The organism is Sphingobium sp. AP50 (assembly GCF_900109095.1).
Classification (GTDB): Bacteria; Pseudomonadota; Alphaproteobacteria; order Sphingomonadales; family Sphingomonadaceae; genus Sphingobium.
This window is the reverse complement of the sequence record NZ_FNYZ01000019.1, coordinates 57,672-108,837: the sequence shown is the minus strand read 5'-3', so window position 1 is coordinate 108,837 and position 51,166 is coordinate 57,672. Positions and strand designations below refer to the sequence as shown.

The window sequence follows — 51,166 nt, the reverse complement described above, 5'->3', positions numbered from 1 at the left end:
GAGCCATTCCTGCACAATATATTCTAGTGGAATATACTGAGACATATAGACAACCTCCCCGAGCAAGCTCGAAAAGGCTCCAATAAGGAACGGCCTAATTTAACCGATCACACCACGCCTGAAAGCCGTGGCAGACCGGAGCCGCCGCCCACATGTCCCTTCATCTAACCGACAATGTCAAAGAACCGACAACCTTAGCGGGACAGCAATCCCACCCTGAAACCTTGTCCAGGGGAGGTGCATCCCGTCTATGTTGGCGACCGTTCCAAACGCTCCCTGTCGGCAGCGCCCCGTCCGGTGAAAAGCCCTCTAGATAGGACCGCTAATTCCGTCAACACACTTTTTGAAACTTTCGTGAAGGGGATATAAATATTGTTTATTTACAGACATTTACGTCAAAATAGCAGAAACCCCACATCCCCGCGCATCAATCGCCAATCCACCAAAACCCAGAATCAAACCCCTGATTTAACGCCAGAATCAACCAACTCCGGTGATTCTATCGCCCGACTCACACCAATGGTCCGATCAACTCACCCTCTGGGTGTCGTCCGAGGCGCCTGATAGGCAGCCAGCAGGACCAGAACGGACAATATGACGAAGGCCGCGGACAGGCTGCTCCACTGAGCCATGAAGCCGATCGCCACGGGCCCAGTCAGAACGCCGGCAAAGCCGATCGATCCGGCGGCGGCCAATGCGAGATTTTGCGGCATGACGGTCTGGCGTCCGACAGCGCTGTAGAGAAGCGGCACGATATTGGCCAAGCCCGCGCCCACCAGAGCGAAGCCGGCAACGGCCAGGGTCCAGTGGATGGGCAGGATCGCAATCCAGAAGCCCAGCACTGCAATCAGCGGCCCAAGGCCCAGCATGATCCGGTCGCCAAGGCGGCGGACCAGACGATCCCCCATAAGCCGACCGGCGGTCATGGTGATGGCGAAGGCGACATAGCCCAGGCCCGCGCGCGCCGCGTCGAGATGAAAATGGTCCGACAGGAGGAGCGCGCTCCAGTCCAGTACCGATCCCTCCGCCATGAAGATGACGAAGCAGAGCAGGCCTATCAGCAGAACGATACCGCGCGGGCGCGCAAAGGCCGGGCCGGAGGCGTTGCGTTCATCCGTGATGTAAGGCGTCGAGAGGGTTACGCCGATGAGGATGGCGAGGGACACGAGCAGGATCGCGATCGCGGGCGCGACGCCGGAGCCCATCAGGACGCTCATCGTGCCGGCGCCGAAGATGCAGCCCAGACTGTAGAAGCCGTGGAAGCCGGACATCAGGCGGCGGCCAAGGGTGCGTTCGGTGTGGATGCCGTGCAGATTGCGGGCACAACTGAGCAAGCCGAGCGAGATGCCGAGGGCAAACAGCGCCGCCGCCAGCAACCAGACCGAGGGGGCGAGCGCCAGCAGCGGCAGGATGAGGGCCACCGCATAGCCCGCGCCCGCAAACAGGCGGCGGCAACCGAAACGGCCGACAAGGCCCCCGGCGATCGGCATCGTCGTCATCGATCCGGCGCCCAGCGCCAGCAGCGCCATGCCGAGCTGCCCGGCGTTGAGGCCGATCTGCGCCTGCACATGCGGGATGAGCGGCGCCCAGGCGGAAATGGCATAGCCCGGTACGACGAAGGCCAGACGGGTCGCCCGCAATAGGCCGGGGCGCGCGCTTTCCATGGTCGTCTTCGGTTCCAAATGCCGGTCCTTGCCCTGCTTCCTGTCGGCCATCCCCGATAGGCAAGGACAGGTCAAGGCATGCTACCAGCGCAGCAACCCGATCAATTCCCCCTTCCACGGCCAGAGCAGGATGGCATTGAGCAGCAGCGTCACGATGCCGAATGCATATTCGACCACGCCGGGATCAAGCACGAAATTCCAGTAGCCGATCACGATGTTGAGCGGCACGCAGGCGAGCGCGGCGGGCAGCGCGGCGCGGTTCGCCAATATGAGCAAGGCGGCGACTACTTCCATGACCTTGATCCAGGCGAACAGGCCCGAATGGATCAACGCCAAGGTAAATTCCTGCGCCAGCGGCGTGTTGCCCAGCGGCTGAAGGTCGAAGGGGGTGAAATATTCCACCCCCGAAAAGAGGAACCAGCCGCCGAAGATGATCCGGGCGGCGGTGAAGGCCGCGCCGCTCCCCCGCCCCTGCGCATTGAGGGCGATCATGGTCAGAAGCCCGCAGGCGCCGTGTCGAGCAGGATCGTCTTGGTTTCCAGATAGGGATGCAGCCCCTCCACCCCGCCTTCGCGACCGATGCCCGATTGTTTGAAGCCGCCAAAGGGCAGACCGAATTCGAGCTTCATGCCATTCTGGCCAAAGCCCCCGGCCCGGATGCGCCGACCGATGCGATAGGCGGCGTCGGCATCGTTGGTCAGCACCGATCCGTTGAGGCCGAAGGCGCTGTCATTGGCGATGCGGATCGCATCCTCTTCATCCTCCGCCGGGATCAGGCAGAGGACGGGACCGAAAATCTCCTCCTGCGCGATGCGGCTGGCGTTATCGACATTGGCGAACAGGGTCGGTTCGATGAAATAGCCCTTGTTCATATGCGCCGGGCGATTGCCGCCGGTGACGAGGTCGGCGCTTTCGCGGCCCAGCGCGATATACTCCTCCACCCGGTCCAGTTGCCGCTTCATCGCCACCGGGCCAAGCTGGGTATCGGGGGCGTCGCTATGGCCGATGCGGATGCCCTGCATCACCTTTGCGATGGCGTCGGCCAGTTCGTCATGCCGATGCTTTGGCACGATAGCGCGGCTCAGCATGGCGCAGACCTGCCCGCTCATGATGGTGATGGTGTTGCCCAGGATCGCGGCGGCCACCTCGATCGGGAAGTCGTCGCGCACGATCGCGGCCGACTTGCCGCCCAGTTCCAGCGTGCAGCGCGCCACCCGCCCGGCGCAGACTTCGCCGATCCGCTTGCCCGCCAGCGTCGACCCGGTGAAAGTCACCTTGTCGATGCCCGAATTGCGGACCAGATGATCGGACGCATCGCGCCCGGCGGCGACCAGATTGACGACCCCGGCGGGCACCCCGGCCGCCTCCGCCGCTTCGGCCATGATATAGGCCTCCAGCGGGGTTTCGGGCGAAGGCTTCATGATGACGGTGCAGCCCGCGACCAGTGCATAGGCGACCTTGGCCGACATGATGCCATAGGGCGCATTCCACGGCGCGATCGCCGCGACGACGCCGGCCGGTTCCTGCACGACAATGGCGGTGTCCACCATATGCGACGGGCGGCGCTCCACGAAGGGATAGCTGTCCGCATAGCCGGCGATCGCCATCATCGTTGCAGTGGCGCCGCCGGTCATGATCGGGGCGAAACTGGCGAGGCCGCCGACCTGCGCGGTCCAGGCGGCCGCCAGTTCGGGCGCGCGCTTTTCCAGTTCCGCGCCCATGCGCCGGACAATCGCGCCGCGCTCCGCCGGGGCCATGGTCGGCCATGGTCCTTCGTCGAAAGCCTTGCGCGCAGCGGCGACGGCGCGATCCATGTCCGCCGCATTGCCTTCCGCAACCTGCGCGACGACATCCTCGCTATTGGGCGAGACGATGTCGATCACGCCATCGCCGGTCGATGCGACCCATGCGCCGCCGATGAACAGCCTGTCGGGATGGGCAATGCGAACGGCGTCGGGCAACATGATCAATCCTCTCCTGCCTGTGCGCCGCCGCCCCTGATCCGGGCGGTCGGCCAGCTGATGGAACCATCATAACGAACGTTATTATTATTGCAACGGCCAATCGGGCGGCTGGAGGGGGCGAGGATGGGGTGGCGTGTAGGACAGCGCCGAAGTTCACAATGTCGTCGGGCTAAAAAGGGCAGAATGCACCTGCAATGCACTCGCGAAGCGTCCCCCAAGCGCCTGCAACGCGCCACCTGCCCCTGCGGAGACGCGCCTGTCAGGCGGCTGCAACGCGACGGGAACGCGCCAGCTTTGCACCTGCAACGCGCATGCCCCGCGCGTGACGGAGGCGACCGATTTCAGGGAGGAGGATGGCTTCATCCTCCATGGTAGATCAGAAGAAATCCTACATTGTAAGAGTGTATCGGCGTGCAGGTGGTGGGACATATTAGGGATGGTGGAAAATGAGTCGCCATTTACCTGACGGACTGCCGATCCGATTGCATAGCTGCTACATTGACATTCTGCCGCCGCACCTCCATGTGTCTGTATGTAACGACATATGGAGGTGCCAATGACAGCCACTTTCACCAGTCGGGAGTTCAATCGCGACCCTGGCAGCATCAAGCGTGCCGCTTTGTCTGGTCCCGTCTTCATCACCGACCGCAACAAGCCTTCGCTCGTTGTGATGGCGATCAAGGACTATGAGCGTTTGGCAGGGCGCGGCATGTCGCTGCTGGACGTGCTGATGCCCGACGATGATCAGGATTTCGATTTCGAGCCGCCCAAGGCCCGTCTCGCTTCGCGGCCGGCGGAACTGGATTGATGTTCCTGATCGACACCAATGTCATTTCCGAAAGTCGCAAGGCCCGATCCGGTCGCGCAGCGCCGGCGGTCGTAGCATGGCTCAAGGCAACCGATCCCAGCACAACTTTCGTTTCGGCTATGTCGCTGTTCGAACTGGAACTGGGCGTGGTTCGTGTCGAGCGTCGTGATCCCGCACAGGGCGAGCGATTACGGCACTGGCTCGACCATATCGTCAAACCCGGCTTTGCCGGTCGTGTGCTGGCGATGGACTCGACAGTCGCAGTTGCTTGCGCTGCGCTGCACGTTCCCGATCCGGTAAGTGAGCGCGATGGCTGGATTGCCGCAACCGCTCAAGCGCATGGCTTGACCATAGTGACGCGCAATGTCGCTGACTTTGAGGCGACGGGCGTTCCCATACTCAACCCGTGGGAAGACAATTGAGCGCGTGCTGCGTACCTTCACCTGACGGATTTCAGCTGATTGTTGTGCAGCGAACGGCAAAGATAGAATAGTGAACGGACGTAAGTGCAAAATAGGTTTGCGCGGGGGAAGATAAATGCCGGGTCCACATGAAAAGCTAATTGCCAATGCTGCTAAAGCGATACTCAGGCCCTTAGGCTTTCAGCGTAAGGGACAGTCGCGCCTATGGTTCTTCGATCATTCTTGGTGGCTCGCTGTTGTGGAGTTCCAGCCCAGTTCCTGGAGCAAGGGCAGCTATCTCAACGTCGCTGCCCACTGGCTCTGGATGGACATAGGCACAATCAGCTTCGACTTCGGCGGACGCTTGGAAGGCTTCGCGGAATACGCATCCGATGAACAGTTCGCGGTCGTGGCAGCGGGCCTCGCCAATAGCGCGGCGGAAGAGGCGCAGCGACTTGCGACAATGTTCTCTTCCATAGCCGATACGACCGAGGTTCTCTTGGAACAGGCGCGGACCGAAGCACGGCAGGCACAGGCGCATCCCGGATGGATGGCCTACAATGCCGGGGTCACGGCGGGGCTAGCCGGGCGTACTGATGACGCAGCCGAGATGTTCAGAAGTGTATTGCATAGTCCAGTGGATCAAACGTCCGTGCTTCATCTAAAGACTAAGCGCATGTCGAGCCTCTTACCAGACGCGACAAGGCTTAGGCAGGATGTTGCAATGACAATCGCGCTACAAAGAGAAACTTTGCGGTTGCCACCTTGGAACGCATCAAGGTTTTGATTTCCTCGATAGGTCGCGTGTTGGCTTGCAGCTTTTGCGCGCCCTGTCGGGAAACACATGGTGGCCGCGCATTCGTCACCCAATTCTGAAGAAATCACGTCGGAGAAGGCATTGCGTGGTCGCGCTGGCCCCTCGTCCGTGCGAGAACCACTGTCGGATTGAGGATGTGTCCGACAACCTCATTTGCGGGGTGTTTCGAGATGGTGGTGAAATGACCGCTATCGGGTTGTAGCGATCCGCAAGCAGCCATTTCGTTACCCGCCAGGGCTTCAGGCGCTCCTGAGCTTGTCGAAGGGCCGAACGGGGTTGGGTTATCGCCAATTGCGCACATCCTGCGCCAGAAGCATCTCAACACACGCCGCAATCCGAGGTCATGCCCCCATGAAAAAGGCCCGCCCGCTTAAAGCGGACGGGCCTTCCTCCCCTTCCCTACGGCATCACCGATCCTTGTCCGGTCGCCGGGACTGTCTCCGGTCAAACAAGGATCAGAAATTCTTCTTCACGGTCACGGTCCATTCGCGCGGGCGGCCGACGGTGCCGGTCACGACGCCGAAGGTGCCGACATTTTCCGCGACGCCATTATAATAGAATTTGTCGAAGAGATTGGTGACGCCGGCGCTGAGCGACCAGTCCTTGTCCGCCGCCTGATAGGTCAGCCGCGCATTCACCAGGCTGGGCGGGTCGATCAGATTATAGGCGTTGTTGACCGAATTATAATAGAAGTTGGAGCGCCAGGACCAGTCGATCCGCGGCGTCAGCGTGCCATTGCCGCCCAGATCCGCTTCATATTGGATGCCGGCCGACAATTGCCATTTGCTGATGAAGGGCGCGATCATGTCCTTCGTCACCAGCGTCGCGGCATTGGTGATCTTCGTATAATCGAAATCGAGATAGCCGACCGACGCATCGATCGACAGGCCATCGGCCGGATGGAATTGCGCTTCCGCTTCCCAGCCGAACACTTGTGCATCGCCCGCATTGGACGGCACCGAGCAGGACAGCACCACGCTTTCCGGGCACTGATAGCGGACAAGCTGCATATCCTTATATTTGTTGAGGAAGACCGCACCGTTCAGGCGCAGCATGCGGCCCAGCAGATCCGCCTTGAAGCCCGCTTCATAAGTGGTCAGCGTTTCCGGGCCGAAAGTCAGCACCTGATCCGGGGCGGACGGGCGCGGGTTGATGCCGCCGCCCTTGAACCCGGTCGATATCTGGGCATAGGTCATCAGGTCGCCAGACCAGCGATAATTGACGCCCAGACGATAATCGAGCCGATCGCCCTTGAACGTGCCGGTCAGACCATCCAGCCCCGCCAGCAGGAAATTGGGGGTAAAGAAGGCGCCGCTCGGCAGGCTGCCGTCCACATTGCGACGGGAATAGCGGTACGTCTTCTTGTCGTCGGTGTAGCGCAGACCGCCGATGATGTTGAAGGCGTCGGTCACATGAAATTCGCCATGGGCGAAGGCGGACACGCTGCGATTCTTGATCACGTCGTCCGACATGAAATCGAACAACAGGGTCGGGATCTGGCTGCGCCCTTTGATCGTGTCGGTCGCGCTATAATAGAAGCCGCCCACGGTCAGGTCGACCAGATCATTGAAATTGGCGCTGAGGCGCAGTTCCTGCGTGAACTGTTCATGGCCATAGGTGAATTGCTGGAGCAGGATGGCGAGCGGCGATCCGTCCACGTCGATCGCGCTGGTGCCATGGGCTTCGCGCCAGCCGGTGATGGATTTGAGTTTCAGGCTGTCAGACAAGTCATAATCGATCGTGCCGGACAGGCCCCATGCCTTGACCGTGCTGGTCGGGCTGGCGGTGAAGCCGCCCGGTGCGACCTGGGTCGGGATGCCGAAGGCGGTCGTATAATTGCCGCCGGTCGCATAGGTGGCGTAGGAGGTGTAGCTCTTCGCCCCGGTCAGGAAGCGGCTGTCGAAGGGGATGCCGGCCGTCGCATCGCTGGCGTCATAGCTGCGCACCGACGGATTATCGGCATAGAGCAATTTGGTGGCGACCACTTCGCTATTGTCGCGCGATACATCGCCCACGATGTTGATTTCGAGTGGCGATCCGGCGGGCGCGTAGCGCAATGCTGCGCGCAGGCCCATCACGTCGATGCCGCCTTCGGTGCCGATCTTGCAATTTTTATTGCCGCTGCTGGCCGGAATGCCAGAGGTCGGATTGACACAGCCATAGTCGAGCAGGCTCATATAGCCGTCGACATTTTTCGACACGCCGGATACGCGCAGGAACAGGTCGTTCGTCAGCGGGATATTGGCGCTGCCGCGCAGTTCGATCCGGTCGAACCGGCCATAGGTCGCCTCGATAAAGCCGCCGGGGGTGGAATCCGGCTTTTTGCTGAACAGCTTGACCGCGCCGCCGACGCTGTTCTTGCCGGCCAGCGTGCCCTGTGGCCCGCGCAGCACCTCCACCCGTTCCAGATCGGTGAGGTCCATCACCGCGCCGAAGGTGGTGCCATAATAGATATCATCGACATAAATGCCCACGCCCGGTTCCAGCGCGAAGCTCGCGTCGAGCTGGCCCACGCCGCGGATGAAGGCGGCAACGCTGTTGCCCTGAATGCTGGTTGCCGGGGCCAGCGCGACGTTGGGCGCGAACTGGCCGAGATCGGTGACGCTGGTCTGGCTGCGCGCGGCGAGCGTATCGGCCGAGACGGCGGTGATCGCGATCGGCGTGTCCTGCAAATTCTGGGCGCGAAACTGGGCGGTGACGATGATGTCGGCGCTGTTGGCCTGATCGCCTGCCTGCCCGCTCGCCTGGTCTGGCTGCGCCGTTTCCTGGGCAAAGGCCGGCGCAGCGGTCATGGCCGCGACCAGGGCCAGCGCTGCTCCATGGGTCCGAAATGCGCACTTTCCAAAGGATGTCATGCTTGTCCTCCCTCTTTTCATGGCCGCAGGCGTGGAAAGAGGGACCGGCGCCGCCTGTCGACGGCACCGGGCGGGCGGCGCTTGTGCGCCTGCCTTGCCCTGTCATCCTCTCACCCGCCCCGCTGGCCGGTTCTGCTTTGCAGTCCTTGTTGGAGGGCAGGACGCATCGCCTTCCCTCTCCTGCAATCAATAACGATCGTTACTATTATGTCAAGCCGGTTGGCGACTTTTTGCGGTGGCAAGCTGCGCCGCCGATACCCAGGCGCCATGGACCTGCGCCCGCATCGGCAGGGGCATGGGCACGCGGGCGATGGGGCCTGCGGCGATGGCATTGGCGTCCACGATCCAGAGTTCGGAGCGGAAGTCTGCCTCCCCGGTCTGGCGGTCCACCACCATCAGCAGCCAGCCTTCATGATCGGGCCGGGGTGATGGCACATGTACCGGTTCGCTGATCGCCATGCCGGGTTCCAGCCCCATCATGTCGATCCGGCCATTGCCCGGTTCGATCTGCAGCAGGGCGTTGAAGGCAAAGCCGACCGGGCCGCCGAGCAGCGGCGGACCGCCCTGCGGATTCATCGACAGATACCAGGCCGATCGATAGGGGCGACCCTGATCCGCGTCGCGCAGGCGGGGCATGTCGCCCGGTGGGCCTACGACCCGTTCTTCATAGCCATCGCCCGGCTTTTCCATGTCGAAGGTCCAGCGGGTGAGGCCACCCTGAATTTCGCGCTGGTCGCGCTGGATGCCGCCAGCCTCGCGCATGAAGCCAAAGGCATTGGTGTCCGACAGGCAGAGGTCGAGATGGATGCGGCCATCCTCCTCGAAGGCGTTGAGCAGGTGGAAGGCGGAAATGCCGGGGCGCCCCCGGAACCAGCGCATCTCCTCCACCTTGCCATAGCGTAGCATGATGCCGACCCAGCTTTCCAGTTCCTGCTGATGCGCCCAATGTTCGCCGCCAGCCTTCAACCGGTCGAGATCGGCGGTGGTGGGGAAGATCGGGAAGATCGCGTAATTTTGGGTGATCGCGAAATCATGGATGGTCGAGCAATAGGGCTGATCGAACCATTGTTCCGACACGAGATTGCCGTCGCGATCAGCGATGGCATAGGCGATCTTCGTGGAGCAGAGCCCGTCCGCCTCATAGCCGAAGAAGAACATTTCCCCCGTGTCCGGATCGACCCGCGGATGGGCGGTGAAGGTCTGGGAGGTGAAGGCGCCATGATAATCCCAGCGGCCGATCGTCTCCAGCGTGTCGGGATCGACCTCATAGCCCAACCCGTCCTCCTTGGTCATGAACAGGCGGCCGCCATGCCAGACGGGCGTCGTATTGGCGACGGTGCGGTCGCGGCCGCCGACGCTCGGGTCGTCGGTGAAGGGGTTGCGATAACGGCCGAACAGGGCGCGGCGGGCGTCCTTCTCCAGTGCATAGCGTTCGGTTTCGACATAGCGGATGGCATAGTCGACCTTGCCATCCTGAATCGCGAATTTCGCGACCATGCCGTCGCCCGACAGGACGATATCGTCGGCGAACATCGGCGCATGGGCGGGATCGGGCACGGCGCGGAAGAAGGCGCCGTCGATCTCGGCCGGGATGTCTCCGATCACGTCCAGATTGCGCGCCGACCATTCGACGCCGACCGGCGTGTTGAGGCCGATGAAATGGATGGTCTGGGGGTAGGCAGGCATGGCCTCTCGATCCTCTCTTATCTCGACTCATAGTAACAATCGTTACTGTTGTTGCCAAGAGGGAGAGTGGAGAGGCGCTTATTTCAGCCGTAGCGGCAGGCCGGCTGCGACGAAGACCACTTCGGGGCAATGGGCGGCGACCACCTGATTGATCGTGCCCGCCATGTCGCGAAAGCGGCGGGCCAGCGCATTGTCGGGGACGATGCCCAGCCCCACTTCATTGGCGACCAGAATGACCGGCCCTTGTGCATGGTCGAGCGCATCGATGAGGGCGGCAAGCGCAGCGTCCATGTCCCGCTCCGCCAGCAGCAAGTTGGACGCCCAGAGTGTCAGACAATCGATCAGCAGCGTTTGGCCTGGCCGGGCCTGCGCCTGCACGACCGCCGCCAGATCGAACGGCGCATCGATGGTGCGCCAGCGCGGGCCGCGATCGGCGCGGTGGCGATCGATACGGTCGGCCATTTCGGCGTCGAGCGCCTGCGCGGTCGCGACATAGATCAGGTCGCCGGGCATGGCCTCCGCGCGCATCTGCGCATGGCGGCTCTTGCCCGACCGCGCGCCGCCCAGCACGAACAGATGATTCATCCCCAAGCCCAAGCCACTCCTCCCGCCAGCGCCGCCAGCAGCAGGCAGGCCCGCCGGTAGAGGCGCAACGCCCTGTCGATATCCTGCCCGTTCAGATCGCGGCGGCCCGATCCGATCCAGTCCTTGTCATGGCGCACGCCGTCATAGGCGATCGGCCCGGCCAGCGACAGGTCGAGTGCACCCGCCATTGCCGCCTCCGGCCAGCCCGCATTGGGGGAGGCATGGCGATGCGCATCACGCCACATTATCCGCCAGCCCCGCCCGGCCGCCAGACAGAGCAGCAGGCCCGACAGCCGTGCCGGAATGAGGTTCAGCCCATCGTCCAGCCGCGCCGCCGCCCAGCCAAAGGCGCGCCAGCGGGATTCCTTGTGCCCGATCAGGCTGTCGGCGGTGTTGATCGCCTTATAGGCCCAGAGGCCCGGCAGACCGCCGATCAGCAGCCAGAAGAGCGGCGCCGCCACGCCATCGCAAAAGCTTTCGGCCAGACTTTCGATCGCGGCGCGCGCCACTCCGGCGGAATCCAAATGGGCTGTATCGCGGCCGACGATCATGCCGACCGCCTTGCGCGCCTGCTCCAGATCGCCCGCGCGCAGGGGGATAACGACGGCGTGGACATGGCGATGCAGGCTGCCCGCCGCCATGCCGGGCATCGCCAGCAGCGCGACCATGATCCAGCCCCAGCGCCCCAGCAGCAGATGCGCCATCCATTCCAGCAACAATCCGCCACCGATCGTCATGGCCAACAGGATCAGCACGCAGGCTATCCCGCTCGCCCGCCGCGCGGCATCCGACCGGTCCGGCCGGTTCCAGCGCCGTTCGCACACGTCGATGATGGCAGCGAACAGGCCGACCGGGTGGCCGATCCGGCGCTGCACCGCATCCGGCCAGCCGATCGGCGCCTCCAGCGCCATGGCCAGCAGCGCGACCGGTTCAGCCATCGGCCAACGCCCGGTCGAGCCGATCCAGTGCCGCCGCATCCTTCGGCAGGCCGAAGCGCAGCCAATGCGGCTGGTCGGCAAAGGGCCGGGTCAGGATCGCTGCTCGCGCCAGCCGGTCGAACAGCGCGGCCACGTCAGCGCAGGCGACGAGGCGAAATAGCGGGCAGGCGCCGATCGGTTCCAGACCATGGCGTCGCAACACAGCATCCAACGTCGCAGCTTGCGCATATATTGTCGTCCGGGCCGCATCGATCCACGCCGCATCGGCATAAGCGGCCCGCCCGATCGCCAGCGCCGCCGCCGACACGGGCCAGTTCCCCAGCCGGGTGCGAAACCGTGTGACGATTTCCGATGGCCCCAGCAGGAAGCCGAGCCGCACACCGGCGAGGCCGAAAAATTTGCCGAAGGAGCGAAAAATCAGCAGCCGCCTGCCCTCCCCGATCCGATCCGTCAGGCTGAAGCCCGGATGCACATCGGCAAAGGCTTCATCGATCACCAGCCAGCCATCGGCTGCCTCGGCCTGTGCCAGTATCGCATCCAGTTGCGCCGGCGTCAGCAGGCGGCCGTCGGGATTATTGGGATTGGCGAGCAGCAGGATTTCGCCCTTTTCGGCCGCACCTTCGCCAAGGGAGACGGGCCGCCCAGCCGGATAGATATCACCATGGGTGCGATAGCAGGGCGTGGCATAACGCGCCGCGCCGGGCAGCATGTCGGCGAGCATGCGCAAGCCGATTTCCGTCCCCGGCAGCGCGCAGACATGGGCCGCTTCCACGCCGAAATAGCGGCTCGCGCGGGCCTCCAGATCGGTCCGTGCCGCTTCGTCGGGCAGGCTGGCCCAATCGATCGGACCGGCGCGCTCGACTGGCCAGGGGGTGGGATTGATCCCGGTCGACAGGTCGATCCAGTCCAAATCGCTGCCATAATGAAGACGCGCCGTATCCAGACGGCCGCCATGATAGGTCCATGGACTGGTCATAGCCGCCCCGCGATTAGGGTCGCCAGCAACAGGACGCTTTCCACCAGTTCGATGCCTGCACCATGGCCGTCGCCGGAGACGCCGCCCAGCAAGATGCGAAGTCGCATCATCCAAAGAAGGATCAGCAAGGGCGTCATCAGCAGCGCCGGGACAAGCCAGCCCGCCGCCAGCAGCAGGACCGCCCAGCAAAGCAGGTCGACCGGTCGCACCGCATGCTGGAAGCGCGCGCCCAGCCCGTCATGCAGCGGCGGTAGCCAGCGGCTCCAGAGCAAAGGTCCGATCCGCGCGGCACAGGGGATGAGGATCAACGCCGCCCATGCGCGCTGTTCGAGCAGGCCATGCAGAAGCACCAGCTTGGCCGCCACCTGCACCGCGACCGCCACGACACCCATGGCGCCGACATGCGGATCGGCCAGTACCGCGCGCAGCCGGTCCGGGCCTTTGTGAATCGCGCCAGACGCATCGGCCAGATCGGCAAGGCCATCGAGATGCAGCGCCCCCGTCACCCAGACCCAGCCGACCAGCGCCAGCAAGGCGCCGGTCCAGGGATCGACCTGCGCACCGATCCCCCCTGCCCCGCAGACCAGCGCACCCACGGCCAGACCCGCTGCCGGGAACCAGCGGATCGACGCCGCAAAATCGCGATCGTCCGCCGTCACGCGCGGCATGGGCAGACGGGTGAGAAACTGGATCGCCAGCACCAGCCCCTTCATGTCGCCAGCCCGACAATCTGGCCCCAGCGCGGTTCGCCCGGCCAGACGCGCAGGGTGAGGCAGGCGGCATAGGGCAGGTCGACCGCCCATAGCTGACGCTGGCCGAAGCCGCACAGGCTGGCCAGCGCGGCGCGCATCGCCCCGCCATGCGTGACGACCAGAGCGGGTTCGCACGGCAAGGCTGCAATGGCCGCCCCAACGCGCGCCACCAGCGCCGACCAGCGCTCGCCACCGGGCGGCGGGCAGGCATCCGGATCGGCGTGGAATTGGGCCAGCGCGCTCGCGTCCAGGGTGGCGGGATCGATGCCGTCCCATGCCCCGAAATCCAGTTCCCGCCAGCGCGCATCGATCCGGGGCGTCAGGCCGCGATCCTGCGCGATTACCGCTGCCGCTTGCGAAGCGCGGGACAGGTCGGAACAATGGATCGCCGCTACGTCCAACGCCGTAGCCCGCGCCCGGCAGGCGGCGATACCCGCATCGGTCGATGGCCAGTCGCCATGCCCCAGCAGGCGCCCCGTTTCCACCGGCGCCCCATGCCGCATCAGATGGAGCAGCACACCCTGCATCAGCCGGCCGACACGCCCGCATCGGTGAAGGTCGCCATCTGATCATGCATGGCCAGCGCGGACCGGATCACCGCCACGGCCACCGCGCCGCCGCTTCCTTCGCCCAGCCGCATGTCGAGATCGAGCAAGGGGGTCAGCACCAGTCGTTTGAGCAGGCGTCCATGCGCTGCTTCGGCCGAACGATGCCCGGCGATGACATGATTGCAGATGTCGGGCGTGCCCGCCGCCATCGCCCCCAGCGCGGCGGAGCAGACGAAGCCGTCCAGTACCACGGGGATATGATGATGGCGCGCCGCCAGCATCGCGCCGGCCATTGCCGCGATTTCCCGCCCGCCAACGCAGCGCAGCGTTTCAAAGGCGGTCCTGGGTGCATCGGCGTGGCAGGCCATGGCCAGATCAAGCACCTGTCGCTTCACCATCTGGCCATGAGCGTCAACGCCCGTACCCGCGCCGACCCAGTCGTCCGGCGTACCGCCGAAGCTGCGCAGGCACAAAGCCGCCGCCGCCGTCGTGTTGCCGATGCCCATCTCGCCCAGCAGCAGCAGGTCCAGTGTCGGATCGACCGCATCGGCGCCCGCATTGAGGGCGGCAAGGCAATCCGCTTCGCTCATCGCCGGTTCGATCGTGAAGTCCGCCGTCGGCCGGTCCAGATCGAGCGGAACGACGCGCAGATCCAGTCCCGCAGCCCCCGCCAGCGCATTGATCGCCGCACCGCCGGACGCGAAATTGGCGACCATCTGCGCCGTCACTTCGGCCGGATAGGCGCTGACGCCGTGGCGGGTCACGCCATGATTGCCGGCGAAGATCAGCGCCAGACCATGGTCGATCCGGGGCCGCGCCCGTCCCTGCCAGCCGGCCATGAAGAGGGCGATATCCTCCAGACGGCCGAGCGATCCGGCAGGCTTGGTCAGTTGGGCCTGGCGGGCGGCGGCAGCATCGCGCGCGGCCTGATCGACGGCGGGCAGGGATGCCAGTGCCGCCTCGAACGCGGCGATGGTGGGAAACAGGCTCATGCTGCGACGAAGCCGGGGGGCGGGGTGCGGACGATGAAATGGCCCTTCACCCCCTGTGGCCAGTCGGCAAAGGGCACGCGACCATGCTCGCTCGCCGCATAATGGGCGGCATAGTCCAGGATCGCGCGGGCGGCTTCCTCATCCGGGGTGAAGCGCCCCAGCACATAACCGACCTTGCCCGGCGCGCGCAGGTGGACGGTGCAATGCTCCGAGCAAGCGAACAGGCAGGGCATGTCCTGTACCGCAACGCCATCATAGCGGGACGACTGGGCCTTCACCCGGTGCAGCGCCTCCACCAGTCGCGCGCCGCCGCGCACCCCTTCCGCATCTTCGCGGGCATCGGGCGAATGGCGACAACTGTTGCACACCACCACCGCAGGCACATCTTCGACCGGCCGCAACATGGCTCAGGCCGCTCTCTGGCTGAAAAATCGATATGTAATTGACGCGCGCATCATGATCCCCGGTCCGTGACAGGACCGCGCGAAGACGAAACGACGATGCCATGCGCACGGCGCACGACATCCCCGCCGCGCTGCCGCACGGTCGACTCGTCGTTGCGCGAGGGATAACCCCGTTCGGCCGGCACACCCTGTCCGGACGAAGAACGACCACGGCCGGCAGGTCTCCTGGCTTGCGGGTCAATGCCGGGGCGAAGCGCCTTCTCGGGACAGATATCCCAATGGCTTGTGCCTCGCTGGCTCGCCGCTCACAGTTGCAGGGGCAGCCGGGGTCTTGAACCCCGTTCCCTTTTGATCCCCTGGCGGGGAACCGGACGCAGGGCAGGCCCTATCGGACTATGCGGGGGCGATCAAGGCGCTTGAGGACATGGTCGGCACCCTTGTCGCCGATCATGATCGCCGTCGCATTGGTGTTGCCTGCGGGCAGGGTCGGCATGACCGAGGCATCGGCCACCCACAGACCATCGATGCCGATCACTGCCAGATCGGCATCGACCACGGCATGGGGATCATCCGCCCGGCCCATCTTCGCGGTGCCCACCGGATGATAGAGCGGGATCGACGCCATCTGCACATAGGCGCGCAATTGCGCAGGATCGGTCAGCGCCGGGCCGGGGCGCAGTTCGCTCTTTATATGTGTCGCGATCGGTGTTTCGTTCAGGATGGCCCGGGCGATGCCGATGCCCTCGACAATCTGGTCGATGTCGTCGTCGCTGCCGAGCTGGCGATGCTCGATCTTCGGGGGATCGAAGGGGTCGGCGGAGCGCAGGCTGATGCGGCCGCGATGGCTGGGGCGCATCAGCCCGACCAAGGTGGAGACGGACGGCGTCTTGCGCAGCATCAACCGGCCCTGCTCGTCGAAATCGAAAGCGAAGGCGGCGAAGCTGATCTGGAGATTGGGCGCGGGCAGATCGGCGCGGCTCTTCACGAAGGCCTGGGCATGGCCGATCGCGGTGGTCAGCGCGCCGCGTCGGGCGAGGGCATAGCGCAAGACTTGCCAGGCGCCGCGAAGGCCCTGCGCATCGCTGTTGAGCGTGGGCACATCGACTTCGTTGACGACATGGGTGCCGACATGATCCTGAAGGTTGGCGCCGACGCCGGGGAGGTCGCGCACGACAGGGATACCATGGTCGTGCAGATGATCGGCGGGGCCGATGCCGGACAGCATCAGGAGGCGCGGCGTGTTCATCGATCCGGCGCTGAGAACCACACCATGCCGGGCGCGCAGTTCCTTCTCTATGCCATCCTGTCGGTAGAGGATGCCGACGGCACGATTACCTTCGATCAGGATGCGCAGCAGTTGCGCTTCCAGCAGGATGTTGGGCACCTTGCCACCGCGTCGGTCGTGCAGGTAGCCGCGCGCTGCCGAGCAGCGTTCGCCCTTGCGTTGCGACACCTGCACATAATCGACGCCTTCGGCGCTTTCGCCGTTGAGGTCGAGCGATCGGGGGATGCCCGCCGCCTGCGCCGCCGCGATCCACTGGTCGGTGATGGGATAGCGCGCGCGGCCTTCCGACACGGCGATCGGCCCGCCCGTCCCGCGCCATGTGTCGGCGCCGCGCTCATTATCCTCCATCCGCCGGAAATAGGGCAGGACCGCTTCATAATCCCATCCCGCCGCGCCCTGCCGCGCCCATTGGTCATAGTCCCAGCGATGACCGCGGATGAACATCATGCCATTGAGGGAGCTGCCACCGCCCAGCATCTTGCCCGCAGGCCAGATATCCGCCCGGCCGCCCAGCGACGGGTCCGGCTCAACCTGATGGCACCAGTCATAGGCGGGGTTCTGGACGATGGCGCTGGTGAGCGCCGGGATGCGCGAGCGCATATGCCGATCGGTCCCACCCGCCTCGATCAGGGTGACGGACAGGCCCGCTTCGGCCAGCCGCCCGGTCATCGCGGACCCGGCCGATCCGCCGCCCACGACGATGATGTCGGTGTCTTCCATGGTCGTTCCTAGAAATTGGACATGATGGCGGCGCTGGGCGCGTCTATCGGCTTGCCGGCGGCTTTCAGCTTCAACTCGCGTTCCCGCAGCGGCCCCTGCTCGGCGATCAGCCAGGCGTGGATGGCATCGACATCCTCGACGCTCAGCAGGTCGTCCCAGCGCGGCATGCCATTGGGGAGCAACAGCCCATCGCGCACGATCTGATTGAAGACATCATGCGTGCCCGGCTGCATCCGGCGCAGGTCCGGCGCGGTGGAGCGTAGCTGGTTGCTGTGGCAGATGGCGCAATTCTGGAAGAAGAGCGCCTGCCCCTTCGCGATGATGGCGGGCGTCACGCCGGGCTTTTGCGCGGGCGGTGCCTCGGCCGGTTCCAGCGGCGGCAGGGGCGTGGGCTGCGGCACCGGGCCGCCGTCCACCTTGAACACCAACATGCGGTTGGCATTGCCGTTGCGATAGGCCGCCGAATAGCGCGGCACATAGCCCCAACCACCGCCGCCGAAACCGGTCGCGACGGCGATATATTGCACGCCCTTCACGCGATAAGTCATGGGCGCCGCCATGATCGAACTGCCGGTGTCGATTTCCTTGATCAGCTTGCCGTTATCGGCATCGCGGACGATCAGCTTGCCACCGATCGTGCCATGGACGATCAGGCCCGACGCGGTGGAGAGCATGCCCATCCGGTCCTGCCACCCCTCGGTCGGGACCGACCAGCGGGCCTTGCCGGTCAGCGGGTCGATGGCGCGCAACTCGCTGCTATAGGGCTTGTCCTTCACCCACTGCATTTCGGGCAGCTTTTCCACCTGTTCCCGGATCGCGGGTGGCAAGGTAGGCAACACCGCCTGCAATTGCGGGGTGAAGATGAGCGTCGTCTGGACGTTCAGCGCCTTGGGCCGGCGCGCTTCCGCCGGGGTGCCGGGGGGCACGGTGAACATCAGGTTTCCCATGTCCAGCACCGAGGCATAATAGCTTTTGCGCTCCGCATCATAGGCCGCCGGATACCAGTTGCGCGCACCCGCCGAGGCCGGGAAGATGAGGCGCGGACCGTTCCAGAAATCGGTGCGGTCCGGCGTCATCTGCGGCACGCCATTCTTGTCGAACCCCTTGGTCCAGTTGGTCCGCACCAGAGGATTGACGCGCAGCGGCTTGCCGGTTTCGCGGTCCAGCACGAACAGATAGCCGTTCTTGGGCGAATGGAGGATGACCGGGCGAACCTGCCCGTCCACCTCCATCTCCGTCAGCACCATCGGCTGGGTGGCGGTGAAGTCCCAACTGTCGCCAGGCGTTTCCTGATAATGCCACTTCACCGCGCCGCTCTTCGCATCCAGCGCGACGATAGAGGAGAGATAGAGATTGGTGCCGCCCTTGGGCGAGCGGGTCGCGATCGAATAGGGGCCGCCATTGCCGACGCCGATATAGACGGTGCCGAACTTGGGATCATAGTTGATCGCGTCCCATACGGTGCCGCCACCGCCGATATCCCAGCGGCTCTTGGCGTCCCAGGTCTTGAGCGCGGCGTCGAGCGCCTTGTCCTCCTGCGGTCCCTTTGCCGGATCATGCGGTACGGTATAGAAGCGCCAGGCCTGCGTGCCGTCGGCGATGCGATAGGCGGTGACATAGCCGCGGGTGTCATATTCCGCGCCGGCATTGCCGAGGATGACGAGATCGCCCGCGACTTCGGGCGCGCCGGTGCTGGTATAGCCCCGGCTGTGATCGACCACCGTGTCGACCTTCCAAAGGACGTTGCCGCTCTTCGCGTCGAGGGCGTAGAGCATACCGTCGAGGGCGCCGACCATCACCTTCCCGTTGGCCACGGCGACGCCGCGATTGGCCTGATCGCAGCAGGCGGACCGGTTCGCCTGCATGTCCACCTCCGGCTCGAAGGTCCAGAGCGGCTTGCCGGTCGCCGCATCAAGCGCATAGACGCGGCCGAGATTGCCGCTGGTGTACATCACGCCATCGACGACCACCGGCGTCGCTTCCTGCACGCGGTTGGTGTTGAGATCATAGGACCAGGCGAGGCCGAGTTTCCCGGCATTGCCCTTGTCGATGTCGGTCAGGCGCGAATGATGGCTGCCCCAGACATCGCCACCGGTATAGGGCCAGTCGTCGCCTGCCCCCGCATCGCTGCCACCGCGCGCGCAACCGGTCAGCGCCAATGCTGCGGCCAATAACAGAATAACCCCTTTCACAGCGGCCAGCTTTCCTTGTGGGCCAGCATCACGTCGCGCAGACTTTTGGGCTTGCGGCCGGTGATCTTTTCCACCCAGTCCGTCTTCAATGCGAAATAGCCTTCGCGGATAGACTGACCGAATGTCACCATATCGTCGCTGGACCAGGGAATCGGGCCATCGGGAATGATGTCGGAGGCATGGCGTGGCGCGCCGAGCGCATCGAAATAGGCGAACATCGCCTCGTCATCGACCGCTTCGACCAGGATCGGCTTGCCGGCCAGTTCGCTCGCCAGCGCCATCGCCTGCGGAATGGTGAGAAGATCCGGACCGGTCAACACATAGGCGCGGTTCTCATGCCCCGATTGGGTCAGCACCCCCACGGCGGTCGCGACACAATCGTCGCGGCTGACGAAAGCCACCGGGCCATCGCCGCAATTGTCGGGCTTGCCGCCGTACATCAGCGCCGGGATCGTCATCGGCCCGGCGATCGCTTCGGCATATTGGCTGTCGCGCAAATGGGTCCAGGATGCGCCGGAGGCTTCGATGATCTCCTCGGTCGCGCGATGGTCGTTCTTGACGATGGCGGGATTGCCGGGCGCGTCGGCGGCGATGATCGAGGTGTAGACGATATGCTTCACGCCGGCCGCAACCGCCGCCTCCACGGCATTGCGATGCTGGCCGACGCGGGTGCCGACCCGGGCAGTACTGATCAGCAGCATTTTTTCGCCGCCGGCCATGGCGGCGGGCAGGCTGGCGGGATCGTCGAAATCGGCCAAGCGGACGTCGGCGCCGCGCGCGGCGAGATCGGCCAGCTTTGCCGGGGTGCGGGTCAGCAATATCGCATCCTGTGGCGCCACTGTTTCCAGCAGCAATTCCGCCGCCGCCCGGCCGAAAGACCCCGAAGCACCTGAAATGATGATCTTCCCCATGCGTCCTCTCGCTTGCATCATCTATCGTCTTGTTGCAGATAATCGTAACGAATGTTATTATTGCGTCAAGTCATAGAAACACAGGAGAGTGACTATCATGCCTTCCCTTCCGATCGAGGACAGGATCGCGCTGCAAGACCTGATCGCCGCCTATAGCTGGGCGCTCGATACCGGCGATGTCGACGGGCTGGTCGCCTGTTTCACACCGGACGCGCGCATGGTGGAGGAGGTGTTCGATGATCCCGACATCTGGGAAGGGCATGATGGGATTCGCGGCATCGCAGACCATTATCGCAACGCGCCGGGCTTTCCGGGCCGCCAACATCATGTGACCCAGACCCAATATACGGCGCAGGCGGATGGGAGTTGCACGATGCGCTCCTTCGCCTTCGTGACGGAGTGCGAGGGGGAGCCGCCCTATCTGCTGCGCTTTGCCGGCTGGTATGACGATCATGCGGTGAAGGGCGACGACGGCCAGTGGCGCTTCCATCGCCGTACCGTGCGGCTGTGGGATGGCGAGGTGTTGAAGAATTTCCCCGGTCGCGGCGAATGGGTGCCGCGCAAACGGCCGGAGTCGCTGATTATCAAGCGGTAATTGGGCATCACGCTTTCCATAAGAGCCGCTCGTCCTGAGCCTGTCGAAGGACTGTTCTTTCTTCCAAGATTGAAGAAAAACGGGGCTTCGACAGGCTAGCCCGAACGGAGGAAAGAATATGCTATTTTACCATCACCCAACTGAACGCTGGCATCGTCCGGCTATCCGACGCCGCAGCACACTGACCGGCCTTGTCCAGCGCCAATTCGGCAAAGGCTTCCGGCCATGCTGCGCCGGAAAGGTACGCCAATCTGGCAACGACAGCGCCGTCAGATGCACAGTTTGCAGTCATACGCCCCTTATCATGGCGCACCAGCGCCATGCGACGATATCCCGCTTCGGCCGCAATTTCACCGACCAATAATTCGTCGCTCCGCCGTGTCACGGCGAAGATCGCAGCCGGTGCGGAAACGAGCAAAGCCTGCATCTGCCGCACCCGATCGCCCGCCAGCGCCACGGGCTGTGCCCCGAGCCATTGCACACGGGCAGCAAAGCGGCGACCGGCCGCCAGTTCGGGATCGTGCAACAGGAGCGGCACCGTTGCCGCCTCCACTCGTCCGCTTGCCAGCGCCGCCGATGCAACCACCGCGCTTGCCAGAAAGCCCCGCCGGGACAGGTCGCTCATGGCTTGGCGCCCTTCGCCAAGTGCTGCGCAATCAGTTGCAGGTCGGCGTCGCTGACCTCCCCGCGCGGGATGGCGGGCATATTGCCGATGCCCATGCGCGCGGCCTGCACGACATAGTCGGCGGTCAGGTCGGTGCGCTTCTCCAGCAAGGGTTGCTCCGTTCGGCGCGCCAGCAGCCCCGTTCCCATGCCGCCCGGCCCGTGGCACATGGCGCATTTTTCGAGATATAGCTTTTCGCCCGGAGCAGCTTGCGGCCGCGACGACAGAGTTTCAGGCGCGGGCAAGGGCGGCGGCCCTTTGGGCGCCTCTGTCGGCGCCTCGCTCGCCCGGCCGCAGGCGGCGCCCGCCAATATCAGTGCCGCCCCCGACAGCGCGATCATGCCACGACGCATCAGCCCTGCCCCCCTGCATGGCTGCTGGGCCAGATGCCGCTCTTGCCCGGTGCGATCACCCCCTTGGGATCGAGCGCATCCTTCACCTTGCGGTTGAGCTGCCCCAGTGCGCCCTTGTTAAAATCATAGGTGCCCGCGACCGCATCCATATAGTCGAGATGGGTGCGATATTCGCCATAGCCCTGCGCCTTGGCGTCCGCGATCAGATGTTTGAGGAAGGGATCGACCCGACCCATCAGGTCGGGATCATCCTTGTTGATCAGCACGGCGTTGACGTTGATGAGGTGGCGCTCGCCAAAGGCGAAGCTCGCCTGATAATCCATGCCATATTCCTTGTAGCGAGCGTAGGTGCGCTGGAATTGCGCCTGCGCCGCCGCGCCCGATTGCGGCAGGATCGGCGAGAAACCGATATGCCCGCCGCGCCCGCCATGCCAGTTGGCATTCTGCATCGGCATCGTGAGCGGCGTACCGGTCCAGCCGGTGGCCTCCAGCGGCTCGCCCGTCTTCCAGACCGTAGGGCGCAGCGACATGGGTTTTAGCTTGCCCAGTTCCTGCTCCAAGATCGCATAGGCCGCCTTGTTGACCGATTCCCGGCCATAGAGACGCAGGCTCACCCCCCACCAGCCGACGTTGAATTTCTTGCGGATCGCGGCGATCACATCGTCGGGCAGCGCGCCGGGCTTGTCGGTCCATTGGTCGCGCGTCGTGACAACGGCGGCAGCGCGCAGCCAGTTGCCGATGGTCGGCGACTGCTGCAACAGCCCTTCGCGACGGAGCGGCGCGATCGCATCGATCAGCGGGCCGAGATCGTCGGGCCGTTCAAACTCCAGATCCATGCCCATCAACGATTCGGGTGCTGGCATCAGCCACAGCCCCATCTTGGTGACGATGCCGAAATTGGACTGGACGAACATCTGGTCCCAGCCGGGGCCAAAGCCGAAGCGATACAGCTGCCAGGTCGGCGCACCGTCCAGAGCGCCCATGCCGGTGCGCACGACCAGGCCATCGGCCATGACCGCCTCTATGCCGCAGATGCGCGTCGCATGTTCGCCATATGGCGTATAGCCCATGCCGCGATCCAGCGCATTGCCGACCACCGATCCCCAGCTATTGCCGGGCACCGACAGCCAGTGCTTCATGTCCTTGGATTTCAGGAAATCGTAGAGATCGTAGAAGCCGACGCCCGGCTCCAGCAGCACGGTGCCGTTCGCCTCGTCATAGTCGATCTTCTTCATGCGGCTGAGGTCGAGGATCACCGATCCCGCCAGTAGCGGCGCGGAGCCGCCATAGCCCAGATTCTTGCCCCGGCTGATCGGCCAGAGGGCGACGCCGCGTTCGGACGCGATGCGAACGATCGCCTGAATCTCTTCCACCGTGGCGGGCGCGACCGCGCCAGCGGGATGATGGCGCATGTCATCGATGGCGAACTTGTCCTGATAGCTCGCCTGATCCTGTTCGTCGAAGAAGACATGATCTTTGCCGACGATCGCGGCGAAAGCGGCGATGGTGGCCGGCGCGACGGCGCCTGCCTGTGCTGTGTTGCCCATGCCGTCCATCCTGTCCTCGCTCGACCGGTCGCCCCGGCCTCTTATTTAATAACGATCGTTATTATCTAAATGCAGGGGCAGCTTGTCAAGCGCTGTGGGTCGTAACCGATCCGCAAAATTCCCCTTGCCACCCGCCGGGAATAGATTGTATGCCTAGGATACATATTGCAAACAGGAGTCAGGGTGATGGAAGAGCAGGACGTCGTTTCCGTACATGTCGAAGACCGTATCGCCTGGGTGAATTTCGCCCGCCCCGCCAAGCGCAACGCGATGAGCCCCACGCTCAACCGGCGCATGATGGAGGTTCTGGACGAACTGGAGTTTCGTGACGATGTCGGCGTGCTGGTGCTGGGCGGCGAAGGCGCGGCCTGGTCGGCGGGCATGGACCTGAAGGAATATTTCCGCGAAACCGAAGCCCTGGGCCTGCGCGGCGTGCGCAAGTCGCAGGCGGAAAGCTATGGCTGGTTCCGTCGCCTGCGCTGGTTTCAGAAGCCGACGGTCGCGATGGTCAATGGCTGGTGCTTTGGCGGCGGCTTCGGCCCGCTCTTCGCCTGCGACCTCGCCATTTGCGCGGACGAGGCGCAGTTCGGCCTGTCCGAAATCAACTGGGGCATATTGCCCGGCGGCGGCGTGACCAAGGTGGTGGTCGACCTGCTGCCCATGCGCGACGCCATGTGGCTGACGCTGACCGGCGATCTGATCGATGGCAAGGCGGCGGCGGCGATGCGGCTGGTCAATGAAAGCGTGCCGCTGGACCAGCTCAAGGCGCGGACCACGCAGGTTGCCGAACTGCTGCTGAAGAAGAACCCGGTCGCGCTGAAATTCGCCAAGGATGCCGTCCGCCGCGTGGGCACCATGACCTATGACGAGGCGGAGGATTATCTGGTGCGCATGCAAGAAGCTGCCAATTTCCACGACAAGAGCGAAGGCCGCAAGGAAGGCATCCGCCAGTTCATCGACGAAAAAAGCTATAAGCCCGGCCTTGGCAGCTATGATCTGGAAAAGGGCAAGACTTCGGCATAGATTTTCATATCTATGATATATCCATATCTGTGAAATTGTGGCAGGGTGATCCGCTATCAGGAGAAGGATCACCCCATGCCCATCGCCACCACCCATGTCGGCAGCCTGCCGCGCGGGGACGCTCTGACGCCCCTGCTGCTCGCACGGGACAAGGGCGAAGCCTATGACACCGCCGCCTTCGACGCCGCGGTGCAGAGCGCCGTCACCGATGCGGTGGCGAAACAGCGCGAGGCCGGGGTCGATATCGTCAGCGACGGCGAATTGGGCAAGGTCGGCTATTCCACCTATATGATCGAACGGCTGTCGGGCTTTGGCGGGCATATCGACCGCAAACCCGCCGCCGACCTCGCCCCGCTGCCCGAACTGCGCCAGAAGCTGGCGGCGATCATGGGCAGCCAGGAGTTCACCCGCGCGTCCTGCATCGGGCCGGTGAAGCTGGTGACGCTCGATCCGCTGCATGAGGATATTGCCCGGTTCAAGGCGGCGCTGGCGGCGGGAAATGATGGCGGTCGGGCCTTCATGAATGCCGCGTCGCCGGGCCTGATCACCGCCTTTCAGGTGAACCGCCATTATCCCAGCCATGAAGCCTATCTGGCCGATCTGGTCGATGCGATGCGGGAGGAATATGAGACGATCGTGGCGGCGGGCTTCGACCTGCAACTCGACTGCCCGGACCTCGCCATGTCGCGCCACACCGGCTATCAGGAGGCGAGCGAAGAGGAATTCCTGAAGATCGCGGCCGCCAATGTCGAGGCGCTGAACGCCGCCACCGCCAATATTCCGGCGGACCGGATGCGTATGCATATCTGCTGGGGCAATTATGAAGGGCCGCACGATCATGACATCCCGCTGGAACGGGTGATCGACATCATCCTGCGCGCGCGCCCCGCGACCGTGCTGTTCGAAGGGGCCAATCCCTGCCATGAGCATGAATGGACGGTCTGGCGCGATGCGGCCGATCGCGGCGTGCTGCCCGGCGACAAGATATTGGCGCCCGGCCTGATCGACACCTGCTCCAACTATGTCGAGCATCCCGAACTGATCGCCCAGCGGATCGAACGCTTTGCCGGGATCGTGGGCAAGGACCGGGTGATCGCCAGCACCGATTGCGGATTCGGCACGTTCGCGGGCTATGGCAAGATCGACCCGGCCGTGACATGGAAGAAGCTGCGGTCGCTGCGCGCGGGCGCCGACATCGCGGACGCGCGGCTGTGACCGAGGGCGATCGTCGCGCGATCGAGCAGGATTGCGCTCGGCTGGTGGCGCTCTACGCCAATCTCAACGATGCCGCGCGCTGGGAGGATGTCGCCGCGCTCTATGCCGAAGATGGACGGATGGCACGGCCCACCGCGCCCGACGACTGGATTGTCGGGCGGGACGCGATCCTGACCGCCTTCCTCAGTCGCCGCGCGCGCACCACCCGGCATGTCTGTTCCAATATCGTGATCGATGTGCTGGACGAAAGCCACGCCAGCGGCGAAAGCGCGATGCTGTTGTTCACGGGCGAGGGAGCGCCTAAAGTCGGCAGCTTTCACGACCGTTTCGTGCGGGTACAGGGGGAATGGCGCTTTGCCGAAAGGCGGGGCAGCCTGATATTTTAAAGGGATAAGCCGCACATGAATGGCTCCACGCCGTCCACCGTCAAATCGGCGATGCGTACCATCGACATCATCGAATATGTCGTCGCGCGCCCGACCGGCGTGGTGGCGCAGGAAATTGCGGCGGGGCTGGCGATACCGGTCAGCAGCCTGTCCTATCTGCTGGCGACGCTGGTGGAGCGGGACTATCTGGCGCGGGACGGGCGGCGTTACCTGCCCGGCGGCGCGCTGGAGCGACTGGCCTCCCCGCGCATCGGCCTGTCGCTGGCGGACAAGGTACGGCCGCTGGTGAAGTCGCTGCGGTTGCAACTCAACGAGACGGCCTCCTTCTTCGTGCGCGACGGCTGGCAACTGGAGGCGATCGTCACCGAGACGGCCGAACAGTCGCTGCGCTATTCGATCAGCGTCGGCACGCGCAGCCCGATCCATTGTCTGGCGGCGGGCAAGGCCCTGCTGGCCGCGCTGCCCGACGCCGAACTGGACGGCTATTTTACGCAGGCCGCCCTGCCCGCCTTCACGCCCAGCAGCATCACTGACACGGAGCGGCTGCGCGCCGAACTGACGGAAGTGCGCGCCACCGGCATCGGCCGCACCCGCGAGGAATATACGCCGGGCATTTGCGGGCTGGGCATGGCGGTGATGGCAGGCGGCGTCGCGATCGGCGCCTTCGCCGTGGCGATACCAATGCCGCGTTTCAGCGCGGAACTGGAGGCCCGTGCGATCGCCCGACTGGCACAGGCGGTGGCGCTGTTTACGGCGGCGGAAGGGCCGGTGGATTGAGGGGATGCGTGTGGAGGAATGAGAGGCTGCTGCATTCCGTTTCCCTGACGCTGCATGTGATGCGAGATCAGGAGATGGGTTCCCGCTTTCGCGGGAATGACGGATTTGAATGGGAAGTGGACGGTCGGCTTCTTGAGAGATAAGCGGCAATATTTGCCGGTGTCCGTTAAAAATCTTTCGGCAACAATCGCCCCATTTGATGCCGCTTGTAGCCTCAAACGAGTCGCACCTCGGCAGGGTCAACCCAAGCACATGACCAGCCTCGCCCATCGGCACCCTCAACGTATAACAAAGCGGGTTCCGTCTTAGAAATGTATCCGACTTCAAACACCCGACCGGACATGAACGTGCCGGATTGGCATCCGCGCTCGTCGAAAGTCAGCACAGATCGCAATAGCTCGACGTCAGAGCCAATGACGCCTTTGGCTCCCTCAGCGTCTGCGAAGGTGCCCTCCTGCACCCAACAAGGCCAATCAGGTCGCTGAATCGTTCGCCAATCAATTGGAATATCGTGATCCATTACATCTCCCTCAAATCAGCGCTTACTAGGAGGGGGCGTAAGACCTTTCGCAACGACCGCAATTGCCTGCCATTGACAGCCTCTTCCTGCCGTCAGGCTAAACTTGTTCCAGCTTCCACCGCCCCCCGGTGGAGCCATTGCCCAGTTCCCCTCACCCATAAAGCCGTTCGTCCCACCAGACCGGTTCCGGCAATTCATGGGTTATGCCGGCCGCGTCCGGATGCTGCGGGTTGATCAGGATGTTGCGTTCGACCCGCGCGGGGATGGAGGGGACGAGTAGGATGGCGCTGCGACGTTCGCGATACCATTGCAGGCCAAAGGCCCTGCACAGGCTTTCATCCTTGCCGTCCCAGCCGGAATGAGCGGCGGGCTGGAAGATTTCATAGCTTGTGCCGTTGGGAATGGTGATGCGGATATAATGCTGGTTGGGCGGCAGCACGCTGCCCGCATGGACCAGCTTTTCCAGCATCGCGGTCGAATAATGTTCCGACGTGTAGAGGATCGGACAGGCGGGCGTGTTCCAGCGGCCGGGATAGAGGCGCGCGCCTTCGCTGTCGTAGATCGGGTGAACGCCATCGGGATCGCCGATGCGGTAGGCGGTCAGCACCCGATCCGTGACGCCACCCTTCACACGCCCCCGCCATAGGCCGCGCGGCCGAGCAGGTTGATGACCAGATCGGCGCCGGGACTGGTGGCGAGCGCAACGTCGAGCGGCGCCTTGCCGTCCAGCATGGGGTGTGGACGGCTCAGAAATTCGCGGGCGCGCTCCGGCTCCTGATAGATGTCGAGCGCGAAGCTGAACACCTTGGCGAGGCGTGCGAGCCGGTCGCCCTCCTCGCTGGTCAGGCGTTTTGAGGGGGATTTGCGGCGGCGTTCCAGTGTCGCCTTGGGGATCAGGCGGAATTTGAAGCGCGCGTCACCGGGCGCGACCGTGTCCGCCAGATGATCGAGCGCGGCGACGGGCAGGCCGCTTTCGATCGAGGCCGGAAGCGCAAGGCGCGAGGCGTGAAGGCCGGCCTTTACGCCGAGCAGCGCTTCGATCGAATGGGGTTGGGTGGCCATATGCGCTCCTGCCTCAGTTGGAGTTTATATAAGCCTCATATGAGGTTGGGGCAAGAGGTGGGCAAGTTTTGGTGGATTTAATGTTGCGCTATGCCCACCCCCTGACCCTCTCCCAGAGCGAACAGCATTAAATCTGAACCACCCGCCGTTCGTCCTGAGTAGCCGCTGAGCGAAGTCGAAGCGGCGTATCGAAGGATGGGACATACCAGCCCCTTCGATACGGGCCTTCGACAAGCTCAGTCCCTACTCAGGGCGAACGGATCAGATTTAAAGCGCGTTGCTCTAAAACGAAAACGGGGGAAGCCTTTCGGCATCCCCCGCTCCTCCCGCTCGGGATAGGATCCGTCAAGCGGCCTTGGTGCGCCAGCCGTCGGCGTAGTTGTCGCGCGCGGCTTCCGAATAGGGGACCGAGGAGACGATCGCCTTGATTTCGGTCTGGACATGCGGTTCGACGGTCGGCTTGCTCGTGCCGCCATTGGGTTCGCCCCACAGCAGCGTCACTTCGGTGCCGGGTGCGGCGAACTCGGCGTCGACCATCGCCAGCGCCAGGAAACGACCGGCATTGATGGTGTAACCAATCCAGGTGGAGAGGCCGACGGTCTTGCCGTCCTTCAGCACCGCGTCATAGGGGTGCATGCAATAGACCGCGCTGGGGAATTCGAGGAACTTCGCCTTGTCGCCGGTCTGGAGCATGGAGCTCATGACGCGGACGATATCCTCGTTATCCAGGGCCAGCGTCACCTTCTGGCGGTGCGGCTGATCCTTGATCTTTTCCAGTGCTTCGCGGCCGACGAACTCATGGTCGAACTTGACCATGATGCCATAGCCCAGCTCCCACGGGTTCAGATAATAATCCTCGATCTTGTCGGAGACGAAGCTGCCGCCGAGCGAGCATTTGCCTTCATAGCTGTTTTCGCCGATCCATTCGCGAAAGCCCTTCGAGCCTTCGCCGGTGTAGGTGGCGGGCAGCGGCGAGGGGATCCAGCCGGATTCCAGCGTGTTCGACGAATAGGTGCGGCCGCCGCACAGCGTCAGGCCATAATCCTTGCCCGCTTCGATCAGCGCGTTGCGGACGGTATCATAATCTTCCCACGGACCAAACAGTTCGTAGCCGGGCTGGCCGGCCATGCCGTGGCGCAGCGCGCGCACTTCGACGCCGGCGATCATGATCGGCGCCATGTGGAAGAATTTCAGGTCCGGCGGGGTCTGGCCCATCGCCTTTTCCAGCACCGGCATGGCGTTCGGACCCTGAAGCTGGAAACGATAGTTGCGACGATAGCCCTGCTGGTCGAGCGGGCGGGCGATGGTGCGCTCGTCGCGTTCCACCTTCACGTCCCACTTGCCGGTCGAGGCCCAATATTCGACCCATTCGATCGAAGGCGCGCGGCCGACCAGTTCGAACTTTTCTTCTTCCAGATAGAAGAGGATGACGTCGCCGATCACATAGCCTTCGGGCGTGACGGGCGCGAATTGCTTGGCGCGGTTCGGCACGAAGCCCTTGAAACTGTTGGGGGCGAGATAGGCCAGCATGTCGAACGCGCCGGGGCCGGTGACGAGCAGGTCGACCATGTGGAAGCTCTGGTTGAACAGGACCGAGCTTTCCGCCCAGCTGCGCTGTTCGTCGCGCCAGTTGCTATATTCGCCCGGCACGCCCGGATAAGCGTTGGGGCCGACCTGCTGGTTGCGCAGGAATTCAACGATGTCGCCCTTTTCATCGAGCAGCTGTTGCAGGGTCTTGTCGGTCATTCAAACCTCTCCTTCGACTTGATATTGGACATGTATCGGGGCGGGTTGGCCAAGCCATTCCCGGACGATCTGGTTAAAGGCCTGCGGCGATTCTGAGGGCATCATATGGCCGGCATGCTCGACCACCCGCAGCCGGGCATCGGGGAGCGCGACGGCAATCGCTTCATGCTGGGCGACCGGGGACCATTGGTCCTGGCGACCGACCGCGACGAGGGTCGGGCAGACGATAGTCGGCAACAGCGCATCCACTACCGGGCGGTGGAGCAGCGCCTCGATCTGCGCTTCGAACGTCGAAATGCCGGCCGAAACGGCCATGGCGTACAGTCGGTCCATCAGCGCTTCATCGCGCAGACCGGCAAAACCCATCATCGGCGGCAGCCACTGGCTCACCAGCGCCGCCATGCCCTGCACACGGCCCAGATCGCGCAGCCGGTAACGGCCGTCCTGCTCGCCGGGCTTGACCGGATGGGTGCCGGTATCGACCAGCGCCAGCCGCTCGACCCGCTCCGGCGCCTTGCGGATCACCTCCAGCGCGACGCGCGCGCCCATGGAGTGGCCGAGCAAAGCGCAGCGTTCAGGCATGCGCGCCAGCGCATAATCGGCCATCGCCTCGATCCGGTCGGCGCCGCCATAAAAGCCGTCGATCACCATGCTGCCGGGGATGGCCGCCAGCGTCTCACCGAACATGCGCGAATCGCAGATCAGCCCCGGAAGGATGACCAGCGGCGTCGTTGCGCCCTTCTCCGATGATTTCGCACTCATGAATATTTCATCTATACGAATCTTTGCGGATGGCCTAGAGGGAAAATGCGCCGGGGATACAAAGAGCGCCACGCGATGCGCCAGCCTGCCCCCGGAACCAGTCCTATCGGGAGAGAATCATGAGCCTGCCGTCGATCCATCCGAACTGGGATTTGCCGCCGAAGGGCATGACCGACGGCTATTCTCTGGAGATGACCGCCAAGGATATGGAAGCGCTGGTCGAGGCCGCGCCCGCCATGGCGGCGGAAACCCCGGTCGCCGTCACCTTCCTTCCCGGCGAGTCGCTGGAGGCGCGAATTGCCGCAACGAAGGCGGTGCGCGATCTGGGCTTTGAACCGATGCCGCATTTTTCCGCGCGCAGGCTGGAGTCAGGCGACGATTTCGAGACCTATCTGGCGGCCGTCGTGCGCGAGGCGGGGGTGCGACGCTGCTTCGTCATCGCCGGCGACCCGGCCGAGGCCGCTGGCCCCTATAGCGACAGCATGGCGCTGATCCGCACCGGCGCGTTCGAGCGGGCCGGGATCAAGGCGATCGGCATCGGCGGCCATCCCGAAGGCCATCCCAATATGAGCCGCGAACAGACGTTCGAAGTGCTGATCGACAAATGCGCCGAAATTGCCAGCCGCAACATGGCGCCGCTGATCGTCACCCAGTTCGGCTTCGACGCCGCGCCGATCCTGCAATGGCTGGTCGAACTGCGCGCGCGCGGGATCGATGCGCCGGTGCGGATCGGCGTGCCCGGCCCGGCGGGCATCAAGACGCTGATGCGCTTTGCCGCGCGCTGCGGCGTGGGCGCATCGACGTCGGTGCTCACCAAATATGGCATTTCGATCACCAAGCTGATCGGCACCGCCGGCCCGGACAAGCTGGTCGACGCGCTGGGCAAGGGCCTGGCCGCGCAGCATGGCAAGGTGCGGCTGCATTTCTATCCGTTTGGCGGCCTGACCCGCACGGTCGAATGGATCAACGATTATACGGCCCGCCCCTGAGCGCGCCGATCAGTGGAGAGAGACGAACGTGACCGAAATCTGCACCCTCACCCTGCAATGCGACGACCGGCCGGGGCTGGTCGCCGATGTCGCGACCTTCCTGACGCGGCAGGGCGGCAACATTACCGACGCGCAGCAATATAATGACAAGCTGACCGACCGCTTCTTCATGCGGGTCGAATTCGAGATTGGCGACGGCGATATCGCAGCGCTGGAGAGCGGCTTCACAGCGCTGGCGCAGGAACGCGGCATGGACTGGACGCTGCGCCGCCGCAGCGAGCGGCAGAAGGTGCTGCTGCTGGTCAGCAAGTTCGACCATTGCCTCGGCGACCTTCTATATCGCTGGCGCATCGGCGAACTGGACATGGACGTGGTCGGCATCGTCAGCAACCATCCGCAGCATGTGCTGACGACGTCGCTGATGGGCGACCTGCCCTATCACCATCTGCCGATCACCAAGGACAGCAAGCCGCAGCAGGAAGCGCAGATCAAGGCGATCGTGGACCAGAGCGGCGCCGATCTGATCGTGCTGGCGCGCTATATGCAGATATTGAGCGACGATCTAGCCGGATTCCTGTCGGGCCGGTGCATCAACATCCACCACAGTTTCCTGCCCGGTTTCAAGGGGGCCAAACCCTATCATCAGGCGCATGAGCGCGGCGTGAAGATGATCGGCGCGACGGCCCATTATGTAACCGCCGACCTGGACGAAGGGCCGATCATCCATCAGGATGTCGAGGCGATCAACCATGCCGATACGCCCGACGATCTGGTCCGCAAGGGTCGCGACATCGAACGGCGCGTGCTGGCAACCGCCGTGCAGCATCATCTTCAGGGGCGGGTCTTCCAGAATGGCGCACGCACTGTCGTCTTCAAGGCCTGAGGCCGTGGCGAAAAGGATCGACGGGCGCGCTTTGGCGCGTGCCCTGTCGGCAGAGACGGCAACGCGGGTGGCCGCCTTGCACGCCCGCACCGGCCATGCCCCCGCGCTGGCGGTGATATTGGTCGGCAGCGATCCCGCGAGCATAGTCTATGTCGGGCGCAAGGTGGCGGAATGCGGCAAGGCCGGCATCCGGTCGGTCGAACATCGGCTGCCCGGCGATACGGCGCAGGCAACGCTGATCGACCTGATCGACCGACTGAATGGCGATAGCGACATCGACGGGATATTGATCCAGTTGCCCTTGCCGCCGCAGATCGATGCCGCCCGCGTGCTGGACCGGATCGATCCGGCCAAGGATGTCGATGGCTTCCATCCGGTCAATGTCGGGCGGCTTTCCACCGGGACCGGGGGCCTCGTCCCCTGCACGCCGCTGGGCATCATGAAACTGCTGGACAGCGTCGTGACGGATTATCGCGGGCTGGACGTGGTGGTGATCGGCAAGTCCAATATCGTGGGCAAGCCGGTCGCCATGCTATTGCTGGAGCGGGAAGCGACCGTGACCGTCACCCATATCGAAACGCGCGACCTGCCCGATATCGCACGCAAGGCGGATATTATCGTGGCCGCCGCCGGGGCGCCGCATCTGGTGCGCGGCTATTGGGTGAAGCCGGGCGCGATCGTGATCGATGTCGGCATCACGCGGGTTGCCCAGCCAGACGGATCGACCCGTTTGACGGGCGATTGCGCCACCCATGAACTGGACCATGCACGGGCGGTGACGCCGGTGCCGGGCGGCGTGGGGCCGATGACCATCGCCTGCCTGCTGAGCAATACGATAATGGCCGCAGAGAGGGCCCGTCATGACTGAAATACGATGCACGACGATCGTGCGGGTCCGCGACCTGCCGCTGCTGGCCGATATCGGCATCAATCCCGACGAGATCGGGCGGCGACAGCCGCTGGTGATTTCGGTCGACCTGACGCTGGAGGCGGGCCGGATCGAGGGGATTGGCGAGACGGTGGATTATCGCCGGGTGGCGCAAGCGGCCGAGGAACTGGCGCTGGTGCATATCCCGCTGATCGAAACCTTCGCCCAGCGGCTGGGCGATCGTTGCCTGGCCATGCCGGGGGTAATCCATGCGCGCATCAGCGTCGACAAGCCCTTCGCCATCACGCGCGGACTGGCCGGGGTGGAAGTCTGCATGGGTCGATGAAGACAAAGGGGCGTTCGGCCATGGTCGAACGCCCCTTTTTCTCTCAATCCTCTTCGTCCGCGACCTGCAACCGCGCGGTGATCAGCACCAGTGCAGCCAGGCCTGAACCCAGCGCCAGCAACAGGGAGGTCACGCCCCGGCCCGCGCCGAAGGCCAGCAACTGCCCCGCCATGAACGGCCCCAGGGCCGCGCCGCACCGACCAAAGCCGATCACCGCCCCCGTGCCCGTCGCGCGCAGCGTGGTGGGGTAGATATTGGCGATCAGCGCATAGAGGCCCACGACCGCGCCATTGGACAGGAAACCGAGCAGGAAGGCAGCGGCCTGCAACAGGATGATGTCGGCGGGGACCGCACCGAAGGCGGCGACCGCGATGGTGGCGCCGACAAGCCCGATGATCACCAGCGGACGCAGGCCCAGACGCGGCGAGAGGAGGCCCAGCACCAGCCCGCCGGTCGCGCCGCCCATATTCATCACCACGGATACGATCGTCGCCTGTGACGGATCGAAGCCCAGCGCCACGACCAGCGAGGGCGTCCAGCCCAGCGCATAATAGAAGGTCATCATATGCAGGCCGTACATGGCGATCAGCGCGATCGTCGTGACGCGATAGCGATGGGTGAAGAGCGTCGCCATCGCCGCCTTTGGTGCGTCGATAGTGGCGATGCGCGCGGCATGGGGCTGGCCCAGCCGCCCAAGGATGGCATTGATCCGCGCCAGCGCATCCGGCCCGCCGCGCGTCGCCAGCCAGCCGATCGATTCCGGCAGGAACAGCAGCACCAGCGGTACGATCGCCGCCGTAGCCGCCGCCCCGAACAGGAAGATCGATTCCCAGCCATGATGTTTGAGCAGTTGCGCCGCGGCCCAGCCGCCGACGATGCCCCCCACCGGATAGCCCGCTGCCATGATGCTGACGGCCAGATCGCGGCGGCGCCGGTTGGCGAATTCGGCCGAAAGCGCGTTGATCGACGCCAGCACCGCGCCAAGGCCAAGGCCGGTAAAGGCCCGCAACAGGCAGAGCAGCACGACATTGGGCGCGAAGGCCGAGGCGAACATGCCCACTATCATGATGGCGAGGCACAGCAGCACCTGCGGACGTCGGCCGATCCGGTCGGCCAGTTGGCCCAGGGTCAGCGACCCGACCACCATGCCGGCGAGACCTGCCGATACGACCAGCCCGATCGCCCCCGGCCCGACATCCCATTGCCGCGCGATGCCCGGTGCGGCGAAAGTAACGGCCAATATGTCAAAGCCGTCGAGCGCGCTCAGAAGAAAGCAGATGGCGATCGCAAGACATTGGGGCGGCCCCATTGGTCGGGCGGCCAAGATAGCGCGGGGATCGTCCGCCGGCAAGGCAATGGTCTGGGTCGATGCCATGGCGGCGATCCTCTCCTGTTCGTTCTTGCGCCCGATACTGTATGCTTATGACACAGTTGTAAACCGGCGATGCGCGTCTTTCGATCATGCCATTGCCGTCCGCATCCCGGCTTGTGCGATCGACGGAATAAATATAACGATCGTTATTAATAAAGGGAGAGACAGGGATGGCGGCGACCAAGGATAGGATAGCCGGGGTGCAAGGGGAACCCAGTCTGGCTTTGGGCATCGCCTTTGGCTTCCTGTCGTCGCTGGGGCCACTGGCGATCGATCTCTATCTGCCCGCGATGCCGGGCATGGCGCGCAGCTTCGCGGTGGATACGGGCGGGATACAGCGCACCCTGTCCGCCTTCTTTCTGGGGCTGGCGCTGGCGCAGATCCCGCTTGGGACGCTGGGGGATCATTATGGGCGGCGGCGGCCTTTGCTCGGCGGGCTGACGCTGTTCATCCTCGCCTCGATCGCCTGTTCGGCGGCGACCAGCCTCGATCAACTGATCCTCTGCCGTTTCCTTCAGGGCATGGGCGCCTGCGCGGGCACATCCAGCGTGCGGGCTATGATCCGCGATCGGTTCAACGGTCATCGGGCGGCGAAGCTGATGGCCTTCACCTTCCTGATCATCGGCATTTCGCCGGTACTTGCGCCGCTGGCCGGCAGTTTCCTGCTCCAGATGATGTCATGGCGTGGCTTGTTCACGCTGCTGGCGGGCGGGGGCGGGATCGCGATGCTGGCGGTGTTGCTGTTCCTGCCGGAATCGCTGCCACCGGAGCGGCGCCTGCATCAATTGCCGATGCTGGCCAGCTATCGGCAGTTGCTGACCAGTCCGGCCTTTCTTGGCTGGACCATGGTCGCGGGTCTGGGGACGACCATTCCCTTCGCCTTCGTGACTGCCGCGCCCTTTCTCTACACGCAGGGCTTTGGCCTGACCGCCCATCACTATAGCCTGCTACTGGCGCTCAACGCCGGGACGTCGATCGTCGCCACCCAATTTGCGCCGACGATGATGCGGCGGCTGGGCGCACGGCGGCTGGTGACGGTGGCTGCGCTTATTGCGATCGGGGCGTCGGCGTTGATGGCGCTGACAAGTGTCTCACTCGCTGTCTCGATCGCCGCGTTCCAGCTTTACGCCATGCTGCTCTTCGCGCTGGCTGGGCTGGTGCTGACCCCGGCGGCGATTTCCGCACTGGATGCTGCTGCGGGCGGTGCGGGCGCGGCCGCCGGTTTGCTCGGCACGCTGCAACTGGCGATCACCGCGCTGGCGAGCGGCGCGGTGTCGCTGTTGCCGTCGATGGCGGTGCTGCCGCTGACGCTGTTGCTGGGCGGCAGCTTCACGCTGATGGCACTAGTGATGCTGACGCTGGGCCAGCGTCGGACTGGTTAGCCGACCTGCGCCAGCCAGTCGGCCAGATTATAATGGTTGCTTACCCGCGCGATACGCCCATCGACAATGTCGAAGAAGGCGCCGACGCGCAGTCGATAGGTCTGGCCCGTCGCCGCCGGCAGATCGCTATCGGTTTCCAGATAACGGCCCTCCAGCATGAACTCGGCCGCGCCGCGCGTGCCATCGGCCGACGTCAGGAAGACCGGATCGATCACCTGCTCGCTATAGCAGCGGTTCATATGGGTGAGGAAATCGGCGAAGGCGGCCTTGCCGGTGCGCACCGCGCCTTGCGAGGGTTCATGCACCACGTCGTCGGTCAGCAACGCCAGCATCGCGGCGGCATCGCCGCGATTGAAGGCATCATAATAGCTTTGCAAAAGGGTGCTGCTCATGCCTTGTCCCCTGCCTTCAGGCGATCGGCGTGCCAGCGCAGATGATCGGCCATGAAGGTCGAGATGAAATAATAGCTGTGATCATAGCCTTCCCGCAGCGTGAGCGTCAGCGGGATACCGGCCGCATCGCAGGCGGCGCGCAGCAGGTCGGGACGCAGTTCCTTTTCCAGGAAATTGTCAGCCGCACCCTGATCCACCAGCAGCGCCGATACCCGCACGCCATCTTCGATCAGCGCGACAGCATCATGCTTGCGCCATGCCGCCTTGTCCTCGCCCAGATAACCGCCCAGCGCCTTCTGGCCCCAGGGCACCTGTGACGGGGCCACGATCGGAGCGAAGGCAGACACGGCCTTGAACCGGTCGGAGAAACTGAGGCCGATGGTCAGTGCGCCATGACCGCCCATGGAGTGCCCCATGATCGACTGGCGATCCATATCGGCCATCGGGAATTGCGCGGCGATCAGCGCGGGCAATTCGTCCGTGACGTAGGACCACATGCGATAATTGGCGGCGAAGGGTTCTTGCGTCGCATCGACATAGAAGCCCGCGCCGAGGCCGAAATCATAGGCGCCATCGGGATCGTCCGCCACGCCTTCCCCGCGCGGCGATGTATCGGGCGCGATGAAGATCAGACCCAGTTCTGCGCACAATGCGCGAAACTCGCCCTTTTCGGTGACGTTGGCATGGGTGCAGGTCAGGCCCGACAGATACCAGACAACCGGCAACCTCGCGCCTTCCGCATGCGGCGGAACATAGACGGAGAAGGTCATGTCCGTTCCAGTGGCGGCGGAGGCGTGCCGGTACACGCCCTGCACGCCGCCAAAGGCGCGATTGGTGCTGACCGTTTCCATCAGAAAACGACGACCGAGCGGATGCTTTTGCCCGCATGCATCAGGTCGAAGGCGGTGTTGATCTCCTCCAGACCCATGACGTGGGTGATCATCGGATCAATCTCGATCTTGCCGGTCATGTACATGTCTACGATCTTGGGCACGTCGGTCCGGCCCTTCGCCCCGCCGAACGCGGTGCCGCGCCAGTTGCGGCCGGTGACGAGCTGGAAGGGCCGTGTCTCGATGGTCTTGCCCGCTTCGGCCACGCCGATGATGATCGACGTGCCCCAGCCGCGATGACAGGCTTCCAGCGCGGTGCGCATCACTTCGGTATTGCCGGTCGCGTCGAACGTATAGTCGGCGCCGCCGTCGGTCAGTTCGACGATCTTCGCGACGGTGTCTTCGCGCGACAGGCCCTTCGAATTGAGGAAGTCGGTCATGCCGAACTTGCGGCCCCATTCCTCGCGGTCGGGATTGATGTCGACGCCGATGATCTTGTTCGCGCCGGCCAACCGCGCGCCCTGAATGACGTTGAGGCCGATGCCGCCAAGCCCAAAGATGACGACATTGTCGCCCACCTGCACCTTGGCCGTGTTGATGACCGCACCCACGCCCGTCGTCACGCCGCAGCCGATATAGCAGCTCGACTGGAACGGCGCGTCCTCGCGAATCTTGGCCAGCGCGATTTCGGGCAGGACGGTGAAGTTGGAGAAGGTCGAGCAGCCCATATAATGGTAGATCGGCTGGCCCTTGTAGCTGAAGCGGGTCGTGCCGTCGGGCATGAGCCCCTTGCCCTGCGTCGCGCGGATCGCGGTGCACAGGTTGGTCTTGCCGCTGAGGCAGCTTTTGCACTGGCGGCATTCGGGGGTGTAGAGCGGGATGACATGGTCGCCGGGCTTGACCGAGGTCACGCCGGCGCCGACTTCGCGCACGATGCCCGCGCCTTCATGGCCCAGCACGGACGGGAAGATGCCCTCGCTGTCGAAGCCGTCGAGCGTGTAGGCATCGGTATGGCAGATGCCGGTCGCCATGATTTCCACCAGCACTTCGCCGGCCTTGGGGCCTTCCAGATCCAGCTCGACGATTTCGAGGGGCTTTTTCGCTTCGAAAGCGACGGCGGCGCGGGTTTTCATGGGGCAACTCCGACAAGGATAGGGATGGTGGGATATGGCGGAAAGAGCCGCCCGGTCGCAAGACCGGACGATCCTTCCCCCATCGTGGCCCCGCTCTAGCAATATCCCACTGGCGCGATAAGGAAGCATATGGGAAATTCATTATTACATTGACGGGATAATCCATGCGCCGCTGGGAAGGTATAGATGAATTTGTGGCGGTCGCGGCGGCAGGCAGTTTCAAGGCCGGGGCGGAGGCGCTGGGCGTATCCACCACCCATATGAGCCGCGCCATCGCCGGGCTGGAGGCACGGGTACAGGCGCCCCTGTTCCATCGCACGACGCGCACGGTGCGCCTGACCGATACGGGGCGATTATTCTTCGACCATTGCAGCCGCATCGTTGCCGAGCGGGACGAGGCGATCGCGATGATCAGCGAAGGCGGCGAGCCGCAGGGCGATATCCGCATCACCTGCTCGACGGCGATGGGCGAGCGGTTCATCGCGCCGATCGTGCAGCGTTACGCCGCGCAGCATGCGAAATTGCGGGTGACGATCGACCTGACCAACCGGGTCGTCGATCTGGTCGGTGAAGGCTATGACCTTGCCATCCGGACCGGGCAGCTGGCGGAATCCCGGCTGATCGGCACGCGCATCGCGTCGCGCCGACTCTATAGCTGCGCCTCACCCGACTATCTGGCGAAGCATGGCGTGCCGGTGAAGCCAGCGGACCTGGCGCAGCATGAATGTCTGGCCGGGACGACACCGCTCTGGCGGTTCAGGCGTGGCGGCCGGGATGAGACGATCCGTCCCAAGGGGCGCTGGCGTTGCAACAGCGGCAGCGCGGTAACGGAGGCGGCGCTGGCGGGCATGGGCATATGCCAGTTGCCCGAATTTTATGTGCTGGCCCATCTGGCGTCGGGCGCGTTGCAGGAAGTGCTGGCCGACTTCCGGCCGGAGGAAGAGCCGATCTGGGCCGTCTATCCCCAGCGGCGCCATCTGTTGCCCAAGATCAGCGGGTTGCTGGACCTGTTGCGGCAGCAATTGCCGGCCGCATTGGCGCCATCACTCTGAATCCCCGTCGCCTTCCGGCCGGGTGAATTCCAGGAAGCGGCTGTTGCCGTCCGTATCAGTCGATTCGAGCGTATCGACCAAAGTGTCGAGATACTGGTTGAGCGTCTCCACCTCCTTGGCTTTCAGGTCGGAGACAAGATAGGTTGAGACCTTATCGGTCTGCGGACGCATCAGGCGGTAGAGGCGCTGGCCTTCGTCGGTCAGGACCAATATCTTGCGGCGCTTGTTGGCGGGATCGCGCTCCACGGTGATGCGGTCATGTTTCTGGAGCGCGGCGACGGCGCGTGACACGCTCATCGGATTGACGCCGGTCATTTCCGCCAGTTCGTGGCTGGCCGAATTGGGAAAACGGCCGAGCAGCATGAGCAGGCGGAATTCGTTCAGGCTGATCTTGTAGCGATGCTCCAGATAGGTGGAGAAAGGCGCCATCAGCTTGTTCGCCAGTCGCAAGACGCGATGCAGCGTGTCGGCTGGGCTGGTTTCGGCCTGCGCCGATATCGTCTTGGGCGGGCTGCTGTTCGACATGGTCTTCCGATAGGGCATTTGCCGGCGCTCAAGTCAAGCCGACTATGGCGCAGCCCACGCTGGTAAATTTGCCGTCCGCCACATGATAATGGATATATTGGCGCATCTGCTGCACTTGCCCCTTGGCGATCGGCATGAACTGGTCGAGGCCCTGCGCGGCGAGCGTGGCCGCATCCAGATCCTGCGTCGCCTCGACCCGGATGATCCCTTCAAGGGCAACCAGTTCGTCACTGGCGGCAAAGCGCTCGATCGTCAGCGTCTCGATCACATGGGCGTGCAGGAAGCCGTAAAAGCGCTTGAATGCGTCGCGCGTGCCGAGGTCCACGCCAAAGAAACGGATGCTGGCGCCGGGCGCGTAGAAATCGAACACCGTGTCATAGTCGCGATTGTTGAAAGCCTGCGCATAGCGATCATAGTCGGCGCGGTTCATGGCGCTTTCCTCTCCTTGGCTCTTGTTCTTTTAATAACGATCGTTATCGTATACTGAAAGCATGGCCCTGCGCCAGCGGAAAATAGAGGGAGAGGATGATGGGCTATACATCACAGGAGCAGCGCAATCTGGATCTGGTGCAGGCGATGTTCGACCATGTGCTGATACCGATGGATGGCGAGGCGGCGGACCGGTTCATTGCGCCCGACTATATCCAGCATAATCAGTGGGTGGATACGGGGCTGGAGCCTCTGAAAGCGTTCCTGCGCAAGGTGCGGGGCGAAAATCCCGATGCGGTGCATGACATCAAGCGGCGCTTTGCCGATGGCGACCATGTGATCGTCCATTATCATGTTCGAAGGTTCGAGGGCGATCCGGGCTTTGCGGTGATGGATATCTTCCGCATCGAGGGCGACATGATCGTCGAGCATTGGGACACGGTGCAGGATGTGCCGACGGACAGCCCCAATCCCCATTCGCCCTTCTGAGCCGGAGAAAGAGCATGCGGTTCAAAGACAAGATCATATTGGTCGTCGGCGGCAATAGCGGCATTGGGCTTGCCAGCGCGCAAGCCTTTGCAGCGGAGGGCGGGATCGTGCGGCTGACCGGGCGGGATCAGGCAACGATCGACGCGGCGGTGGCGAACATAGAGGGCGCGCGGGGCTATCGCGCAGACATGGCTGATCTGGATGCGATGGACGCGGTGATCGCCGATATCGCGGCGCAGGACGGGCGGATCGATACGCTGTTCGTCAATGCGGGCGTGGGTGGGTTCGCGCCGCTGCGCGACCTGACGCTGGCGGATTGGGACCATGTCCATGGCGTCAATCTGCGCGGCTGCGTGTTCGCTATTCAGAAGGCATTGCGGCTGATGGGCCGAGGTGGATCGATCGTGGCGACGGGGTCGATCGGCGGCCATGCCTTTGTGCCGGGCAACACCGCTTATGCGGCGGCCAAGGGCGGGCTTTATGCAGCGCTGAAAGTGATTGCGGGCGAACTGGTAGGTGAAGGCATTCGCGTCAATCTTGTCAGTCCCGGTCCGATTGAAACGCCTTTACTGCATCGCAATCCAGGCATGAGCGAGGCCGATGTGGACAATCTGCGCGAGGCGATGATCGCGGCCGTGCCGATGAAGCGCATAGGCCGTGCGGAGGAAGTCGCGCGCGCCGTGCTGTTTCTGGCTTCGGACGAGGCCAGCTTTATCACCGCCGCCAATCTGTTCGTGGATGGCGGGACTTTGGAATTAGGGTGATTGGGGAGTTGGGATGATGGATATGTTTTCGACGCTGGACAATCCGCGGCTGGAGTTCGCGATGGAGGTGCGGCTGCAATTCCCCCGCGTCCAGATGATCGCCAACACCCCCTGGGGCGGCAATCGCAGTGCGGTCTATGTGGAGAGCGGCACGTTCGAGGGGCCAAGGATCAAAGGCAAGGCGGTGCCGGGATCGGGCGGCGACTATGCCTATTTCCGGCCAGACGATGTGGCCGTGTTCGACGCCCGCTACATGCTGGAAGAGGAGGATGGCACGCTGATCCTGCTCAACAACCGCGGCTTTCTGTGGGGGCGCAAGCCCGATACGATGCAGCGCCTGCGCGACTGGGCCTTTGCCGGGGGCGAACCGGTGGAGCAGCAGGATTATTATCTGCGCGGCAATCCCAGTTTCGAATGTCCGGTCGGCAAGCATGACTGGCTGACGAAGCATGTCTTCATCGGCGTGGGCGAGCGGCGATCGGACGGCAACGTGCTGCGCTATTATGCGCTGACTTGACCATGTCGTCATTGCGAGCGCAACGAAGCAATCCATGGTGCGCCAATGGATTGCTTCGCTGCGCTCGCAATGACGGAGGTTGTTAGAGCGAGATCAGCGCGTCCAGCGCAATCGCGCCCTGTCCCTGCGGATAAACGATCACCGGGTTGAGATCGACTTCGCTGATCGCCGGGGTGGCGGCAACCATCTGGCCCAGACGCTGAACGATGTCGGCGACCGCGCCGATATCCATGGCCGGGGCGCCGCGGAAACCGTCGAGCAGCGGCGCCATGCGCAGCTTGCGGATTTGTGCAATGATCGCGTCGCGTGTCAGATCGGGCGGCAGCAGGCAGACATCGTGCAGCAGTTCCGCCGCAACACCACCGAAGCCGACGAGGATGGTCGGTCCCCAATGCGGATCATTACGCGCGCCGACGATCATTTCGACGCCCTTGGCCGCCATCCCCTCCACCAGTACGCCGTCCAGCAGCAGGCCGGGGCGCGAGGCGGCAAGATTGGCCATCAACCGGTCCCAACCTGCCGCAACCGCATCTGCGTCGGTCAGGTTGATGATGACGCCGCCAGCATCGCTCTTGTGCGGCAGTTCGGGCGATTGCGCCTTCAGCACCACCGGATAGCCGAGGCGATCGGCGGCGGCGACGGCTTCGGCGGCGCTCTGTGCCAGTTCGAAGGCGGGGAAGGCGATGCCCTGCGCGCCCATGATCGCTTTCGATCGATGTTCGGGGATGGTACTGCCAACCTGTGACAGACCCTCGACCGGCTGGGCGTCGAGCGTGGCGACCGCCGTGTCACGCTGACGATGCGCGGCGATGCGGGCAAGCGCACGCAGCATCCGTTCGGCGGTCGGCAGATAGGTGACGCCCGCTTGCCGCAGGGCGGTCAGGTCTTCCGCGAAAACGCCGCCGCCTTCATCCACACCACCGACGATGACCGGCTTGGTGGCGCCAATCTGCTTCAGGGCATCCAGCACGGCACCGAACTTGATATGCGATGTGCCGGTGTCGGTCTGGATCAGAGTCAGCAATATGGTGCCGATCCGATTGTCCTGCGCCAGCGCGGCGAGGGTGCGGCCATAGAGGCCGGGATCGACCAGTCCCTGCGCGGTGATGTCCATGGGATTCGTGACGGGGACGAAATCGGGCAGCGCGGCGCGCAGGGCCGGACTGTCCGCATCGGTCAGCTTGGGAAGGTTGAGATCGACCGTCTCGGCCAGGTCGAGCATCATCGCCTTGAACGCGCCGGATTCGGCGATGACCCCGGTGCCGCCTGCCCCAGCTTCGGGCGAACGAGTGAGGATTTCAACGACATCGCCCAGTTCCTCCAGCGAGTCGACCAGGATCACGCCGGCGCGCTGGACATGGACGGCCATGACCGCATGATCGCCCGCCATCGCACCCGTATGAGTGGCCGCGCTTGCCGCACCTGCAGCGCTGCGACCGGGGTGCAGCAGCACCACCGACTTGCCGGCGGCACGGGCCGCACGAGCGGCCGCGAGGAAGCGGGCTGGATCGCGGACATGTTCGGCGATCAGCGCAATGACGGCGGTGTCCGGTTGATCGACCAGATAGGCGAGATAATCCTCAATCCCGCTCGCCGCCTCATTGCCGGTGGAGATGTAGCAACTCAAAGGCACATCGCGATGGATCATCGTCGTCGCCAGCACGGCGGCCATGGCGCCCGATTGCGAGACGATGCCGACGCGCTGATCACCCTGTGCCTTCGCCTCCGGCATTTCGATGAAGGTGAGCGAGACATTGTCGCGGAAATTGACGAGACCCAGGCAGTTCGGCCCCTCCACCACCATGCCGGCTTCGCGGGCGATGCGGGCGATTTCCTGCTGATCGGCCAGACCCTGCGGCCCATCCTCGGCAAAGCCGGCGGAGAAGATGACGGCGGCGCCGACACCCTTGCGCGCGAGGCCCCGGATGCTGTCCAGAACGCCCATGCGCGGGATCGCGAGAACAGCGACGTCGACAGCTTCGGGCAGATCATCGACGGATGCAACACAGGGGCGACCGCCAATGTCCGCGCGCTTCGGATTGACCAGATGGATCGGCCCGTCAAACCCCTGCCGCAGCAGATTGGCCAGGACCGAGGCACCGAGCGAGCCGGGCTTGTCGGACGCGCCGACGATCGCGACCGACCGGGGTCGGAGCAGGCGATCGAGCGATGGCGCCGCTATGGTCCGCTGATCCAGGCAAAGCTCTTCCGTCACGCGCATCCCCTTCCAGTCCGTCGAATCAGTCTCCGGTTACGGCCCAGATTGTGCGCCTATGATACAATTCACGCAAGCGCTATTCGACGGCATCCCCCTCGTCAGCCGGGCCGAGCCGGCTCAACAGATCGCGCAACAGATGCACTTCATCGGCGCTGAGACGCGCCGTCGTTCGGGCATCGGAAGCCTTCACGGCCGCCAGCATCGCTTTCACCTGAACCTCGCCATGCGGCAACAGCGCCAGAGCGTTGGTGCGCAGGTCGCGGCCGGGCCGCCGTTCCACCAACCCCTTGTCGACCAAGATGTTGATCAGCTTCATCGCGCTGGACCGGTTGATGCTGAGCGCCCGGCCGAGCGCCGTCTGATCGCAACCCGGATTGTCGCGGATCAGGATCAGGGCGGTCATCTTGGCCGGCGACAGATCATGCTCCGCCAGCGCGGCGCGCGCATCTTCATCCATGCGCAGATTGGCGCGCCGGACCTGATAGCCGACGAGCGACTGAAGGTCGGTCCCCTGTTTCATCCCCACTTTAATCCCTTGCCAATATTGTATCCCTGGCGCACAAATATATGGTACAGCCAGCGACGCGGAATTGCGATAGGCAATGACGTGCACGGCATAAATGGAGAGCGACAGATGGATCGTGATTATCGGATGCTGATCGACGGCGAGTTGGTGCCCGGCGTCAGCCAGTTCGACGTGGTGAACCCGGCGACAGCGCAGCCCTTCGCATCCTGCCCCAAGGCGGATGAGGCGCTGGCAGAGCGCGCGATCGCGGCGGCGAAGAAGGCGCAGCCCGGCTGGGCCGCGACTCCGGTCGAGGAACGCGCCGCGCTGACCAACAGACTCGCCGACGCACTGGAAGCCCGGATCGGCGAGTTTGCCAGCCTGCTGACCGCCGAACAGGGCAAGCCGCTGGATCAGGCCGCCTATGAAATCATGGGCAGCGTCTTCACCCTGCGCGCCTTCGCCGCGATGCGGGTGGAGCCCAAGATACTGAAGGACGAAGGCGGCAACAAGGTGGTCGAACATCGCACGCCGCTGGGCGTCGTGGCGTCGATCACGCCATGGAACTTCCCGCTGATCCTGCTGATGAACAAGCTGGGGCCGGCATTGGTGACGGGCAATACGATGGTGTCGAAGCCTGCGCCGACGACGCCGCTGACCACCCTGCTGTTCGGCGAACTGGCGAAGGACATCCTGCCGGCCGGCGTGCTGAACATCGTCTGCGACCAGAATGAGCTGGGGCCGCTGCTGACCGGACATAAGGATATCGCCAAGGTCGCCTTCACCGGATCGACCGCGACCGGCAAGAAGGTGATGGCATCGTCCGCCGGGACGGTGAAGCGCGTGACGCTCGAACTGGGCGGCAATGACGCGGCGATCGTACTGGACGATGTCGATGCGCGACAGGTCGCCAAGAAGGTCTATCAGGGCGCGATGACCAACGCCGGGCAAATTTGCGTGGCGGTGAAGCGCGCCTATGTGCCCAGCCCGATGTATGACGATTTCTGCGACGAGCTGGCGAAGCTGGCGAACGAAGCGATCGTCGACGATGGCGCCAAGCAGGGCACGACCATCGGCCCGGTGCAGAACAAGATGCAGTTCGACAAGGTCAGCGCCCTGATCGCCGATGCCAAGACGCGCGGCACGGTGCTGGCCGGTGGCGAGCCGATGGACCGGCCGGGCTATTTCATCGCGCCGACCATCGTGCGCGACCTGCCCGAGGATGCGCCGCTGGTGCAGGAGGAACAGTTCGGCCCGGTGCTGCCGGTGCTGAAATATGACAATATTGACGATGTCATCGCACGCGCCAATGACAGCGACTATGGTCTGGCCGGGACGGTGTGGGGCAAGGATGTCGAGCGTGCGACCCAGATCGCGATGAAGATCGACACCGGTACCGTCTGGGTCAACCAGCATCTGGCGATCGACGCGAACATACCGTTCCGCGGCGTGAAGCAATCCGGGCTGGGCGGCGAACTGGGCGAAGCAGGCCTGCTGGAATATACGCAGGCGCATATCGTCAATATCGTCGCGCTCGAAGACGCCTGACGCAAGACGCCTTCGGGATGCAAAAAGGGCCGGTGCAGCATGATGCCGCATCGGCCCTTTTTCGTCAGCCGATATGGGCCCGGCTCTTCATCAGGGGCTGGATATGGGTGCCGAAGGCATCGACCCCTTCCAGAAAATCGTCGAAGGTCAGCAGGACGCCGCCGGTATTGGGTACCTCCGCCATCTCGTCCAGCATGCGGGCGATGCTGGCATAGCTGCCGACCAGCGTGCCCATATTGATGTTCACCGCCCCTTCGGGCGCGGCAAGCTGACGGACATTCGTGTCGCTGTTGACCTGATCCTTGGCGCCCTGTTCCGCCAGCCAGGCGATGGCGTCGATGTCCACGCCGTCATTATAGCTTTTCCACTTGGCCATCGCTTCCTCGTCCGTTTCGGCGGCGATCACCATGACGAGGACGAACACCTGCACGTCGCGCCCCGTCTTCGCCGTGGCGGCGGCAAGCCGGTCATTGTTGAAGGCGAAAGCGGTCGGCGTGTTGACGCCCTTGCCAAGGCAGAAGGCATAGTCGGCCCATTTGGCGGAGAAGGCGAGACCCGCATCGGATGATCCCGCGCAGATGATCTTCATGTCGCCGGTCGGCTGTGGCCAGACGCGGCAATCGTCCATCGTGTAATATTGGCCTTTGAAGTCCGACGTTCCGCTTTCCCACAATTCGCGCAGGATCTGGGCATATTCGTCCAGCATCGTGTAGCGGTTGCGGAAATGCTCTTCCCCCGGCCACAGGCCCATCTGCGTATATTCGGGCGGCTGCCAGCCGGTGATGAGGTTCAGGCCGAAACGGCCATGGCTGATGCTGTCGATGGTATTGCACATGCGCGCGGCGAAGGCCGGCGGGATGATGAGCGTGGGGCAGGTCGCGAAGATCTTAATCTTCTCGGTAACGGCAGCGATGCCCGCCATCAGGGTGAAGCTTTCGAGGCCATATTCCCAGAATTCGGTCTTCCCGCCAAAGCCGCGCAGCTTGATCATCGACAGCAGGAAGTCGAGCCCATGCTTCTCCGCCCGCAGCGCGATCTCCTTGTTGAGGTCGAAACTGGGTTTGTACTGGGGCGCATTCTCCGAAATCAGCCAGCCATTATTGTTGATGGGGATGAAGACGCCGACCTGCATGGTTTTCAGCTCCTGAGAAAATCGAGGACATGGTGATTAAACCATTTTGTGTCTGTTACATTGCAGGCATGACCGCCCCACTCCATCGTCACCAACGGCGCGCCGCCCAACTCACGAGACAAGCCCCAGCCAGCCACGCTGGGGACGAGCATGTCATCCGCCGTCGCTAATACAAGAACCCGTTTCGTCAGGTGCCGAAGTTTCCCGGTTACGTCGAACACCGCCAGCGCCGCAATCCGCTTTTCCATCGTTGCCGCACCGGGAAAGCTGGCCAATTGATGCGGCAGTTCTGCATCAAGTTCTTGCGTATGTGTACTGATCCACCCGGCAGGATAGAGGAAGATCGGCTGGGCGCGCAGAAACGCCTCCACGCCAGAGTGACGCAGCAGGTTGAGCCGTGCTTCGAAACATCGCAGAAAATGCGGATCGGCCTTGGCCCAGCCATTCACCACCACCAATCGGTCGAGCCGCTCCGGCGCCTTGAGCGCGAGTGCGAGGCCCGCCACGCCTCCCGCCGCATGACCTATGATATGCGCGCGTGCAATGCCGAGTGCATCCATCAACGCCAGAATATCGTCTGCAAAATCATCGACGCTCACGACATCGGGCAAGGCCCGGTCGCTGCGACCCGTCCCGCGATGGTCATAAGCGATGACGCGAAAATGCTGGCTGAGCGCGGCTATATTGGGCGCCCAATAGCTTGCCGATCCGCCCAGCCCGCTCGACAGGATCAGCGGCGGCGCGTCGGGCGCGCCATGTTCCTCATAATAGAGCCCTGCCGCCTCAGCCAATGTGCGCGACCGAAGCTATTTCGACCAAACAGTCGGGCTTCACCAGATCGGCGCGGATGCAGTAGCGAGCGGGCTTTGCGCCAGGGAAATAGTCGGCATAGACGCTGTTGAACGCGGCATAATCGGCCAGATCCTTGAGGAAGATATGGTTCATCGCCACATCCTCCAGACTGGCACCGGCGGCTTCCAGCGTTACCTTGATCACGTCGAGCACATGGCGGGTCTGGGCGCCGGCGTCGCCCACATGCAGCACCGCGCCGCCCTCCCCCAAGGCCAGCACGCCGGAGACATAGACGGTGTTCCCCGCCTTCGCCCCGGCCGAATAAGGCGCGATCGGCGTCGGGAATTGCGGCGGATTGATCGGTTCGAACGGCATCAGGCGTCTCCTTGCGGCAACTGGCCTATGCTGCCGCAGAAATCCGCGACACTGCTGACCCAGCCAAAGAATTTCTCGACATTGTAGAGCGTTGCCTGATGGACGAAATCCGGCCCCAGATGATGGGTGGCATCGTCCAGCATGACGCTGAAATATTCGAGGTGGAAGGCGTCGCGCAGCGTCGATTCGACGCAGACATTGCTGGCGATGCCGACGAAGATCAGGGTGCGCACGCCCCGCGCGCGCAGCACGCTGTCGAGTTGGCTGTTGAAGAAGGCGCTATAGCGGGTCTTGTGCACGCGGATGTCGCCGGGCTTGGGCGTGAGCGCATCGACCAGTTCATAATCCCAGCCTCCGCGCGCCAGAAATTGCCCCTGTAGTTCCGGCCGGGCGCGCATGGTCTTGAGCGCGTTCGATTTGTGCCAGTTGGGCGATCCGGGACCGCCCGCCTCGACATAATCGCCGTCCCAGCCATTTTGCAGATAGACGACCGGCATGCCAGCACCCCGCGCCACGTCCAGCACCTGCGCGATCCGGCCGATCACGTTGGCCGCGCCGCCAATGTCAAAGCCCGCCAGATCGACATAACCGCCCGGCGAGGCGTAGGCATTTTGCATGTCGATGACGATCACGGCGCTGCTCGCCGGGTCGACCCGGACCGGTTCCGGCCGCGCGGACAGTATCACGCTGGTCGAGCCGGTCGATGGCGGGGTGATGGCGACGGACATGGGGCGATCTCCCTGGACAGGAAGGCAACTTTCCCCAATGGCAGGGCAGATGCAAGCGCAACCATGATGAATGGCTGGCTCATCATCGCGCGGGCAGAAAGATCAGTCGCCGGATGCCAAAGCGATTGCGTCGATTTCGACCAGACAGCCATGGTGGAGTTCGGCGACCGGCACTACGGTCCGCGCCGGCCGCGCATCGGGCAGCATGGCGGCATAGACAGCGTTGAAGGCCGGCCAGTTTTCGACGCCGACAATATAGGCGGTCACGCGCGCGAGCTGGCCGGGATCGCTGCCGGCGGCGGACAGGATGGCCAGCATGTTGCCGATCGCCAGCCTTGCCTGATCGTCGAAGCTCAGGTCCGCCCGTATCCCGACGGCCGGATCGACGGGCAACTGGCCGGATATGAAGACGAAGCCATTGGCGCGGGTCGCCTGCGCATAATGGCCGGCGGGCTGCGGCGCATCGGCTGTTGAGATAGTCTCGACCTGCATCACCAGCCTCCAAATCTTGGCCAGACGGCCTCTATCGATTGAGTCCCGCCCGACAGGACATGATAGCGATCATGCTGGGCGCCGGTCGCGCAGGCGTGATTGGGAAGGATGCGAACCCTGTCCCCAATCGCAAGATCGGGCAGCGTCCCGCTGGAGCCGGGCCGCAGCGCCAATATGCCATGTTCCTGATTGGCATCCGCCACGATCAGATCGCCGAAGGGGCGACCATGTTGATCGCAGACCAGACCATAGCCCTG

At 63.8% G+C, this 51,166-nt stretch carries 54 protein-coding genes and 1 riboswitch (1 of these 55 running past the window's edge); of the genes, 18 read left to right on the top strand and 36 right to left on the bottom strand.

The features are described from left to right. Positions 1–533: 533 nt before the first annotated feature. From BMY84_RS23275 to BMY84_RS23265, 3 genes are all read right to left on the bottom strand, one after another. A complete protein-coding gene (locus BMY84_RS23275; RefSeq protein WP_218147011.1) occupies positions 534–1,682 on the bottom strand; it encodes an MFS transporter in 1,149 nt (382 codons plus the stop codon). A 63-nt stretch (positions 1,683–1,745) separates the two neighbouring features. Continuing rightward, entirely contained in the window at positions 1,746–2,156 is a 411-nt protein-coding gene (locus BMY84_RS23270; RefSeq protein WP_093086979.1) for a hypothetical protein, read from the bottom strand. Between the two features lie 2 nt (positions 2,157–2,158). Next, on the bottom strand, positions 2,159–3,628 hold the full coding sequence (locus tag BMY84_RS23265) for an aldehyde dehydrogenase (protein ID WP_093086977.1): 1,470 nt from the start codon (positions 3,626–3,628) through the stop codon (positions 2,159–2,161). A gap of 556 nt (positions 3,629–4,184) precedes the next feature. Between BMY84_RS23265 and BMY84_RS23260 the strand changes: the two genes are divergently transcribed. From BMY84_RS23260 to BMY84_RS23250, 3 genes are all read left to right on the top strand, one after another. Continuing rightward, entirely contained in the window at positions 4,185–4,436 is a 252-nt protein-coding gene (locus BMY84_RS23260; protein ID WP_093086975.1) for a type II toxin-antitoxin system Phd/YefM family antitoxin, read from the top strand. After that, on the top strand, positions 4,436–4,858 hold the full coding sequence (locus BMY84_RS23255; RefSeq protein ID WP_093086974.1) for a type II toxin-antitoxin system VapC family toxin: 423 nt from the start codon (positions 4,436–4,438) through the stop codon (positions 4,856–4,858). Before BMY84_RS23260 ends, BMY84_RS23255 begins: the two co-directional genes overlap by 1 nt. A 115-nt stretch (positions 4,859–4,973) precedes the next feature. Further along, positions 4,974–5,624, top strand: coding sequence for a DUF4304 domain-containing protein (locus BMY84_RS23250; protein WP_093086972.1), 651 nt, complete (start codon positions 4,974–4,976; stop codon positions 5,622–5,624). A gap of 485 nt (positions 5,625–6,109) precedes the next feature. Here BMY84_RS23250 and BMY84_RS23245 read toward each other — a convergent pair whose 3' ends face one another. From BMY84_RS23245 to BMY84_RS23190, 12 genes are all read right to left on the bottom strand, one after another. Further along, complete coding sequence (locus BMY84_RS23245) at positions 6,110–8,509, bottom strand: TonB-dependent receptor (protein ID WP_093086971.1); 2,400 nt, start codon at positions 8,507–8,509, stop codon at positions 6,110–6,112. 210 nt (positions 8,510–8,719) lie between these two features. Next, positions 8,720–10,195, bottom strand: a complete 1,476-nt coding sequence (locus BMY84_RS23240; RefSeq protein ID WP_093086969.1) for a carotenoid oxygenase family protein — start codon at positions 10,193–10,195, stop codon at positions 8,720–8,722. A gap of 78 nt (positions 10,196–10,273) precedes the next feature. Further along, positions 10,274–10,780, bottom strand: coding sequence for a bifunctional adenosylcobinamide kinase/adenosylcobinamide-phosphate guanylyltransferase (gene cobU / locus BMY84_RS23235; RefSeq protein ID WP_093086968.1), 507 nt, complete (start codon positions 10,778–10,780; stop codon positions 10,274–10,276). Next, entirely contained in the window at positions 10,777–11,718 is a 942-nt protein-coding gene (gene cbiB, locus BMY84_RS23230) for an adenosylcobinamide-phosphate synthase CbiB (RefSeq protein WP_093086966.1), read from the bottom strand. The genes cobU and cbiB overlap by 4 nt, the downstream gene beginning before the upstream one ends. Beyond that, positions 11,711–12,694, bottom strand: coding sequence for a threonine-phosphate decarboxylase (locus BMY84_RS23225; RefSeq protein ID WP_093086965.1), 984 nt, complete (start codon positions 12,692–12,694; stop codon positions 11,711–11,713). The genes cbiB and BMY84_RS23225 overlap by 8 nt, the downstream gene beginning before the upstream one ends. Further along, positions 12,691–13,407 carry an adenosylcobinamide-GDP ribazoletransferase gene (locus tag BMY84_RS23220; protein ID WP_093086963.1) on the bottom strand — a complete coding sequence of 239 codons (717 nt, stop codon included), beginning with the start codon at positions 13,405–13,407 and terminating at the stop codon, positions 12,691–12,693. Before BMY84_RS23220 ends, BMY84_RS23225 begins: the two co-directional genes overlap by 4 nt. Next, complete coding sequence (locus BMY84_RS23215; RefSeq protein WP_093086962.1) at positions 13,404–13,973, bottom strand: histidine phosphatase family protein; 570 nt, start codon at positions 13,971–13,973, stop codon at positions 13,404–13,406. Before BMY84_RS23215 ends, BMY84_RS23220 begins: the two co-directional genes overlap by 4 nt. Then, positions 13,973–14,986, bottom strand: coding sequence for a nicotinate-nucleotide--dimethylbenzimidazole phosphoribosyltransferase (gene cobT, locus BMY84_RS23210; RefSeq protein WP_093086960.1), 1,014 nt, complete (start codon positions 14,984–14,986; stop codon positions 13,973–13,975). The genes BMY84_RS23215 and cobT overlap by 1 nt, the downstream gene beginning before the upstream one ends. Further along, on the bottom strand, positions 14,983–15,390 hold the full coding sequence (locus BMY84_RS23205; protein ID WP_093086959.1) for a DUF1636 domain-containing protein: 408 nt from the start codon (positions 15,388–15,390) through the stop codon (positions 14,983–14,985). Before BMY84_RS23205 ends, cobT begins: the two co-directional genes overlap by 4 nt. Before the next feature lie 197 nt (positions 15,391–15,587). Next, positions 15,588–15,777: riboswitch (cobalamin riboswitch) on the bottom strand. After that, a complete protein-coding gene (locus BMY84_RS23200) occupies positions 15,776–17,395 on the bottom strand; it encodes a GMC family oxidoreductase (protein WP_093086957.1) in 1,620 nt (539 codons plus the stop codon). Its footprint overlaps the riboswitch before it by 2 nt. A gap of 8 nt (positions 17,396–17,403) precedes the next feature. Continuing rightward, positions 17,404–19,587 (bottom strand): PQQ-dependent dehydrogenase, methanol/ethanol family, encoded by a 2,184-nt coding sequence (locus BMY84_RS23195; RefSeq protein WP_093086956.1) that lies wholly within the window; start codon positions 19,585–19,587, stop codon positions 17,404–17,406. Beyond that, complete coding sequence (locus BMY84_RS23190; protein ID WP_093086954.1) at positions 19,584–20,498, bottom strand: NAD(P)H-binding protein; 915 nt, start codon at positions 20,496–20,498, stop codon at positions 19,584–19,586. Before BMY84_RS23190 ends, BMY84_RS23195 begins: the two co-directional genes overlap by 4 nt. A 97-nt stretch (positions 20,499–20,595) precedes the next feature. Between BMY84_RS23190 and BMY84_RS23185 the strand changes: the two genes are divergently transcribed. Then, on the top strand, positions 20,596–21,093 hold the full coding sequence (locus BMY84_RS23185) for a nuclear transport factor 2 family protein (RefSeq protein WP_093086952.1): 498 nt from the start codon (positions 20,596–20,598) through the stop codon (positions 21,091–21,093). 121 nt (positions 21,094–21,214) lie between these two features. Here the strand turns inward: BMY84_RS23185 and BMY84_RS23180 are convergent, their stop codons facing one another. From BMY84_RS23180 to BMY84_RS23170, 3 genes are read right to left on the bottom strand one after another with little or no spacing between them, the layout of a single operon-like run. Next, positions 21,215–21,718: a hypothetical protein gene (locus tag BMY84_RS23180; protein WP_093086950.1), complete on the bottom strand. Its 504-nt coding sequence runs from the start codon at positions 21,716–21,718 to the stop codon at positions 21,215–21,217. Next, positions 21,715–22,110 (bottom strand): c-type cytochrome, encoded by a 396-nt coding sequence (locus tag BMY84_RS23175; RefSeq protein ID WP_256215387.1) that lies wholly within the window; start codon positions 22,108–22,110, stop codon positions 21,715–21,717. The genes BMY84_RS23180 and BMY84_RS23175 overlap by 4 nt, the downstream gene beginning before the upstream one ends. After that, positions 22,110–23,657: an FAD-binding oxidoreductase gene (locus tag BMY84_RS23170; RefSeq protein WP_093086947.1), complete on the bottom strand. Its 1,548-nt coding sequence runs from the start codon at positions 23,655–23,657 to the stop codon at positions 22,110–22,112. The genes BMY84_RS23175 and BMY84_RS23170 overlap by 1 nt, the downstream gene beginning before the upstream one ends. 186 nt (positions 23,658–23,843) lie before the next feature. Here BMY84_RS23170 and BMY84_RS23165 point away from each other — a divergent pair, with 186 nt between their 5' ends. The 4 genes from BMY84_RS23165 (at position 23,844) to BMY84_RS23150 (ending at position 27,058) form a co-directional block, all read left to right on the top strand. After that, on the top strand, positions 23,844–24,680 hold the full coding sequence (locus tag BMY84_RS23165; RefSeq protein ID WP_093086946.1) for a p-hydroxycinnamoyl CoA hydratase/lyase: 837 nt from the start codon (positions 23,844–23,846) through the stop codon (positions 24,678–24,680). A 75-nt stretch (positions 24,681–24,755) separates the two neighbouring features. Next, the gene (locus BMY84_RS23160; protein ID WP_093086944.1) at positions 24,756–25,895 is read left to right on the top strand and encodes a cobalamin-independent methionine synthase II family protein; all 1,140 of its coding nucleotides are present in this window, start codon (positions 24,756–24,758) and stop codon (positions 25,893–25,895) included. Further along, positions 25,892–26,281 (top strand): nuclear transport factor 2 family protein, encoded by a 390-nt coding sequence (locus BMY84_RS23155; RefSeq protein ID WP_256215386.1) that lies wholly within the window; start codon positions 25,892–25,894, stop codon positions 26,279–26,281. Before BMY84_RS23160 ends, BMY84_RS23155 begins: the two co-directional genes overlap by 4 nt. 15 nt (positions 26,282–26,296) lie before the next feature. Then, the gene (locus BMY84_RS23150; RefSeq protein ID WP_093086941.1) at positions 26,297–27,058 is read left to right on the top strand and encodes an IclR family transcriptional regulator; all 762 of its coding nucleotides are present in this window, start codon (positions 26,297–26,299) and stop codon (positions 27,056–27,058) included. Between the two features lie 671 nt (positions 27,059–27,729). On the opposite strand, the gene BMY84_RS23145 is transcribed toward BMY84_RS23150, so the two are convergent. The 4 genes from BMY84_RS23145 to BMY84_RS23130 all read right to left on the bottom strand — a co-directional run bounded on the left by BMY84_RS23145 (position 27,730) and on the right by BMY84_RS23130 (position 31,148). Next, positions 27,730–28,209 carry an RES family NAD+ phosphorylase gene (locus tag BMY84_RS23145; RefSeq protein WP_177204146.1) on the bottom strand — a complete coding sequence of 160 codons (480 nt, stop codon included), beginning with the start codon at positions 28,207–28,209 and terminating at the stop codon, positions 27,730–27,732. After that, the gene (locus BMY84_RS23140) at positions 28,206–28,640 is read right to left on the bottom strand and encodes an antitoxin Xre/MbcA/ParS toxin-binding domain-containing protein (protein WP_093086940.1); all 435 of its coding nucleotides are present in this window, start codon (positions 28,638–28,640) and stop codon (positions 28,206–28,208) included. The genes BMY84_RS23145 and BMY84_RS23140 overlap by 4 nt, the downstream gene beginning before the upstream one ends. A gap of 345 nt (positions 28,641–28,985) precedes the next feature. After that, positions 28,986–30,386, bottom strand: a complete 1,401-nt coding sequence (locus tag BMY84_RS23135; RefSeq protein WP_093086938.1) for a syringate O-demethylase — start codon at positions 30,384–30,386, stop codon at positions 28,986–28,988. Next, the gene (locus BMY84_RS23130) at positions 30,387–31,148 is read right to left on the bottom strand and encodes an alpha/beta fold hydrolase (RefSeq protein WP_093086937.1); all 762 of its coding nucleotides are present in this window, start codon (positions 31,146–31,148) and stop codon (positions 30,387–30,389) included. A gap of 119 nt (positions 31,149–31,267) precedes the next feature. Here BMY84_RS23130 and BMY84_RS23125 point away from each other — a divergent pair, with 119 nt between their 5' ends. The 4 genes from BMY84_RS23125 to BMY84_RS23110 are packed head-to-tail and all read left to right on the top strand — an operon-like array spanning position 31,268 to position 34,234. Next, entirely contained in the window at positions 31,268–32,137 is an 870-nt protein-coding gene (locus BMY84_RS23125) for a methylenetetrahydrofolate reductase (RefSeq protein ID WP_093086935.1), read from the top strand. Positions 32,138–32,165: 28 nt separating this feature from the next. Further along, positions 32,166–33,020, top strand: a complete 855-nt coding sequence (gene purU / locus BMY84_RS23120; RefSeq protein WP_093086933.1) for a formyltetrahydrofolate deformylase — start codon at positions 32,166–32,168, stop codon at positions 33,018–33,020. Further along, positions 32,989–33,888, top strand: a complete 900-nt coding sequence (locus BMY84_RS23115) for a bifunctional 5,10-methylenetetrahydrofolate dehydrogenase/5,10-methenyltetrahydrofolate cyclohydrolase (RefSeq protein WP_177204145.1) — start codon at positions 32,989–32,991, stop codon at positions 33,886–33,888. The genes purU and BMY84_RS23115 overlap by 32 nt, the downstream gene beginning before the upstream one ends. Then, positions 33,881–34,234: a dihydroneopterin aldolase gene (locus tag BMY84_RS23110; protein ID WP_093086930.1), complete on the top strand. Its 354-nt coding sequence runs from the start codon at positions 33,881–33,883 to the stop codon at positions 34,232–34,234. Before BMY84_RS23115 ends, BMY84_RS23110 begins: the two co-directional genes overlap by 8 nt. A 43-nt stretch (positions 34,235–34,277) precedes the next feature. Here BMY84_RS23110 and BMY84_RS23105 read toward each other — a convergent pair whose 3' ends face one another. Further along, on the bottom strand, positions 34,278–35,609 hold the full coding sequence (locus BMY84_RS23105) for an MFS transporter (RefSeq protein ID WP_093086929.1): 1,332 nt from the start codon (positions 35,607–35,609) through the stop codon (positions 34,278–34,280). Positions 35,610–35,776: 167 nt separating this feature from the next. Here BMY84_RS23105 and BMY84_RS23100 point away from each other — a divergent pair, with 167 nt between their 5' ends. Beyond that, positions 35,777–36,988, top strand: a complete 1,212-nt coding sequence (locus tag BMY84_RS23100) for a multidrug effflux MFS transporter (RefSeq protein WP_093086927.1) — start codon at positions 35,777–35,779, stop codon at positions 36,986–36,988. Here BMY84_RS23100 and BMY84_RS23095 read toward each other — a convergent pair. Genes BMY84_RS23095 through BMY84_RS23085 form a run of 3 tightly spaced genes read right to left on the bottom strand, consistent with a single transcriptional unit; the run spans position 36,985 to position 39,343 of the window. Beyond that, a complete protein-coding gene (locus BMY84_RS23095) occupies positions 36,985–37,380 on the bottom strand; it encodes a ketosteroid isomerase-related protein (RefSeq protein WP_093086926.1) in 396 nt (131 codons plus the stop codon). The genes BMY84_RS23100 and BMY84_RS23095 overlap by 4 nt on opposite strands. Further along, a complete protein-coding gene (gene fghA, locus BMY84_RS23090; protein WP_093086924.1) occupies positions 37,377–38,231 on the bottom strand; it encodes an S-formylglutathione hydrolase in 855 nt (284 codons plus the stop codon). The genes BMY84_RS23095 and fghA overlap by 4 nt, the downstream gene beginning before the upstream one ends. Further along, the gene (locus BMY84_RS23085) at positions 38,231–39,343 is read right to left on the bottom strand and encodes an S-(hydroxymethyl)glutathione dehydrogenase/class III alcohol dehydrogenase (RefSeq protein WP_093086923.1); all 1,113 of its coding nucleotides are present in this window, start codon (positions 39,341–39,343) and stop codon (positions 38,231–38,233) included. Before BMY84_RS23085 ends, fghA begins: the two co-directional genes overlap by 1 nt. A 164-nt stretch (positions 39,344–39,507) precedes the next feature. Between BMY84_RS23085 and BMY84_RS23080 the strand changes: the two genes are divergently transcribed. Continuing rightward, positions 39,508–40,395 (top strand): LysR family transcriptional regulator, encoded by an 888-nt coding sequence (locus BMY84_RS23080; RefSeq protein WP_093086922.1) that lies wholly within the window; start codon positions 39,508–39,510, stop codon positions 40,393–40,395. On the opposite strand, the gene BMY84_RS23075 is transcribed toward BMY84_RS23080, so the two are convergent. Next, positions 40,387–40,938 carry a MarR family winged helix-turn-helix transcriptional regulator gene (locus BMY84_RS23075; protein ID WP_093086920.1) on the bottom strand — a complete coding sequence of 184 codons (552 nt, stop codon included), beginning with the start codon at positions 40,936–40,938 and terminating at the stop codon, positions 40,387–40,389. The genes BMY84_RS23080 and BMY84_RS23075 overlap by 9 nt on opposite strands. 10 nt (positions 40,939–40,948) lie before the next feature. After that, complete coding sequence (locus tag BMY84_RS23070; protein WP_093086919.1) at positions 40,949–41,350, bottom strand: nuclear transport factor 2 family protein; 402 nt, start codon at positions 41,348–41,350, stop codon at positions 40,949–40,951. Positions 41,351–41,445: 95 nt separating this feature from the next. On the opposite strand from BMY84_RS23070, the gene BMY84_RS23065 reads away from it, so the two are divergent. The 3 genes from BMY84_RS23065 to BMY84_RS23055 are packed head-to-tail and all read left to right on the top strand — an operon-like array spanning position 41,446 to position 43,119. Continuing rightward, positions 41,446–41,838: a nuclear transport factor 2 family protein gene (locus BMY84_RS23065; protein WP_256215385.1), complete on the top strand. Its 393-nt coding sequence runs from the start codon at positions 41,446–41,448 to the stop codon at positions 41,836–41,838. Positions 41,839–41,852: 14 nt separating this feature from the next. Continuing rightward, positions 41,853–42,602, top strand: coding sequence for an SDR family oxidoreductase (locus BMY84_RS23060; protein ID WP_093086917.1), 750 nt, complete (start codon positions 41,853–41,855; stop codon positions 42,600–42,602). Between the two features lie 13 nt (positions 42,603–42,615). Beyond that, positions 42,616–43,119 (top strand): DUF3237 domain-containing protein, encoded by a 504-nt coding sequence (locus tag BMY84_RS23055; protein ID WP_093086916.1) that lies wholly within the window; start codon positions 42,616–42,618, stop codon positions 43,117–43,119. Between the two features lie 82 nt (positions 43,120–43,201). Here BMY84_RS23055 and BMY84_RS23050 read toward each other — a convergent pair whose 3' ends face one another. Both BMY84_RS23050 and BMY84_RS23045 read right to left on the bottom strand, forming a co-directional pair. Then, entirely contained in the window at positions 43,202–45,334 is a 2,133-nt protein-coding gene (locus BMY84_RS23050) for an acetate--CoA ligase family protein (protein ID WP_093086992.1), read from the bottom strand. 79 nt (positions 45,335–45,413) lie between these two features. Beyond that, complete coding sequence (locus BMY84_RS23045; protein WP_093086915.1) at positions 45,414–45,857, bottom strand: MarR family winged helix-turn-helix transcriptional regulator; 444 nt, start codon at positions 45,855–45,857, stop codon at positions 45,414–45,416. A 114-nt stretch (positions 45,858–45,971) separates the two neighbouring features. Between BMY84_RS23045 and BMY84_RS23040 the strand changes: the two genes are divergently transcribed. Continuing rightward, entirely contained in the window at positions 45,972–47,390 is a 1,419-nt protein-coding gene (locus tag BMY84_RS23040) for an aldehyde dehydrogenase family protein (RefSeq protein WP_093086914.1), read from the top strand. 64 nt (positions 47,391–47,454) lie between these two features. Here the strand turns inward: BMY84_RS23040 and rutA are convergent, their stop codons facing one another. From rutA to BMY84_RS23010, 6 genes are all read right to left on the bottom strand, one after another. Beyond that, complete coding sequence (rutA, locus tag BMY84_RS23035; RefSeq protein WP_093086913.1) at positions 47,455–48,522, bottom strand: pyrimidine utilization protein A; 1,068 nt, start codon at positions 48,520–48,522, stop codon at positions 47,455–47,457. A 5-nt stretch (positions 48,523–48,527) separates the two neighbouring features. Then, on the bottom strand, positions 48,528–49,313 hold the full coding sequence (rutD, locus tag BMY84_RS23030) for a pyrimidine utilization protein D (RefSeq protein WP_093086912.1): 786 nt from the start codon (positions 49,311–49,313) through the stop codon (positions 48,528–48,530). Further along, positions 49,306–49,689 carry a pyrimidine utilization protein C gene (rutC, locus tag BMY84_RS23025; protein WP_093086910.1) on the bottom strand — a complete coding sequence of 128 codons (384 nt, stop codon included), beginning with the start codon at positions 49,687–49,689 and terminating at the stop codon, positions 49,306–49,308. Before rutC ends, rutD begins: the two co-directional genes overlap by 8 nt. Then, positions 49,689–50,417, bottom strand: coding sequence for a pyrimidine utilization protein B (gene rutB, locus BMY84_RS23020; RefSeq protein WP_093086909.1), 729 nt, complete (start codon positions 50,415–50,417; stop codon positions 49,689–49,691). Before rutB ends, rutC begins: the two co-directional genes overlap by 1 nt. Before the next feature lie 102 nt (positions 50,418–50,519). Beyond that, on the bottom strand, positions 50,520–50,909 hold the full coding sequence (locus tag BMY84_RS23015; RefSeq protein WP_093086907.1) for a RidA family protein: 390 nt from the start codon (positions 50,907–50,909) through the stop codon (positions 50,520–50,522). Then, positions 50,909–51,166 carry the 3' end of a DSD1 family PLP-dependent enzyme gene (locus tag BMY84_RS23010; RefSeq protein WP_177204143.1) on the bottom strand. The gene runs 891 nt beyond the window's last position, so the window shows 258 of its 1,149 coding nt (coding positions 892–1,149); its start codon lies off the right edge, out of view — the gene reads right to left on this strand; it ends in the stop codon at positions 50,909–50,911. Before BMY84_RS23010 ends, BMY84_RS23015 begins: the two co-directional genes overlap by 1 nt.

Excerpts from the sequence above, each read along its gene's own strand:
- BMY84_RS23140 (WP_093086940.1), bottom strand. The coding sequence starts at position 28,640 with ATGGCCACCCAACCCCATTCGATCGAAGCGCTGCTCGGCGTAAAGGCC.
- BMY84_RS23215 (WP_093086962.1), bottom strand. The coding sequence starts at position 13,973 with ATGCAGGGTGTGCTGCTCCATCTGATGCGGCATGGGGCGCCGGTGGAA.
- BMY84_RS23135 (WP_093086938.1), bottom strand. The coding sequence starts at position 30,386 with ATGACCGACAAGACCCTGCAACAGCTGCTCGATGAAAAGGGCGACATC.
- BMY84_RS23185 (WP_093086952.1), top strand. The coding sequence starts at position 20,596 with ATGCCTTCCCTTCCGATCGAGGACAGGATCGCGCTGCAAGACCTGATC.
- BMY84_RS23180 (WP_093086950.1), bottom strand. The coding sequence starts at position 21,718 with ATGAGCGACCTGTCCCGGCGGGGCTTTCTGGCAAGCGCGGTGGTTGCA.
- rutC (WP_093086910.1), bottom strand. The coding sequence starts at position 49,689 with ATGCCGTTCGAACCGATCAATCCGCCGCAATTCCCGACGCCGATCGCG.
- BMY84_RS23095 (WP_093086926.1), bottom strand. The coding sequence starts at position 37,380 with ATGAGCAGCACCCTTTTGCAAAGCTATTATGATGCCTTCAATCGCGGC.
- BMY84_RS23130 (WP_093086937.1), bottom strand. The coding sequence starts at position 31,148 with ATGAGTGCGAAATCATCGGAGAAGGGCGCAACGACGCCGCTGGTCATC.
- BMY84_RS23225 (WP_093086965.1), bottom strand. The coding sequence starts at position 12,694 with ATGACCAGTCCATGGACCTATCATGGCGGCCGTCTGGATACGGCGCGT.
- BMY84_RS23075 (WP_093086920.1), bottom strand. The coding sequence starts at position 40,938 with ATGCCCTATCGGAAGACCATGTCGAACAGCAGCCCGCCCAAGACGATA.
- BMY84_RS23100 (WP_093086927.1), top strand. The coding sequence starts at position 35,777 with ATGGCGGCGACCAAGGATAGGATAGCCGGGGTGCAAGGGGAACCCAGT.
- BMY84_RS23115 (WP_177204145.1), top strand. The coding sequence starts at position 32,989 with ATGGCGCACGCACTGTCGTCTTCAAGGCCTGAGGCCGTGGCGAAAAGG.
- rutA (WP_093086913.1), bottom strand. The coding sequence starts at position 48,522 with ATGCAGGTCGGCGTCTTCATCCCCATCAACAATAATGGCTGGCTGATT.
- BMY84_RS23070 (WP_093086919.1), bottom strand. The coding sequence starts at position 41,350 with ATGAACCGCGCCGACTATGATCGCTATGCGCAGGCTTTCAACAATCGC.
- BMY84_RS23240 (WP_093086969.1), bottom strand. The coding sequence starts at position 10,195 with ATGCCTGCCTACCCCCAGACCATCCATTTCATCGGCCTCAACACGCCG.
- BMY84_RS23055 (WP_093086916.1), top strand. The coding sequence starts at position 42,616 with ATGATGGATATGTTTTCGACGCTGGACAATCCGCGGCTGGAGTTCGCG.
- BMY84_RS23265 (WP_093086977.1), bottom strand. The coding sequence starts at position 3,628 with ATGTTGCCCGACGCCGTTCGCATTGCCCATCCCGACAGGCTGTTCATC.
- BMY84_RS23040 (WP_093086914.1), top strand. The coding sequence starts at position 45,972 with ATGGATCGTGATTATCGGATGCTGATCGACGGCGAGTTGGTGCCCGGC.
- BMY84_RS23150 (WP_093086941.1), top strand. The coding sequence starts at position 26,297 with ATGAATGGCTCCACGCCGTCCACCGTCAAATCGGCGATGCGTACCATC.
- cobT (WP_093086960.1), bottom strand. The coding sequence starts at position 14,986 with ATGAGCCTGTTTCCCACCATCGCCGCGTTCGAGGCGGCACTGGCATCC.
- BMY84_RS23245 (WP_093086971.1), bottom strand. The coding sequence starts at position 8,509 with ATGACATCCTTTGGAAAGTGCGCATTTCGGACCCATGGAGCAGCGCTG.
- BMY84_RS23205 (WP_093086959.1), bottom strand. The coding sequence starts at position 15,390 with ATGTTGCGGCCGGTCGAAGATGTGCCTGCGGTGGTGGTGTGCAACAGT.
- cbiB (WP_093086966.1), bottom strand. The coding sequence starts at position 11,718 with ATGGCTGAACCGGTCGCGCTGCTGGCCATGGCGCTGGAGGCGCCGATC.
- BMY84_RS23015 (WP_093086907.1), bottom strand. The coding sequence starts at position 50,909 with ATGCAGGTCGAGACTATCTCAACAGCCGATGCGCCGCAGCCCGCCGGC.
- BMY84_RS23165 (WP_093086946.1), top strand. The coding sequence starts at position 23,844 with ATGGAAGAGCAGGACGTCGTTTCCGTACATGTCGAAGACCGTATCGCC.
- BMY84_RS23250 (WP_093086972.1), top strand. The coding sequence starts at position 4,974 with ATGCCGGGTCCACATGAAAAGCTAATTGCCAATGCTGCTAAAGCGATA.
- BMY84_RS23080 (WP_093086922.1), top strand. The coding sequence starts at position 39,508 with ATGCGCCGCTGGGAAGGTATAGATGAATTTGTGGCGGTCGCGGCGGCA.
- BMY84_RS23085 (WP_093086923.1), bottom strand. The coding sequence starts at position 39,343 with ATGAAAACCCGCGCCGCCGTCGCTTTCGAAGCGAAAAAGCCCCTCGAA.
- cobU (WP_093086968.1), bottom strand. The coding sequence starts at position 10,780 with ATGAATCATCTGTTCGTGCTGGGCGGCGCGCGGTCGGGCAAGAGCCGC.
- BMY84_RS23045 (WP_093086915.1), bottom strand. The coding sequence starts at position 45,857 with ATGAAACAGGGGACCGACCTTCAGTCGCTCGTCGGCTATCAGGTCCGG.
- BMY84_RS23270 (WP_093086979.1), bottom strand. The coding sequence starts at position 2,156 with ATGATCGCCCTCAATGCGCAGGGGCGGGGGAGCGGCGCGGCCTTCACC.
- BMY84_RS23255 (WP_093086974.1), top strand. The coding sequence starts at position 4,436 with ATGTTCCTGATCGACACCAATGTCATTTCCGAAAGTCGCAAGGCCCGA.
- BMY84_RS23105 (WP_093086929.1), bottom strand. The coding sequence starts at position 35,609 with ATGGCATCGACCCAGACCATTGCCTTGCCGGCGGACGATCCCCGCGCT.
- BMY84_RS23060 (WP_093086917.1), top strand. The coding sequence starts at position 41,853 with ATGCGGTTCAAAGACAAGATCATATTGGTCGTCGGCGGCAATAGCGGC.
- BMY84_RS23175 (WP_256215387.1), bottom strand. The coding sequence starts at position 22,110 with ATGCGTCGTGGCATGATCGCGCTGTCGGGGGCGGCACTGATATTGGCG.
- BMY84_RS23160 (WP_093086944.1), top strand. The coding sequence starts at position 24,756 with ATGCCCATCGCCACCACCCATGTCGGCAGCCTGCCGCGCGGGGACGCT.
- BMY84_RS23220 (WP_093086963.1), bottom strand. The coding sequence starts at position 13,407 with ATGAAGGGGCTGGTGCTGGCGATCCAGTTTCTCACCCGTCTGCCCATG.
- BMY84_RS23260 (WP_093086975.1), top strand. The coding sequence starts at position 4,185 with ATGACAGCCACTTTCACCAGTCGGGAGTTCAATCGCGACCCTGGCAGC.
- BMY84_RS23200 (WP_093086957.1), bottom strand. The coding sequence starts at position 17,395 with ATGGAAGACACCGACATCATCGTCGTGGGCGGCGGATCGGCCGGGTCC.
- rutB (WP_093086909.1), bottom strand. The coding sequence starts at position 50,417 with ATGTCCGTCGCCATCACCCCGCCATCGACCGGCTCGACCAGCGTGATA.
- fghA (WP_093086924.1), bottom strand. The coding sequence starts at position 38,231 with ATGGAAACGGTCAGCACCAATCGCGCCTTTGGCGGCGTGCAGGGCGTG.
- BMY84_RS23125 (WP_093086935.1), top strand. The coding sequence starts at position 31,268 with ATGAGCCTGCCGTCGATCCATCCGAACTGGGATTTGCCGCCGAAGGGC.
- BMY84_RS23170 (WP_093086947.1), bottom strand. The coding sequence starts at position 23,657 with ATGGGCAACACAGCACAGGCAGGCGCCGTCGCGCCGGCCACCATCGCC.
- BMY84_RS23065 (WP_256215385.1), top strand. The coding sequence starts at position 41,446 with ATGATGGGCTATACATCACAGGAGCAGCGCAATCTGGATCTGGTGCAG.
- BMY84_RS23110 (WP_093086930.1), top strand. The coding sequence starts at position 33,881 with ATGACTGAAATACGATGCACGACGATCGTGCGGGTCCGCGACCTGCCG.
- BMY84_RS23190 (WP_093086954.1), bottom strand. The coding sequence starts at position 20,498 with ATGGGGAAGATCATCATTTCAGGTGCTTCGGGGTCTTTCGGCCGGGCG.